General features: G+C 70.7%; 53 protein-coding genes and 1 pseudogene. 20 read left to right on the forward strand and 34 right to left on the reverse strand.

The genetic code is table 11. The features are described 5' to 3' along the window. On the reverse strand, positions 1 to 585 hold a 585-nt coding region (locus V6U86_RS28490; RefSeq protein WP_334508569.1), incomplete at its 3' end, for an endo-1,4-beta-xylanase. Between the two features lie 331 nt (positions 586 to 916). Further along, positions 917 to 2,689, reverse strand: coding sequence for a family 43 glycosylhydrolase (locus tag V6U86_RS28495; RefSeq protein WP_334508701.1), 1,773 nt, complete (start codon positions 2,687 to 2,689; stop codon positions 917 to 919). A gap of 706 nt (positions 2,690 to 3,395) precedes the next feature. On the opposite strand from V6U86_RS28495, the gene V6U86_RS28500 reads away from it, so the two are divergent. After that, positions 3,396 to 5,729, forward strand: a complete 2,334-nt coding sequence (locus tag V6U86_RS28500; RefSeq protein ID WP_334508572.1) for a beta-L-arabinofuranosidase domain-containing protein — start codon at positions 3,396 to 3,398, stop codon at positions 5,727 to 5,729. 219 nt (positions 5,730 to 5,948) lie between these two features. Further along, positions 5,949 to 6,842, forward strand: a complete 894-nt coding sequence (locus tag V6U86_RS28505) for an endonuclease/exonuclease/phosphatase family protein (RefSeq protein WP_334508574.1) — start codon at positions 5,949 to 5,951, stop codon at positions 6,840 to 6,842. Positions 6,843 to 6,879: 37 nt separating this feature from the next. Here the strand turns inward: V6U86_RS28505 and V6U86_RS28510 are convergent, their stop codons facing one another. After that, positions 6,880 to 7,764: an MHYT domain-containing protein gene (locus V6U86_RS28510; protein WP_334508576.1), complete on the reverse strand. Its 885-nt coding sequence runs from the start codon at positions 7,762 to 7,764 to the stop codon at positions 6,880 to 6,882. Between the two features lie 165 nt (positions 7,765 to 7,929). Next, the gene (locus V6U86_RS28515; RefSeq protein ID WP_334508578.1) at positions 7,930 to 10,731 is read right to left on the reverse strand and encodes a DEAD/DEAH box helicase; all 2,802 of its coding nucleotides are present in this window, start codon (positions 10,729 to 10,731) and stop codon (positions 7,930 to 7,932) included. An 86-nt stretch (positions 10,732 to 10,817) separates the two neighbouring features. On the opposite strand from V6U86_RS28515, the gene V6U86_RS28520 reads away from it, so the two are divergent. Both V6U86_RS28520 and V6U86_RS28525 read left to right on the forward strand, forming a co-directional pair. Then, the gene (locus tag V6U86_RS28520) at positions 10,818 to 11,576 is read left to right on the forward strand and encodes an HAD family hydrolase (protein ID WP_334508580.1); all 759 of its coding nucleotides are present in this window, start codon (positions 10,818 to 10,820) and stop codon (positions 11,574 to 11,576) included. A gap of 88 nt (positions 11,577 to 11,664) precedes the next feature. Then, complete coding sequence (locus V6U86_RS28525) at positions 11,665 to 12,582, forward strand: EamA family transporter (protein WP_334508582.1); 918 nt, start codon at positions 11,665 to 11,667, stop codon at positions 12,580 to 12,582. Here V6U86_RS28525 and V6U86_RS28530 read toward each other — a convergent pair. From V6U86_RS28530 to V6U86_RS28555, 6 genes are all read right to left on the reverse strand, one after another. Next, a complete protein-coding gene (locus V6U86_RS28530) occupies positions 12,545 to 13,486 on the reverse strand; it encodes a diacylglycerol kinase (protein WP_334508703.1) in 942 nt (313 codons plus the stop codon). The genes V6U86_RS28525 and V6U86_RS28530 overlap by 38 nt on opposite strands. 165 nt (positions 13,487 to 13,651) lie before the next feature. Beyond that, positions 13,652 to 14,605: a twin-arginine translocase subunit TatC gene (tatC, locus tag V6U86_RS28535; protein ID WP_334508585.1), complete on the reverse strand. Its 954-nt coding sequence runs from the start codon at positions 14,603 to 14,605 to the stop codon at positions 13,652 to 13,654. An 18-nt stretch (positions 14,606 to 14,623) separates the two neighbouring features. Further along, the gene (gene tatA / locus V6U86_RS28540; protein ID WP_124855346.1) at positions 14,624 to 14,938 is read right to left on the reverse strand and encodes a Sec-independent protein translocase subunit TatA; all 315 of its coding nucleotides are present in this window, start codon (positions 14,936 to 14,938) and stop codon (positions 14,624 to 14,626) included. 159 nt (positions 14,939 to 15,097) lie between these two features. Beyond that, positions 15,098 to 15,343, reverse strand: coding sequence for a hypothetical protein (locus V6U86_RS28545; RefSeq protein ID WP_334508591.1), 246 nt, complete (start codon positions 15,341 to 15,343; stop codon positions 15,098 to 15,100). A gap of 10 nt (positions 15,344 to 15,353) precedes the next feature. Next, on the reverse strand, positions 15,354 to 16,409 hold the full coding sequence (locus V6U86_RS28550; RefSeq protein WP_334508593.1) for a helix-turn-helix transcriptional regulator: 1,056 nt from the start codon (positions 16,407 to 16,409) through the stop codon (positions 15,354 to 15,356). Beyond that, positions 16,406 to 17,404 (reverse strand): helix-turn-helix transcriptional regulator, encoded by a 999-nt coding sequence (locus V6U86_RS28555; RefSeq protein WP_334508595.1) that lies wholly within the window; start codon positions 17,402 to 17,404, stop codon positions 16,406 to 16,408. Before V6U86_RS28555 ends, V6U86_RS28550 begins: the two co-directional genes overlap by 4 nt. Before the next feature lie 118 nt (positions 17,405 to 17,522). On the opposite strand from V6U86_RS28555, the gene V6U86_RS28560 reads away from it, so the two are divergent. Then, positions 17,523 to 18,530 (forward strand): cation diffusion facilitator family transporter, encoded by a 1,008-nt coding sequence (locus V6U86_RS28560; protein WP_334508597.1) that lies wholly within the window; start codon positions 17,523 to 17,525, stop codon positions 18,528 to 18,530. Between the two features lie 123 nt (positions 18,531 to 18,653). Then, the gene (locus V6U86_RS28565; RefSeq protein WP_334508600.1) at positions 18,654 to 19,739 is read left to right on the forward strand and encodes a DUF3866 family protein; all 1,086 of its coding nucleotides are present in this window, start codon (positions 18,654 to 18,656) and stop codon (positions 19,737 to 19,739) included. 137 nt (positions 19,740 to 19,876) lie between these two features. On the opposite strand, the gene V6U86_RS28570 is transcribed toward V6U86_RS28565, so the two are convergent. From V6U86_RS28570 to rfbA, 4 genes are all read right to left on the reverse strand, one after another. Then, complete coding sequence (locus V6U86_RS28570; protein WP_334508602.1) at positions 19,877 to 20,071, reverse strand: hypothetical protein; 195 nt, start codon at positions 20,069 to 20,071, stop codon at positions 19,877 to 19,879. A 79-nt stretch (positions 20,072 to 20,150) separates the two neighbouring features. After that, entirely contained in the window at positions 20,151 to 21,509 is a 1,359-nt protein-coding gene (gene pafA, locus V6U86_RS28575) for a Pup--protein ligase (RefSeq protein WP_238680390.1), read from the reverse strand. A 68-nt stretch (positions 21,510 to 21,577) separates the two neighbouring features. Next, positions 21,578 to 22,201 (reverse strand): dTDP-4-dehydrorhamnose 3,5-epimerase, encoded by a 624-nt coding sequence (rfbC, locus tag V6U86_RS28580; protein ID WP_334508607.1) that lies wholly within the window; start codon positions 22,199 to 22,201, stop codon positions 21,578 to 21,580. Next, positions 22,198 to 23,088, reverse strand: a complete 891-nt coding sequence (gene rfbA / locus V6U86_RS28585; RefSeq protein ID WP_334508610.1) for a glucose-1-phosphate thymidylyltransferase RfbA — start codon at positions 23,086 to 23,088, stop codon at positions 22,198 to 22,200. The genes rfbC and rfbA overlap by 4 nt, the downstream gene beginning before the upstream one ends. Positions 23,089 to 23,173: 85 nt before the next feature. On the opposite strand from rfbA, the gene rfbB reads away from it, so the two are divergent. From rfbB to V6U86_RS28615, 6 genes are read left to right on the forward strand one after another with little or no spacing between them, the layout of a single operon-like run. Next, positions 23,174 to 24,175 (forward strand): dTDP-glucose 4,6-dehydratase, encoded by a 1,002-nt coding sequence (gene rfbB, locus V6U86_RS28590; RefSeq protein WP_334508612.1) that lies wholly within the window; start codon positions 23,174 to 23,176, stop codon positions 24,173 to 24,175. Then, positions 24,172 to 25,059, forward strand: coding sequence for a dTDP-4-dehydrorhamnose reductase (gene rfbD, locus V6U86_RS28595; protein WP_334508615.1), 888 nt, complete (start codon positions 24,172 to 24,174; stop codon positions 25,057 to 25,059). The genes rfbB and rfbD overlap by 4 nt, the downstream gene beginning before the upstream one ends. Continuing rightward, positions 25,056 to 25,427 (forward strand): DUF2304 domain-containing protein, encoded by a 372-nt coding sequence (locus V6U86_RS28600; protein WP_334508618.1) that lies wholly within the window; start codon positions 25,056 to 25,058, stop codon positions 25,425 to 25,427. Before rfbD ends, V6U86_RS28600 begins: the two co-directional genes overlap by 4 nt. Then, positions 25,420 to 26,121, forward strand: coding sequence for a glycosyltransferase family 2 protein (locus tag V6U86_RS28605; protein WP_334508620.1), 702 nt, complete (start codon positions 25,420 to 25,422; stop codon positions 26,119 to 26,121). Before V6U86_RS28600 ends, V6U86_RS28605 begins: the two co-directional genes overlap by 8 nt. Next, positions 26,118 to 27,431, forward strand: coding sequence for a lipopolysaccharide biosynthesis protein (locus tag V6U86_RS28610; protein WP_334508622.1), 1,314 nt, complete (start codon positions 26,118 to 26,120; stop codon positions 27,429 to 27,431). The genes V6U86_RS28605 and V6U86_RS28610 overlap by 4 nt, the downstream gene beginning before the upstream one ends. Further along, positions 27,428 to 28,456, forward strand: coding sequence for a glycosyltransferase family 2 protein (locus V6U86_RS28615; protein ID WP_334508624.1), 1,029 nt, complete (start codon positions 27,428 to 27,430; stop codon positions 28,454 to 28,456). Before V6U86_RS28610 ends, V6U86_RS28615 begins: the two co-directional genes overlap by 4 nt. 61 nt (positions 28,457 to 28,517) lie before the next feature. On the opposite strand, the gene prcA is transcribed toward V6U86_RS28615, so the two are convergent. The 10 genes from prcA to V6U86_RS28665 all read right to left on the reverse strand — a co-directional run bounded on the left by prcA (position 28,518) and on the right by V6U86_RS28665 (position 37,969). Further along, on the reverse strand, positions 28,518 to 29,339 hold the full coding sequence (gene prcA / locus V6U86_RS28620; protein WP_334508626.1) for a proteasome subunit alpha: 822 nt from the start codon (positions 29,337 to 29,339) through the stop codon (positions 28,518 to 28,520). A 64-nt stretch (positions 29,340 to 29,403) separates the two neighbouring features. After that, the gene (gene prcB / locus V6U86_RS28625; protein ID WP_334508628.1) at positions 29,404 to 30,243 is read right to left on the reverse strand and encodes a proteasome subunit beta; all 840 of its coding nucleotides are present in this window, start codon (positions 30,241 to 30,243) and stop codon (positions 29,404 to 29,406) included. Next, entirely contained in the window at positions 30,162 to 30,833 is a 672-nt protein-coding gene (locus V6U86_RS28630; RefSeq protein WP_334508631.1) for an endonuclease VII domain-containing protein, read from the reverse strand. The genes prcB and V6U86_RS28630 overlap by 82 nt, the downstream gene beginning before the upstream one ends. Positions 30,834 to 30,839: 6 nt before the next feature. Continuing rightward, positions 30,840 to 31,055 (reverse strand): ubiquitin-like protein Pup, encoded by a 216-nt coding sequence (locus tag V6U86_RS28635; protein WP_088948111.1) that lies wholly within the window; start codon positions 31,053 to 31,055, stop codon positions 30,840 to 30,842. 103 nt (positions 31,056 to 31,158) lie between these two features. Then, complete coding sequence (gene dop, locus V6U86_RS28640; RefSeq protein ID WP_442935021.1) at positions 31,159 to 32,676, reverse strand: depupylase/deamidase Dop; 1,518 nt, start codon at positions 32,674 to 32,676, stop codon at positions 31,159 to 31,161. A 144-nt stretch (positions 32,677 to 32,820) separates the two neighbouring features. Further along, positions 32,821 to 34,374 (reverse strand): DUF2142 domain-containing protein, encoded by a 1,554-nt coding sequence (locus V6U86_RS28645; protein WP_334508637.1) that lies wholly within the window; start codon positions 34,372 to 34,374, stop codon positions 32,821 to 32,823. Positions 34,375 to 34,431: 57 nt separating this feature from the next. Then, positions 34,432 to 35,364, reverse strand: coding sequence for a glycosyltransferase family 2 protein (locus V6U86_RS28650; RefSeq protein ID WP_334508639.1), 933 nt, complete (start codon positions 35,362 to 35,364; stop codon positions 34,432 to 34,434). Between the two features lie 2 nt (positions 35,365 to 35,366). After that, positions 35,367 to 36,314, reverse strand: a complete 948-nt coding sequence (locus V6U86_RS28655) for a Gfo/Idh/MocA family oxidoreductase (RefSeq protein ID WP_334508641.1) — start codon at positions 36,312 to 36,314, stop codon at positions 35,367 to 35,369. Next, a complete protein-coding gene (locus V6U86_RS28660; protein WP_334508643.1) occupies positions 36,307 to 37,407 on the reverse strand; it encodes a DegT/DnrJ/EryC1/StrS family aminotransferase in 1,101 nt (366 codons plus the stop codon). Before V6U86_RS28660 ends, V6U86_RS28655 begins: the two co-directional genes overlap by 8 nt. 19 nt (positions 37,408 to 37,426) lie before the next feature. Further along, positions 37,427 to 37,969: an acyltransferase gene (locus V6U86_RS28665; RefSeq protein WP_334508645.1), complete on the reverse strand. Its 543-nt coding sequence runs from the start codon at positions 37,967 to 37,969 to the stop codon at positions 37,427 to 37,429. Between the two features lie 99 nt (positions 37,970 to 38,068). Between V6U86_RS28665 and V6U86_RS28670 the strand changes: the two genes are divergently transcribed. Then, positions 38,069 to 38,482, forward strand: coding sequence for a GtrA family protein (locus tag V6U86_RS28670; RefSeq protein ID WP_334508647.1), 414 nt, complete (start codon positions 38,069 to 38,071; stop codon positions 38,480 to 38,482). Positions 38,483 to 38,564: 82 nt separating this feature from the next. Here the strand turns inward: V6U86_RS28670 and arc are convergent, their stop codons facing one another. Then, positions 38,565 to 40,349: a proteasome ATPase gene (arc, locus tag V6U86_RS28675; RefSeq protein ID WP_124771111.1), complete on the reverse strand. Its 1,785-nt coding sequence runs from the start codon at positions 40,347 to 40,349 to the stop codon at positions 38,565 to 38,567. Between the two features lie 178 nt (positions 40,350 to 40,527). Between arc and V6U86_RS28680 the strand changes: the two genes are divergently transcribed. Beyond that, positions 40,528 to 40,821, forward strand: coding sequence for a ferredoxin (locus tag V6U86_RS28680; RefSeq protein WP_091408893.1), 294 nt, complete (start codon positions 40,528 to 40,530; stop codon positions 40,819 to 40,821). 47 nt (positions 40,822 to 40,868) lie between these two features. Here V6U86_RS28680 and V6U86_RS28685 read toward each other — a convergent pair whose 3' ends face one another. The 3 genes from V6U86_RS28685 to V6U86_RS28695 are packed head-to-tail and all read right to left on the reverse strand — an operon-like array spanning position 40,869 to position 43,577. Continuing rightward, positions 40,869 to 41,441: a hypothetical protein gene (locus V6U86_RS28685; protein ID WP_124771112.1), complete on the reverse strand. Its 573-nt coding sequence runs from the start codon at positions 41,439 to 41,441 to the stop codon at positions 40,869 to 40,871. Between the two features lie 46 nt (positions 41,442 to 41,487). Further along, on the reverse strand, positions 41,488 to 42,489 hold the full coding sequence (locus tag V6U86_RS28690) for a tRNA (adenine-N1)-methyltransferase (protein ID WP_442935022.1): 1,002 nt from the start codon (positions 42,487 to 42,489) through the stop codon (positions 41,488 to 41,490). Beyond that, positions 42,486 to 43,577 carry a site-2 protease family protein gene (locus V6U86_RS28695; protein WP_442935023.1) on the reverse strand — a complete coding sequence of 364 codons (1,092 nt, stop codon included), beginning with the start codon at positions 43,575 to 43,577 and terminating at the stop codon, positions 42,486 to 42,488. Before V6U86_RS28695 ends, V6U86_RS28690 begins: the two co-directional genes overlap by 4 nt. A gap of 140 nt (positions 43,578 to 43,717) precedes the next feature. Between V6U86_RS28695 and V6U86_RS28700 the strand changes: the two genes are divergently transcribed. From V6U86_RS28700 to V6U86_RS28715, 4 genes are all read left to right on the forward strand, one after another. Continuing rightward, positions 43,718 to 44,632: a RecB family exonuclease gene (locus V6U86_RS28700; RefSeq protein ID WP_334508652.1), complete on the forward strand. Its 915-nt coding sequence runs from the start codon at positions 43,718 to 43,720 to the stop codon at positions 44,630 to 44,632. Positions 44,633 to 44,869: 237 nt separating this feature from the next. After that, complete coding sequence (locus tag V6U86_RS28705; RefSeq protein ID WP_334508654.1) at positions 44,870 to 45,547, forward strand: response regulator transcription factor; 678 nt, start codon at positions 44,870 to 44,872, stop codon at positions 45,545 to 45,547. Between the two features lie 356 nt (positions 45,548 to 45,903). Beyond that, positions 45,904 to 46,671 (forward strand): ABC transporter ATP-binding protein, encoded by a 768-nt coding sequence (locus V6U86_RS28710; protein WP_334508657.1) that lies wholly within the window; start codon positions 45,904 to 45,906, stop codon positions 46,669 to 46,671. Continuing rightward, the gene (locus tag V6U86_RS28715; protein WP_334508659.1) at positions 46,671 to 49,226 is read left to right on the forward strand and encodes an ABC transporter permease; all 2,556 of its coding nucleotides are present in this window, start codon (positions 46,671 to 46,673) and stop codon (positions 49,224 to 49,226) included. Before V6U86_RS28710 ends, V6U86_RS28715 begins: the two co-directional genes overlap by 1 nt. 93 nt (positions 49,227 to 49,319) lie before the next feature. Here V6U86_RS28715 and V6U86_RS28720 read toward each other — a convergent pair whose 3' ends face one another. The 4 genes from V6U86_RS28720 to mug all read right to left on the reverse strand — a co-directional run bounded on the left by V6U86_RS28720 (position 49,320) and on the right by mug (position 53,151). Continuing rightward, positions 49,320 to 49,976 (reverse strand): HAD family hydrolase, encoded by a 657-nt coding sequence (locus tag V6U86_RS28720; RefSeq protein WP_334508711.1) that lies wholly within the window; start codon positions 49,974 to 49,976, stop codon positions 49,320 to 49,322. Between the two features lie 120 nt (positions 49,977 to 50,096). After that, the gene (locus tag V6U86_RS28725; RefSeq protein WP_334508661.1) at positions 50,097 to 50,840 is read right to left on the reverse strand and encodes a neutral zinc metallopeptidase; all 744 of its coding nucleotides are present in this window, start codon (positions 50,838 to 50,840) and stop codon (positions 50,097 to 50,099) included. A 532-nt stretch (positions 50,841 to 51,372) separates the two neighbouring features. Further along, positions 51,373 to 52,473, reverse strand: coding sequence for a calcium:proton antiporter (locus V6U86_RS28730; RefSeq protein ID WP_334508713.1), 1,101 nt, complete (start codon positions 52,471 to 52,473; stop codon positions 51,373 to 51,375). A gap of 108 nt (positions 52,474 to 52,581) precedes the next feature. Then, entirely contained in the window at positions 52,582 to 53,151 is a 570-nt protein-coding gene (mug, locus tag V6U86_RS28735; RefSeq protein ID WP_334508663.1) for a G/U mismatch-specific DNA glycosylase, read from the reverse strand. A 104-nt stretch (positions 53,152 to 53,255) separates the two neighbouring features. Between mug and V6U86_RS28740 the strand changes: the two genes are divergently transcribed. Beyond that, entirely contained in the window at positions 53,256 to 53,957 is a 702-nt protein-coding gene (locus tag V6U86_RS28740; RefSeq protein ID WP_334508716.1) for an SAM-dependent methyltransferase, read from the forward strand. A 141-nt stretch (positions 53,958 to 54,098) separates the two neighbouring features. Here V6U86_RS28740 and V6U86_RS28745 read toward each other — a convergent pair. Beyond that, positions 54,099 to 54,731 (reverse strand): annotated as a pseudogene (locus V6U86_RS28745) (phosphatase PAP2 family protein); the annotation flags it as partial. 57 nt (positions 54,732 to 54,788) lie between these two features. Beyond that, on the reverse strand, positions 54,789 to 56,432 hold the full coding sequence (locus V6U86_RS28750) for an MDR family MFS transporter (RefSeq protein WP_334508665.1): 1,644 nt from the start codon (positions 56,430 to 56,432) through the stop codon (positions 54,789 to 54,791). Between the two features lie 284 nt (positions 56,433 to 56,716). On the opposite strand from V6U86_RS28750, the gene V6U86_RS28755 reads away from it, so the two are divergent. Beyond that, entirely contained in the window at positions 56,717 to 57,322 is a 606-nt protein-coding gene (locus tag V6U86_RS28755) for a TetR/AcrR family transcriptional regulator (protein WP_334508668.1), read from the forward strand. Positions 57,323 to 57,325: the final 3 nt, after the last annotated feature.

Here is a 57,325-nt window from a genome sequence, read left to right on the forward strand (position 1 = left end):
CGGATCCGCCGCCCGCGCCGCCCGGAACGCCGCCTCGATCCAGTCATTACCGGTGCGCTGCAGATTCGAGTCCCGCCGCCCACCAGAACCACCATCGGCGAACGCCTCGTTCACCACGTCCCACGAGTGAATCTTGCCGCGGAAGTGCGTCGCCACCTGCGTCACGTGGTTGATCGCCGCGTTGCGCAACGCGCTACCGGACATGCCCTGGGCCCAGCCCGGCTGCTGCTGATGCCACAGCAACGCGTGACCCCGCACGCTCATGCCGTTGGCCTGCGCGTGACTGACCAAACGATCACCACCGGTGTAACTGAACCGACCCTGCTGCGGCTCGGTGGCATCCCACTTCATCTCGTTCTCGGCCACGACACTGTTGAACTCGCGGTTCAAAATCGTGGTGTAAACGCTGGTGGACAGCTTGCCCGTCGCGACAGCAGCGCCGAAGTAGCGGCCCTTCTCGGCGGCCGAGGCCCCGAGGGTCGTGCCGGCGCTGGCCGTGGAGGTCAGTGTCATCGTCATCCCGGCGGCGAGAACGCCGGTGACTGCGATGGTCACCGCCGCTCGCAGGGCTCTTCTGTGATTCATCCGGATTCCTTCTCTGTGGTGGTGCGGCGATGGCGGCGCAGCGCCCGAATCTGCTCATGCGAAATCAGAGATGGCAGCAGCGGTCGCCGTCGCGGCAGCAGTGCGGGGAGTCCTGACCCGACGTCCGGCATGCCCTGGGCGGACGTCGCGTTCCGAGGGGCCACAGCAGGTTCGCCCGGTGAACCACAGGTGCGGCCGCCCTCAACCATCGACTGTGAGCGATAACATGCCGTTCGTCAAGTCGTAACGAACCGGGCCGAGCCCGGTGTGCTCCGGCAGGGCGCGTCGGCGTGCTGCCGGAGCCGAACGAGGACGGCTCCGGCAGCGCCGGTCACTGGAACGAGACGTCGTCGACGAGGAAACCGTCGGTGCCTTCCGTCGTCTCCACATAGAAGGTGGCACTGGACAACGTGCCGCTCCACGACACGGTCGTCGTACCGGTGAGCAGGGTCCAGCCGTTGACGTTCACACCCGCCGCCGGGGTCAGCTGGAGGTAGCTCGTCGTGCCGTTCGCGGTCAGCGACAGCGTCGCCTTCGCCGACGGGGTGCCGCTCTGTGCGCGTACCCAGACGTTGGTGGTGTAGCTCTTGCCGTTGGTGAGCTTGGCGGTCACGTCCTGACCGGGACCGTTCCACGCGCCGGTCCGGCCGGTGATCGACAGCGATCCGCTGCCGCCGTGCGCGACGCTGGTGTTCCGGGCGAGAGTTCCACTGCCGTGCACACCCCAACCCGTCGTGCCGTTCTCCACGTCACTGTTGGTGAGCAGGTTGGCGCTGCCGCCGGTGCCGCTGAACTGCCACCAGTTGATGTTGAACAGGTTTCCGCTGCCACCGGCGAAGCGCAGGTACAGATCGTGGGTGCCGGTCGCTCCGCTCACCGCGCAGGTGCTGGTGGTCCAGGTCTGCCAACCGCCGGTGCCGCCCACGGTGCAGGTGCCCACGGTCGGGCCGCTGGCGCTGTCGAGGCGTACCTCGATCCGGCCGCCGCTGGTGGCCGATGCGACCCGGGCGCTGAACGAGGTCGCGCCCGCTCCGAACGCGACACCCTTGACCTTGATGTAGTCACCGTTCTCGATCCAACCGACGTTCATCCCGCCCTCGCTGGACGCCTCGGTCTCGATCCCCGAGCCCCAGGCGATCGTTTCGGCCTCCTGGCGCACGTACGGGTTCAGCGTGCCCACCTGCGGCGCTCCAGTGGTGGTCATGTTGATGGTCGGAATCGTGCCGTTGGAGTTGTAGCTGAACTTCTCCACCGCGACCGAACGGGTGTAACCGCTACCACCGGGCAACGCCCCGTTGTGGTAGAAGAAGTACGAGCCACCCTGGAAGTCGATGACACCAGCGTGATTGGTGAAGCTGGCGCCCTGCCGCGGCATGATCGTTCCCCGGTACGTCCACGGCCCGGTCGGCCCGGTCGCGGTGGAGTACGCGATGAACTCCGAGCAACACTCGGCCGCGAAAACGTTGTAGTACAACCCGTTGCGTTTGAACACCCACGGCCCCTCCTCATACAGGGTCGGCCGACTCGCATTGCCGTTACGGGTGCCGAACCCCGCCGTCGTGAGCGGGATGCGCGTCGCGCTGCCGGAGTACGAGATCATGTCCTGGTTCAGCTTCACGTACCACAGGCCCGGGTTCCCCCAGTACAGGTACGCCTGCCCGTCGTCGTCGATGAAGACGCTCGGATCGATCTCGTTGTTGCCGACGAGTGGTCGACCGAGCGCGTCGCGGAACGGCCCGGTCGGGCTGTCCGCCACCCCGACCCCGATGACCATCTGCCCGTTGGAGCGCTGGCGCACCGGGACGTACCAGTAGAACTTCCCGTTGCGCGCGATGACCTGCCCGGCCCACGCGTTGGCGTCCGCCCAGGCGAACGTCGCCAGGCTCATCGGCGAGCCGTGATCGGTCCAGTTCACCATGTCCGCTGACGAGTACACCCGCCACTCGCGCATGGTGAAGTAGGTGGACCCGTCCTCGTCATGCCCGGTGTAGAGGTAGACCCGGCCGTTGTGCACCACCGGCGCCGGGTCGGCGGTGTAGATGTTCTGGACGATGGGGTTGTCGGCCTTGGCCGTGCCCGGGATCAGTGCGAGGACGCAGGCCATGCTCGCCAGCAAGGCGATCGCGCGCCTGGCCCGGCGGTTGGCCCGGGTTGTGGTTCGATCTTTCACCTTCACGATTTCTCCCACAGAGAGTGCGCCGTGCGCGTTGTCTGACGCGGCGGGCCGCCGCCGTCCTGGCTGCTGCTCGAACCGGCCCTGACATCCGCATGCCGAGCAGCACGACCAGCGGCCGTGTTAGCGTTAACAGATCCTTTCGGATGCCTCCCTCCCCCGATTGACCTGGATTTTTGCGAGACGCGGGATGACCGTCGTAACCACATCGCAGCATTGATGTATCGACGTTGACATCCAAGATTTACGATGCACCGTACTGAGCGACACGGCGGGCGTCAACGGGCGGGCACCGGCTCTGCACCCACCGCCATCCGTCACACACGGTCACATTTTGGTGATCGGGAGCCCGACGTGTGTCCGTTTCGGACCATTGGCCACCGCCGGCGCAGCGCCCCCAGGTCAGGCCGCCGGTCGATGGGGTCAGCGAGGCGCCCACAGGGGTTGCGGGCGTGTTAACGACGAACTATGTTAGCGATCACATCGATGTGCTGCGATAAGCGCCAGGGGTGGGCACCCGGCGTCCACGGCGATCACGCCCACCACCCACACCGCACCCGTCGTCGGCACTCTGCCGTCGCCGAACCCGCCGCCATCGATGGCGGCCCCGACGAACCCGGCCACCTGGAGGTTCCCCATGCCACCCCCGCCCCTCAGCCGCCGCCACCTTCTTCAGGCCGCCGGAGCCACCGTGATGCTCTCCGCAACCGGCGCCGCCGTCGCTCCGGGGAGCGCGTCCGCCGCCGTCGTGCCCCCGGCCCGGTCCGACATCGGAGTCTCGGCGTACCCGTTCGACCCCGGTCAGGTACGACTCACCGCCGGCCGGTGGATGGACAACCAGAACCGGACGCTCAACTACCTGCGGTTCGTCGACGTCGACCGGATGCTCTACAACTTCCGCGCCAACCACCGGCTGTCCACCAACGGCGCCGCCACCAACGGCGGCTGGGACGCGCCGAACTTCCCGTTCCGGACCCACATGCAGGGGCACTTCCTGACCGCCTGGGCGTACGCGTACGCGGTGCTGGGCGACACCACCTGCCGGGACAAGGCCAACTACATGGTGGCCGAGCTGGCCAAGTGCCAGGCCAACAACTCCGCCGCCGGGTTCGGCGCGGGTTACCTCTCCGGTTTCCCGGAGTCCGACTTCACGGCGCTCGAGGCCCGGACGCTGTCCAACGGCAACGTGCCCTACTACTGCATCCACAAGACCCTCACCGGGTTGCTCGACGTCTGGCGCTACACCGGGAACACCCAGGCCCGCACGGTCCTGCTGGCCCTCGCCGGCTGGGTCGACAGCCGCACGAGCCGGCTGAGCTCCAGCCAGATGCAGTCCATGTTGGGCACCGAGTTCGGCGGCATGAACGACGTGCTCACCGACATCTACCAGCAGACCGGCGACTCCCGCTGGCTCACCACCGCCCAGCGGTTCGACCACGCTGCCGTGTTCAACCCGCTGGCCGCCAACCAGGACCAGCTCAACGGGCTGCACGCCAACACGCAGGTGCCCAAGTGGATCGGCGCGGCCCGGGAGTTCAAGGCGACCGGGACCACCCGTTACCGGGACATCGCCAGCAACGCGTGGAACATCACCGTCGGGGCGCACACCTACGTCATCGGTGGCAACAGCCAGGCGGAGCACTTCCGACCGCCGAACGCGATCGCCGGCTATCTCAGCAACGACACCTGCGAGCAGTGCAACACGTTCAACATGCTCAAGCTGACCCGGGAGCTGTGGCTGCTCGACCCGAACCGCACCGACTACTTCGACTTCTACGAGCGCGCCCTGATCAACCACCTGATCGGCGGGCAGAACCCGGCCGACAGCCACGGCCACATCACCTACTTCACCCCGTTGCGGCCGGGCGGGCGTCGTGGGGTGGGCCCGGCCTGGGGTGGCGGCACCTGGAGCACCGACTACAACTCGTTCTGGTGCTGTCAGGGCACCGGCCTGGAGATCAACACGAGGTTGATGGACTCCATCTACTTCTACAACGGCACGACACTGAGCGTGAACCTGTTCACGCCATCGGTGCTGAACTGGACGCAGCGCGGCATCACGGTCACCCAGAACACCAGCTACCCGGTCAGCGACACCAGCACCCTGACCCTGTCCGGGTCGATGAGCGGCTCCTGGAGCATCCGGGTACGGATCCCGTCCTGGACCAGCGGCGCGACGGTCGCGGTCAACGGCACGGTGCAGAACGTCGCCACCACCCCCGGCAGCTACGCCACGATCACCCGCACCTGGGCCGCCGGGGACACCATCACCGTGCGGCTGCCGATGCAGGTCGTCATGCGGGCCGCCAACGACAACGCGTCGGTCGCCGCCGTCACGTACGGCCCGACGGTGCTGGCCGGCAACTACGGCAACACCGCGCTCAGCGCCCTGCCGGCACTCACCGCCTCCTCGGTCACGCGAACCAGCACCAGTTCGCTCGCGTTCACCGCCAGCGCCAACGGGTCCACCGTGAACCTCGCCCCCTTCTACGACGCCCACGGCTACAACTACACGGTCTACTGGAACACCAGCGGAGGCGGCGGCACCGGCGGCAGCTACCGCCTGGTCAACGTCGGCACCGGCCTGGTCCTCGGCGTGCAGAACATGTCCACCGCCGACGGCGGGCTGGCCGTGCAGTGGGGCGACAGCGGCACCGCCGACCACAACTGGGTGGTCGTGACCGACGGCAACGCGGTCCGGTTCCGCAACGTCCACAGCGGCAAGGTCCTCGGCGTGGAGAACATGTCCACCGCTGACAACGCCCGGGTCCTGCAGTGGGCCGACAACGGCACCGCCGATCACCGGTGGATCCTCGTGGACAACGGCGACGGCTCCTACAAGATCCGCAACGTCAACAGCAACAAGCTGCTCGGGATCCTGAACGGGTCGACCGCCTGGGGAGCGCAGGCCGTGCAGGACTCCGACAACGGCAGCGCGGACAACCGGTGGAGGCTGGTCCGCAACGCCTGAGATCCGCCCCCGCTCCACCGGCTCACCGGCGCGGTCACCCGAAGACCGCGCCGGTGACGCCGGGCGGGCGCCCGACAGCGGTCGTGCAGTGCGGAGGGTCCTGGCCCAGTGAACGCGGCGGACGTGCCGGCCCGCTCTGGATCTCGATCCCGATCGGCCGCCAGTAGGATCACTGGCACCTCGGCGATGTCTGTCGCCTCGTGCACCCCCGGAGTCCGTGTGGCCGCCCGTTCGTACCGGTTCCTGCGCCGAACCCTGGTCGTGGGCTGCCTACTCACCGCCGCCGCGCTGCCGGGCGCACCGCCGGCCGCACCGCAGGCCGTGTCGCCGGCCGCACCCACCGACGCGGCGGACCCCCCGCCCGCCACCGTCCTGCGGATGCTCCAGATGAACCTCTGCAACAGTGGCCGCGCCGGCTGCTACACCGGCCGAGCCCGGGCCAGGGCCGCCGCGGTGATCACCATCCAGGCCCCCGACCTGGTCACCCTCAACGAGATCTGCGCGAACGACCTGTCCGTCCTGTCCCGCGTGTTCCAGACCGTCCACCCCGGTCGGACCGTCGTGGCCGCGTTCCAAGCCGCCGGCGACCGCCCGAGCGGCAACGACACCCGCTGCCGCAACGGCCAACGATTCGGCATCGGAGTCCTGACCCACGTGCCGACGTCGGCCACCCCGAGCACCGTGTACGCCGGCACCCATCCGACCCAGGACCTCGCGGACCCCGAGGAACGGGCCTGGCTCTGCGTCGACGTGGATGGCGGCCTGCTCGCCTGCACCACCCACCTGTCGGCCAGCGGCTACCGCGTCGCGCTCACCCAGTGCGACCATCTGCTCGACGCCATCCTGCCGACGATCAGCCGCAAGGCCGGGTACCTGCCCACGGTGCTGGCTGGCGACCTCAACCTGCGCGCCGGCCACGATCCCGACGTGCGGTCCTGCATACCGCCGGGCCATCAGCGGATCGACGACGGTCGACTGCAACACATCACAGCGACCCCCGACATCACGCTCTGCTGTCGCACCCTGGTGCCCATGCACGAGGCGACCGATCACCCCGCGCTGCTGGCCACCCTCACCATCCACCACAGCCGCCCGGGCCGCCGGCCAGCCTGATCCGCCTCCGAGGCGGGCGCGGGCGGGCCGCACGGCGTCAGCGCGGCGGCGTGTCCCGGCGGGACGGGAACGGCGTACCCGGCTGGCCGAGGGTGGATCGGGCCCGCAACCCGACCGGATCGGGAGCGACGGTGGGCGTCGGGGCCGCCGGTTCCGAGACCCGTCGCCCGTCCAGGTACGCGGCGGCGGCCCGGTCGTCGTCGGTCGGCGCGGCCAGCAGCGCGTAGAGCAGACCGACCACCCCGAAGATCACCGCCAGTACGATCGGGACCAGCAGGGTGCTCACCCCGGTGCCGGTCACCTCACCCGTTCCTTGGTGACGGTGCACCGACAGGGCGCTCATGCCGGTGAAGTGCATCCCGTTGACGGCGATCCCCATGACCAGCGCGGAGGCGAAGATCGCCAACCCCCGCCGGACGGTCATCGCGAGCCAGAGCGCGACGGTGGCCGCCACCACGGCGATGACCACCGAGAGCACCACCCGGACGCTGTCGTAGCCGAGGCTGCCGTTGAGGCGCATGGCGGCCATTCCGGTGTAGTGCATGGCGGCCACGCCGACACCGGTGAAGACACCGCCGGCGATCAGGCGTACCGGATTCAGCCGGCCGGTACCCACGATGGCCAGGCCGATACCGACCGCCCCCACGGCGATGACCGTGCTGGCCACGGTCAGCGGCACGTCGTAGCGGATCCGGGTGTTCTCGACGGCGAAGCCGAGCATGGCCATGAAGTGCATCGCCCAGATGGCGGTGCCGCCCAGTGCCCAGGCCGACAGCAGACCCCACCACGCCCGCTGACCGTTCGTCCGGGCCGTGCGAATGCGCCCGGCACAGATCAGACCGAGGATCGAACCGAGTACGGACAGCGCGTAGCTCAGCGCGGGCGTGATCCACCCATACTCAAAGTGATTGATCTCCGCCACGGCGGCTTTCTCCCCATTCGTTACCGACGCGTCAACAAGACGTCTCGGCAATGATCAGGGGTGCTGTGATCAGGCGCAACAGTGCCCCCCGGGCTATCCGAGGGGTGCCGTCGCGGTAACCGTCAGCTGCGTCGATTCAACGACGAGAATGACGGTGCGTGATTATCACGCTGACGTATGGTAGGCGAGAACGCCCCGATTGACTGCCGCTATAGCCTGTCGGGCCGTGGACCGCAGCTCAGCTGCGGCACCGCCGGAGTCGGCAATCTGACCGAGCAGGTCGACGACCTGTCGGGCCCACCTGACGAAGTCACCGGCGGGCATCTCACCATCGATCTCGTGACCGCTGCCGAGCACCTTGGCCAGTGCCTCGCCGCGGGCCCACCGGTAGACCGGCCAGGCAAACCCGAGATCCGGCTCCCGGGTCGCGGTCAGCCCCCGCGCTGCCTCGTCGGCCTCGATCTCCCCCCACAACTTCAGCGTCTCGTCCACCGCGTCGGCCACCGGCCCGCGCGGCAGCGACGCCCGCTCGTCGACATCACGGCGCGCCTCGAACACCACCACGGACACCGCGGCGGCCAACTCGGCCGGGGACAGCCCGTTCCACACCCCCCGGCGCAGGCACTCGGCCACCAGCAGATCCGCCTCGGTCCAGATTCGACCCAGCATCCGACCGGCGTCGGTGACCGCGCCGTCGGGGGCGAGGTACCCCCGCTCGGTCAGCAACGCCACGATCCGGTCGAACGTCCGGGCGAGGGACCCCGTACGGCCACTGACGCGCTCGCGCAACTCCTCGGTGTCGCGTTCCAGCCGCCGACGCCGCTCCGCCCAGCGGGCGTGCTCCTCCCGCTCCGGGCAGGCGTGGCAGGGATGGTTGCGCAGCTCGGTGCGGAGCTGGCTGATCCGGTGGTCCTCGCCGGCCGCCTGCCGGGAACGACCACCGCGTCGACCGCCGTGCCGGTCCAGGCCGGTGCCGCTGACCTCGGCGGCGAGATCGCGCCGAGCGGCCGGTGACCGGTGGTTGAAGTGCTTGGGCACCCGGATCCGGGCCAACACCTCGGCCGGAGTGGTGAAGTCGCCAGGGCTGACCCGCCCAGCCCACCGGTCCTGGGTGAGCACCAGTGGCCGAGGCTCACCGAACCCGCCGGTCGCTGGGTCCAGCACCACGGCCAGCCCGGCCCGCCGGCCCGACGGCACCCGGATCACGTCGCCGACCCGCAGCCGCTCCAACGAGGCCACCGCGGCGGCCTTGCGCTGTGTCTGCCCCTGGCGGGCGATCGCCTTCTCCCGCTCGGCAATCGCCACCCGCAGCGCGAAGTACTCGTCGAAGTCGCCGTGATGGCAGGCCGCCTCCGCGCCGTACGCCTCGATGGTCTCGGTGTTGCGCTGCACCTGCCGGGCCAGACCGACAACCGACCGGTCCGCCTGGAACTGGGCGAACGACGACTCCAGCAGAGCCCGGGCCGGCTCCGCGCCGACCGTGCCGACCAGGTTCACGGCCATGTTGTACGACGGCCGGAAGCTGGAACGCAGCGGGTAGGTGCGGGTGGACGCCAACCCGGCCACGTGCCGTGGGTCGGTCTCCGGGGACCACACCACGACGGCGTGCCCCTCCACATCGATGCCACGGCGGCCGGCGCGGCCGGTGAGCTGCGTGTACTCCCCCGGGGTCAGGTCGACGTGCGCCTCGCCGTTGTACTTGACCAGCCGTTCCAGGACCACGCAGCGGGCCGGCATGTTGATGCCCAACGCCAGGGTCTCGGTGGCGAAGACCGCCTTGACCAGGCCACGGACGAACAACTCCTCGACGACTTCCTTGAACACCGGAAGCATGCCCGCGTGGTGGGCGGCCAAACCGCGTTCCAGACCGTCCAGCCACTCCCAGTAGCCCAGAACCGACAGGTCCTCCCCGGGAATGGCGGTGACCCGGGACTCGACGACCCGGCGGATCTCGGCCCGCTCCTCCGCCGAGGTTAGCCGCAACCCGGCGGCCAGGCACTGCTGCACGGCGGCGGCGCAACCGGCCCGACTGAAGATGAACAGGATCGCCGGGAGCAGACCCTCCCGGTCCAGTCGGTCGACGATGTCGGGGCGCATCGGGCCACGCCAGCGCGGGCCACGTCGACCCGCACCGGGGCCCGCGCTGCGCCCCTCGCCCAACTCCAGCCGCCGCACGGTCTCCCGGGTGTAGCGCAGCAACTCCGGGTGCACGTCGTGCTTACGGGCGGCGTCGGCGTCGTGGAACAGGTCGAACATCCGCTTGCCGACCAGCATGTGCTGCCACAACGGCACCGGTCGGTGCTCGCTGACCACCACGGCGGTCTCACCGCGCACGGTGACCAGCCAGTCGGCGAACTCCTCGGCGTTGGAGACGGTCGCCGACAACGAGACCAGGGTGACCGAGGCCGGCAGGTGGATGATCACCTCTTCCCACACCCCACCGCGGAACCGGTCGGCCAGGTAGTGCACCTCGTCCATCACCACGTACGCGAGGCCCTGCAGGGTGCTGGAGCCCGCGTAGAGCATGTTGCGCAGCACCTCGGTGGTCATCACCACCACCGGCGCGTCACCGTTGATCGCGTTGTCGCCGGTCAGCAGGCCGACCTGCTCGGCGCCGTACCGGGCGACCAGATCGTGGTACTTCTGATTGGACAACGCCTTGATCGGCGTGGTGTAGAAGCACTTGCGCCGGGCCGGCGGGGTCGTCGCGTCGGCGGCGGGCACCGGGTCGTCGGGCCGCCCGCGCAACGCCAGGTGGACGGCGAACTCCCCGACCACCGTCTTACCGGCGCCGGTGGGGGCGCAGACCAGCACACCGCTGCCCCGCTCCAGCGACTGACACGCCTCCCGCTGGAAGTCGTCGAGGTCGAACCCCAGCTCAAGGGCGAACTCGTCCAGCGCCGGAAACTGTGCGGCTTGTGCGGCCTTGCGGCGCGCCGCTGCGTACCGCTCGGCGGGGCTCGACATGGCTCCAAGATTAGTGCGTGCCGAGTCACCTCACCCCACAAGGCCGTCCGGAGGCGCGGTCGGGGGCGGTCGGTAGGGTGCACGGCGTGCCGGACCATGCCGAACCGCCCCAGACCAGTCCGCCGGGCACCGCCGAGCGTCGGGCGTCCCGACGCCCGGTCAAGGCGGTGCTCTTCGACTTCCACGGCACCCTGGCCCAGGTGGAGGACCCGCAGCGGTGGGTGCTGCAGGCCGCGGCGTCGTGCGGCGTCACCCTGGACCGGGTCCGCGCCACCTCGCTGGCCGACCGACTGCTGACCGCCGGGCGCGCCGGCGGGCCGCTTCCGGCGCGGGTGCCACCCCGACTGGCCGAGCTGTGGGCCGACCGGGACCTCTACCAACACGCCCACCGGGGCGCGTACACCGGGCTGGCCGAGACCGTCGACGCCGGCATCGACGGCTTCGCCGACGCGCTCTACGAGCGGCTGCTGATCGCCGAGGGCTGGCTACCGTACGCCGACACCGCCCCCACGCTGACCGCGCTGCGCGACGCCGGGGTGCCGGTGGCGGTGGTCAGCAACATCGGCTTCGACCTGCGCCCCCACTTCGACGCCTGGGGGCTGACCGGCCTCGTCGACGCGTTCGTCCTCTCGTACGAGGTGGGGCGGTGCAAACCCGACCCGGCGATCTTCTGGCGGGCCTGCGGGATGCTGGGCGTCGACCCGGAGCAGACCCTGATGGTCGGTGACACACCGGCGGACGCCGGCGCGGTTGCCGCCGGCTGCTCGGTGCTGGTCCTCCCGGCAGCCGAGCCGGGCCAGGAGAACGGGCTCGGCGCGGTGCTCGACCTCGCCCTGCCGGCCTGACCGACGCCTCCCTGACCCGGGCCCGCGCCCCTGCAGGTCAGGGAGGTGGACACCGCCGCGAAGCAGCCGGAGCTGCCCGCCTACCGTCATGCCCGTGACGGAGACCCTGCTGCCCACGCCACCCTCGGGCCAGACACGACCGGCCCGACGCGGCGGCGTCGTCGCCGTGGGGCTGGTGCTCGGCGGGGCACTGTCGGTGCAGTTCGGCTCCGCCGTGGCCGCGTTGCTCTTTCCGCGCACCGGGGTGGCCGGCGCGGTGACCCTGCGGCTGACCATCGCGGCTGTGCTGCTGCTCATCGTGTGCCGGCCCCGACTGCGCGGGCACGACCGGTCGGCCTGGCTCGCCGCCGGCGCGTTCGGGCTGGCGCTGGCCGGCATGAACTCGCTCTTCTACCAGGCCATCGACCGCATTCCGCTCGGCCCGACGGTGACGCTGGAGGTGCTCGGCCCGTTGGCGCTGTCGGTGTTCTCCTCCCGACGACTGGCCAGTTGGGGCTGGGCGGGGCTGGCACTGGCCGGGGTGGCGCTGCTCGGGCAGGGCGGCTTCGACCGGCTGAACCCGGTCGGGGTGGCCTTCGCGTTCGGCGCGGGCGCCATGTGGGCCGCGTACATCGTGCTGAGCGCCCGGGTCGGTGACCACTTCCCCGGCGCGGACGGGCTCGCCCTGGCGCTGACGCTCGCCGCGCTGGTAACCCTGCCGCTGGGCATCATCGACGGCGGCGCGGCGCTGCTCGACCCACCGGTGCTGGCGCTCGGCACCGCCCTCGCGGTGCTCGCCTCCGGGCTGCCCTACACCCTGGAGTTGCTGGCGCTACGACGGATGCCCACCGCCACCTTCGCGGTGCTGATGAGCCTCGGCCCGGCCGTCGCCACGCTCGCCGGGTGGCTGGTGCTGCGGCAGGCGCTGACCCTGCTGGAGTGCGCCGCCATCGTGCTGGTCATCGCGGCCAGCATCGGCGCGGTCCGGGTCAACGCAGCAGCCGCACAGCGCCCGGAACCGCGCTGATCGTCACCGGCAGATCCAGGGAGCGTTCCCCGTCGGCGTACGACGTGATGCCCTCGGCGGCCACCTCCACGGTGCGGGCCCGGAAGCTGCGCACCAGCGGGTGGCTGACGTGGGTGCCCTGGTAGATGCGCGGCTTCACCCGGACCAGGGTGCGCCGGTCGACCCGACCCGCCACCACCACGTCGAGCAGCCCGTCGGTCGGGTCCGCGTCCGGGCAGATCCGCATTCCACCGCCGTACGTCGGGCAGTTGCCCACCGCCACGAGCACCGCGTCCAGGTCGTGCGGCACCCCGTCGAGGCGCAGCGTGTAGCGGCGTGGGCGCAGTCGGGCCAGCTCGACCAGGATCGCCAGGTCGTACCGGCGCGGGCCGCGTGGCCAGCGCATCCGGTTGGCCCGCTCGTTGACGATCGCGTCGAACCCGGCCGCGAGGACCGCCCCGTACCACCGCTCGGCGCCGTCGACCCCGACCATCCGGGCCAGGTCGACCGGTCGACTGCGACCATCGCGCACCGCCTCGGCGATCACCGCCGCCGCCGCGAGGGGGTCGGCCGGGAAGCCGGTATCCAGGGCGAAGTCGTTGCCGGTGCCGGCCGGGATCGGGCCGAACGGCACGTCGGTGCCGGCCACCGCCTGCAACGCCCGGTGCACGGTGCCGTCGCCACCGACCGCCACCAGCGCACCTGCGCCGTCCGCGACCGCCTGACGGCATGCCGCCTCCGCCTCGCCCGGGCTGGACGCCGACAGCAACCGAAGCGGCCGGCCCGCGGCGGTCAGCCCGTCCAACAACCGGGGCAACAGGGCGCTGTACCGTCCCCGGCCGGCGGACGGGTTCGTGAGTACGGCCACCGGCCCACCGGCGAGCGGGGCGCGGTCGACAGGTCCACCGGCGACCGGGCCGGGCAGGTGATCGTCTGCGGTCACGGGCAGCACCGTACCGGTCGGACACCCGCCGTTCACCCGGGGCCGACGCCGTCACCAACAGTTCCGGCACCGGCGCGCGAGGTGACGCGACGACGCCGCCCCCGAAACACGGGGACGGCGTCGGTGGACCGGTCGGCGCGGGGGCCGTCAGGTCATGTCGTCGTAGCGGCGCTCGATCGGCGCCGGTTTGGCGATCGGCTCGGGTTCGCCGATCGGCGCTGCCGAGTCGACCCGCTGCCCGGCCACCACCGGATCCGCGTCGAACTCCAACGGCGACACCTCGTCGTCGTCGATGCCGGCGTAGACCTCCTTGCCGCGCCCACGCCGCTTGTCGTTGAGGAACGCGACGCCCACCGCCACGAAGTACAGCAGCGAGAGGGAGAGCGCCAGCAGCGTCATACCGAACGGACCTGGATCCGGTGTGGCGATGGCGGCGAAGGCGAAGCAGATGAAGATCACTGCCCGCCACCAGCTGAGCAGTCGCCGTGCACTGGCAATCCCGGCGAAGTTGAGCATCAGCAGGATCAGGGGGAACTCGAAGCCCACCCCGAACAGCAGGATCATGTTCGTAATGAACGCAATGTAGGCGCTGACCTCGAACTGATTCGATAGCCCGCCCACGCCGGATTCCATCAGGAACCCGAGCCCCTTGTCGACCACCACGTAGGCCAGCATCCCGCCAGCGGCGAACAGCGGCGCGGCGATCGAGACGAAGACGTAGGCCCACTTGCGCTCGTGCCGGTGCAGACCGGGAGCGATGAACGCCCAGAGCTGATAGAGCCAGACCGGCCCGCCGATGATCAGACCGAGCCAGAGCGCCAACTTCAGCTTCAGCACGAACCCGGTAGTCGGTGCGAGCGCCAGAAGGTCCTGGCAGTTTCCCAACGCGTCCGTAGTGTCGGGGAGCCGGCAGTATGGCTGCTTCAGAAGCAGGAAAACTGGGTCGGCGAGCAAGAACCCGATGATCAGGCCGCCGACGATCGCCAGCGACGCGCGGAACAGACGGTTGCGCAGTTCGCGGACGTGCTCGATGAGCGTCATCGAGCCGTCGGCGGCCCGCTCGAACGTGCTCGGGCCGCGCTTACGCAGGGCGAAGGCCACGGGAGTGGGGCCTTTCGGTCAGTTGTCGCGGACGCGGTGCACCGGGTCGACGACCGGCTGCTGCGGCGGGGCCTGCTGGTACGGGGCCTGCTGCGGCTGGCCAGCGTACGGTGCCTGCTGCCCGGCGTGCGGCGGCAGCGGCTGGTAGCCGGCCTGCGCGTCGGCCTTCTCTGCGAGGTCGCGGTCGTCGTCCTGCAGGCTCTTGGTCTCGGCCTTGATGATCCGCAGCGACCGACCCAGTGAACGGGCCGCGTCAGGGAGCCGCTTCGCACCGAAGAGCAGGATCAGCACAACCACGAGAACAGCGATGTGCCACGGCTTGAGGGCACCCATGAGAAGCTCCAGTCGGTCTGTGTCCGAGGGGTGGTACGCAGCCCATCGTACGTGCGGATCGGCTGCCCGCCACCCGCCGGGTGGTGGTCGTTTTGCCGGGAGGATGAAATCTTGACCAACCCACGATGATCCGTCAACCACCGCCAGGTGCGTGCTCGATCAGCCGCGCCTGGCCTTGATCACGGCCAGCCGCCGGGAGGTGGTGTCGAGTCGACGTTGGACTTCCTCGGCACGCTGTTGCAGCGCCTCGGCGGTGTCCCGCAGCGACTCGGCCTCGGCGGCCCGCCGCTGCAACGCCACGGCGGCGCGGCGCAGTCGGGGCAGCCGGGCCAGCACCGGGCGCACGGCCAGCACGAGCACCACGAGAGGTAGCAGCACCACCGCGAGCACGATCCAGATCAGCACGGCGGTCAGCCTACTGGGTGCGGCCGGCCACCGCCGGGTCACCCGACGGCGCGCGCTCCGGGGTGGCCTCGGGCGGCCGGGGCACGGCAGTGGGCGCGGGAACGGCGTACGCGTCCAGCGCGGCGGCCGCCGTCGCGCGTACCTGATCGGCCAACTCGACCGGGGCGACCACCGTCACCTCCGGGCCGAGGCCCAGCACGAACCGGCGGGCCCAGCCCAGGTCGGTCACCCGCAGGGAGACGAGCCACTGGTCGCCGTCGCCGGCCTCCACCCGCTCACACGGGTAGTACTCGGTGATCCACCGCTCGCCCCGGCCGATGCGCAGGGTGATCAGCGGCAGGTCGGCCGACGGGCGGAACACGCCCTCGGTGAGGTCGTGCGGAACGGCCTGCGGCGGCACCGCGGCCGGCTCGTCCAACTCGGTGGTCGCGTCGATCCGGTCGGCGCGGAACAGCCGGACGGCCTCCGCACGCCGACACCACGCCTCCACGTACGCCCGGCCGCCGACCATGAGCATCCGCAGCGGGTCGATGACGCGCTCGGTGGTCTCGTCCCGGGCGGCCGTGTAGTAGGTGATCCGCAGGGCCTTCCCGCCCTCCACGGCGGCGCGCAGCGCCTCGACCCGCGGCGTGTCCCCGGGCAACCGGACCGCCACCGGGGCACCCACCAGGTCACCCGCGGCCTCGATCTTGGCGAGGGCCCGTTCGACAGCCTCGCGGTTGGCCACCCCGGGCGTCTCGGCCAGCATCCGCAGCGCCACCACCAACGCGAGGGCCTCGTCGGGGGTCAGCCGCAACGGCCGGTCGATGCCGGCGTCGTAGGTGATGGTCACCCGGTCACCGTCGAACGCCATGTCGATCAGGTCACCGGGGCCGTACCCGGGCAGCCCACACACCCAGAGCAGCTCCAGATCCTCGCGGAGCTGGCGCTCGGTGACGCCCAGGTCACCGGCCGCCTCGGCGATCTCGATGCCGGGCCGGGCCAGCAGGTAGGGCACCAGGTTGAGCAGTCGGGCCAGCCGGTCGGCGGACGCGCGGGAACCGTTGCGGGCGGCCGGGCGGGTCACCGGGCACCCCCGCTGCCGGCCAGCTCGTCGTGGCGCACGGCGATCTCCTTGAGTCGTTGGATGACCGCCTCGCGGACCTCCGGTGGGTCGAGGACGCGCACGTCCGGGCCGTAGCCGACGAGGTGACCGGCCAAGCCGTCCGGGTCCGCGTACGGCAGGACCAGCCGGTCGCCGTCCGGCCCGGCGGTCACCTGCACCGCCCAGCGGCGCAGCCCGGCGGCCCGCCCCGGCGCGGCCAGCACCGTGGCCCGACCGGTGCGCTCCACCGGGCCCGACCAGCGGGCCACGTGGCTGATCAGGTCGACGTTGGCCGGCGGCTCGTACGCGCCGGGGGCGCCGGTCACCCGGACCGCGCCGACGACCCGGGACAACCGGAAGCAGCGGGTCGCCTCCCGGTCCTGGTCGTGGCCGACCACATACCACCGGCCGCGCCAGCACACCACGCCCCACGGCTGCAGCCGCCGCCGGCTGGGCGCGTCGCGGTCGGGCACCCGGTAGTCGAACCCCACCTCGCGGCGATCCCGGGCGGCGGCGGTCAGCGGCGCGAACGCCGGGTCGACAGTGACCATCGGCTCCAGGCCGAGGGTCGCCTGCGGGTCCACGTCCACCCCGGCGGCCCGCAGCTTGGCCAGCCCGGACGACGCGGCGGCGGCCAGACCGGCGTGCTGCCACAGCCGTGCGGCGATGCCGACCGCGGCGGCCTCGTCCGGTTCGAGGAGGATGTCGGGCAGCGCGTATTCGCGGTGGGCGATCCGGTAGCCGGGCTCGGCGTCGAAGGCGCTCGCCGTGCCGGTCTCCAGTGGCACACCCAGCTCGCGCAGCTCGGCCTTGTCCCGCTCGAACTTGCGCTGGAACGCCTCATGGTCGCGCGCGTCGTCAGGATCGTGCTCATAACCGGGCACGGTCGCGGCGATCTGCGCGGCGGTCAGGAACCGTCGCGTGGACAGCAGGCAGATCACCAGGTTGACCAGGCGTTCGGTGCGGGTCCGCGACACGCGGTAGACGCTAGCAGCCGGCACGCCCAGACCGTGCACCCACGCGGGGCGTGCCGCACACATGTTCGGATAAGGTCTCCTCCAGCGCATCGCCGTTTGCGGTCATAGGGTGATCCTCATGTCGCCACCGGAGGCCAGGCCCGAGAGCGAGAGCGTCGGCACCGTCGTCGTCGCCGGCGTCGCCAACCTCGCCATCGCGGTGGCCAAACTGATCGCCGGGCTGATCTCTGGTTCCGCCGCGATGCTCTCCGAGGCGGCGCACTCGGTCGCCGACACCACCACCGAGGTGCTGCTCTTCCAGGCGCTGCGCCGCGGCGCCCGTCCGGCCGACCAGCGACACCCCTTCGGGTACGGCAAGGAGAGCTACGTCTGGGCGTTCTTCGCGGCCATGTTCACGTTCGTGGCCGGCGCCGGTTTCGCCGTCACCCACGGCGTCACCACGATCCTGGTGCACGAGCACAGCGGCGACTACCTGATCTCGTACATCGTGCTCGGGGTGTCGTTCGTCATCGAGTCGATCTCACTGGCCCGGGCCGTGCGGCAGGTCCGCCGCGAGTCGCGCCGCTGGCAGACCACGCCTTGGCGATTTCTGCGGCTGACCGCCGACACCACAGTGAAGGCGGTCTTCCTGGAGGACAGCGCGGCCCTGATCGGTCTGCTGCTGGCCGGGCTCGGCGTCGGCCTGTCGCACGCCACCGGCGACGAGGTGTGGGACGGCATCGCGTCGATCCTGATCGGGCTGCTGCTGCTGACGGTCGCCGGGATCCTGGCCAGCAACAACCTGTCGCTGCTGGTCGGCCGGGCCGTCCCGGAGCGGCTGCGCCGCGAGATCGAGCGGGAGCTGGCCGGGCTGCCCGAGGTGGAGCGCATCGACACCCTGTTGACCATGCAGCTCGGCCCGGACGACATCCTGGTCGCCGCGAAGGTCGACTTCCGCGACGAGGCCACCGGCGCGCAGATCGAGGCCACCGCCGACGAGGCCGAGCGGCGGCTCACCGGCCGCTACCCGGAGATCCGCTTCGTCTTTCTCGACCCCACCCGTTCCCTGCCGGGCGTCACCGGGAATGCCCGCCACACCCAGGCCCGGCCGAGCGAGGACGCCGGCGGCGAACCCGACCAGACCTGAGCCGAGCCCACCCCGCGACGGGCCGTCTGAGCCGACTGGCCGGGCCGGCAGCCGACTTGGCCGGGCCGACGGCCTGCCCACCCGGGCGCGGGCCGCCGGGCCCGCGCGGCTAGCGTGCCCGTCATGGTGCGATGGCGTACGGGGACGGTGGCGACGCTGCGACGGCAGTGGACCGGGGCGGTGGAGCTGGACGTCGACCTGCCCGACGGCACGCGGATGCGCGCGTTGGCCTACCCGGAGCTGGTCGGCACTCCCGAGCCCGGCGACCGGGTGCTGCTCAACGCCGGCGCGCTGCTGATGGGGCTGGGCACCGGCGGGTACGCCCTGGTCGTCGCCCTGCCGGACCGGCTGCCACCGGACCCGCCGGACGTCGCCGACACCCGCGACGCCGGGCACCTGGTCAAGGCCCGCTACACGCCGTTGCAGCCGATCCTGCTCGGCGTCGACGAGGAGGCGTCCCCGCACCGCGACGTGCTGGCCGACGCGGACGACCTGGGCGGCCTCCCGGTGGTCACCGCTGATCTGCACTCGGCGCTCCCGGCGATCCTGGCCGGTATCCGGGCCGACGCCCCGCAGGCGCGGGTGGCGTACCTGCTCACCGATGGTGGGGCGCTGCCCGCCTGGTTCTCCCGCACCCTCGCCGGGCTGCGGGCCGACCTGGCCGGCACGATCACCGTCGGGCAGGCGTTCGGTGGCGACCTGGAGGCCACCACCCTGCACGGCGGTCTGCTCGCCGCCCGGCACGTGCTCCACGCGGACGTGGCGATCGTGGCTCAGGGCCCCGGCAACCTGGGCACCGGCACCCGGTGGGGTTTCTCCGGCGTCGCGGTCGGCGAGGCGGTCAACGCGGTAGCCACGCTGGGCGGGCAGCCGGTCGGCTCGTTGCGCATCTCCGACGCCGACCCCCGCCCCCGACACCGGGGCGTGTCACATCACAGCCTCACCGCGTACGGCCGGGTGGCGCTGGCCCCGGCGGAGCTGGTGGTGCCCGACGATCTGGCGCCGCCCCTCGCGGCCGAGGTGCACGCGGCGCTGGCGCCGCTGGCGGCCCGGCACCGGATCGTCCGGGTACGCACCGACGGTCTCGACGCCGCGCTGCGGGCCAGCGCCGTGCCGCTGTCCACAATGGGCCGGGGCCTCGACGCCGACCACGCGTACTTCCTGGCGGCAGCCGCCGCCGGCCGCCACGCAACAACCCTCATCCCCTAACCCCCCACCCTCCCGGCCCCCACCCTCCCGGTCGATCATGAAGTTATTGCCTGCCGCCTCGGCGTGTCGGGGCAATAACTTCATGATCGACGCAGGCTTGTGCCTGCGCACGGGTGGGGTGGGGTGGGGTGGGTGGGTCAGGCCAGGAAGATCAGGGCTAGCCAGCCGCCCACGATGAGGATCAGGGCCAGGGCCAGCACCCAGGTCGGCACCGTGTACTCACCGCGCCGGTTACGGTCGACCTCGGCGCGGATCTTTTCCCGCCGGCGTTCGATCCAGTTCTGCCGCTCGGTGCCGCGCTCGGGGCGCTCGGAAGGTCCAGAAGTCGTCATGGCGCGCTCAGCTTAACCGCTCAGCGCGCCGGGCCGACCGGCCCCGTCAGTGCGGCGCACCGCCGGGGCCGGCAACCCGTCACATGCTGGCGATCAGCCGCTCCACCCGCTCGTCGTACGCCCGGAACGGGTCCTTGCACAGCACGGTCCGCTGCGCCTGGTCGTTGAGCTTCAGGTGCACCCAGTCGACGGTGAAGTCCCGGCGCTTCTCCTGGGCGTGCCGGATGAACTCGCCCCGCAGCCGGGCCCGGGTGGTCTGCGGCGGGGTCTCCTTGGCCTCGAAGATCTCCGGGTCGGTGGTCACCCGGTCGACGTCACCGCGGCGCTCCAGGAGCCCGTAGAGACCCCGGCCACGGCGCACGTCGTGGTAGGCCAGATCCATCTGCGCCACCCGGGGGTGCGACAGCGGCAGGTCGTGCTTGCGCTGGTACCGCTCGATCAACCGCAGCTTGCTGACCCAGTCGATCTCGCGGGAGACCGGCTCCAGGTCACCGCTCTCCACCGCGTTGAGCACCCGGCCCCACAGCTCGACGACCCGCTTGGCGGCCTGGTCGCCGCCGCGTCGCTCGACGAACTCGGTGGCCTTGGCAAGGTATTCCTGCTGGATGTCCAGGGCGCTGACCTCCTTACCGTTGGCCAGCCGCACCTTGCGCCGACCGGTGATGTCGTGCGACACCTCCCGGATGGCCCGGATCGGGTTCTCCAGGGACAGGTCGCGCATCACCACCCCGGCCTCGATCATCCGCAGCACGATGTCGGCGGTGCCGACCTTGAGCAGCGTGGTGACCTCGTTCATGTTGGAGTCACCGACGATCACGTGCAGCCGCCGGTAGCGCTCGGCGTCGGCGTGCGGCTCGTCGCGGGTGTTGATGATCGGGCGGCTGCGGGTGGTCGCCGAGGAGACGCCCTCCCAGATGTGCTCGGCCCGCTGCGAGAGGCAGTAGACCGCTCCGCGTGGGGTTTGCAGGACCTTGCCGGCCCCGCAGATCAACTGCCGGGTGACCAGGAACGGGATGAGCACGTCGGCGAGCCGGCCGAACTCGCCGTGCCGCGAGACCAGGTAGTTCTCGTGGCACCCGTACGAGTTGCCGGCCGAGTCGGTGTTGTTCTTGAACAGGTAGATCTCACCCGCGATGCCCTCGTCGTGCAGCCGCTTCTCCGCGTCGACGAGCAGGCCCTCCAGGATCCGCTCGCCGGCCCGGTCGTGGGCGACGAGATCGGTCACCGAGTCGCACTCCGGTGTCGCGTACTCCGGATGCGACCCGACGTCCAGGTAGAGCCGGGCTCCATTGCGCAGGAAGACGTTGCTCGACCGGCCCCAGGACACCACGCGACGGAACAGATACCGCGCGACCTCGTCCGGGGACAGCCGCCGCTGCCCGCGATAGGTGCAGGTGACGCCGTACTCGGTCTCGAGGCCGAAGATTCGCCGCTCCATGATGAGACATTAGCCGCCCGGAGGCCCGGTTCGTCACTGTCAGACCACAGGTCGTGCCCCGAGCGCGGTCACATACCGGTTGAGTGCGACATTCCGTCCGGGCCGAGGCTCGCCACGAACCGCCGACAGCTGTCGTACTCCGGGAGCAGGCCCCGCTCGCGGGCCTGCGCCAGAGTCGGCGCGGCGTCGTCGCGCGCGGACAGCAGCGGCACCTCGACGGGCCACTCGATGCCCAACTCCTCGTCCAGCGGGTGCACCGCGTGCTCGCCGGTCGGGTTGTAGGTGGCCGAGCAGAGATAGCTCAACGTCGCGTCGTCGGTCAACGCGCAGAACCCGTGCCCCAACCCCTCGCTGAGGTAGACCGCCCGACGGTCGGTGTCGTCCAGCCGGACGCCCTCCCAACGGCCGAAGGTCGGCGAACCCACCCGCAGGTCCACGATCACGTCGAGGACCGCGCCCCGCACACAGGTCACGTACTTGGCCTGCCCGGGCGGGACATCGGCGAAGTGGACGCCGCGCACCACTCCACGCGCGGAGACCGACAGGTTGGCCTGGGCCAGCCGCAGCGGATGCCCCACCGCCTCGGCGAGCTTGTCGAAGCGGTACCACTCCATGAACATGCCACGCGGGTCACCGTGCTGCTGGGGGCTGATCTCCCAGGCGCCCTCGATGCTCAGCTCCCGAATCTTCACCAGGAACCCCCGTCGCCGTCGGCCCGCTCACTCAGCAGACCGAGCAGGTAGTCGCCGTAACCGCTCTTGGTCAGCGGCTCGGCCAGCGCGCGCAGTTGCGCGTCGTCGATCAGGCCGGCCCGCCAGGCGACCTCCTCGATGCAACCGATCTTGAGACCCTGGCGTTCCTCGACCACCCGGACGAACTCCGCGGCCTGCATCATCGAGGTGAACGTGCCGGTGTCCAGCCAGGCGGTGCCCCGATCCAACACCGTCACCGACAGCTCCCCGGTCTCCCGGTACGCCTCGTTGACCGCCGTGATCTCCAGCTCGCCGCGGGCGCTCGGGGTGAGCTTGCGGGCGATGTCCACCACCCGGTTGTCATAGAAGTAGAGGCCGGGCACCGCGTAGCGGGACTTCGGCCGCGCCGGCTTCTCCTCGATGGAGAGCACCCGACCATCGGCGTCGAAGTCGACGACGCCGTACTCCTGTGGGTTGGCCACCTGATAGGCGAAGACCCGCCCGCCGACCGGGTCACCGTGGTCGGCGAGCTGCCGACCCAGACCCACACCGTGGAAGATGTTGTCGCCGAGGACCAGCGCCACCGACTCGGCGCCGATGAAGTCCGCCCCGAGGATGAACGCCTGCGCGATGCCCTCCGGGCGCGCCTGGCTGACGTACTCCAGCCGCAGCCCGAACTGGCTGCCGTCGCCGAGCAGCCGACGGAACTGGTCCTGGTCGTCCGGCGTCGTGATCACCAGGATCTCCCGAACCCCGGACATCACCAGGGTGGAGAGCGGGTAGTAGATCATCGGCTTGTCGAAGACCGGCATCAGCTGCTTCGAGACCGCCCGGGTGATCGGCCAGAGCCGGGACCCGGTGCCGCCGGCAAGTAGGATTCCGCGCACCGGGGAAGCCTAGCCGCACCCGGACGGGTTGCGCCGGGGTCGCATACCAGGCGCAGCGCCGCCCGTCGCGTATACTTCCGGACCCGTGAGGATCCTCGTCACCGGCGGAGCCGGATTCATCGGGTCGGAGTACGTCCGCCTGCTGCTGGGCAAGCCCCTCGGCAGCGCCGACGGCGTGCCGCCGCTCGAGCCGGCCGTCGTGACCGTACTGGACAAGCTGACCTACTCGGGCAACCTCGCCAACCTCGAACCCGTCCGCGACGACCCGCGACTGCGGTTCGTGCAGGGCGACATCTGCGACCCGGTCGTGGTCGACGAGGTCGTGGCCGAACACGACGTGATCGTGCACTTCGCCGCCGAGTCACACGTCGACCGCTCGATCGCCGGAGCCGCGCCGTTCGTGACCACCAACGTGCTGGGCACCCAGACGCTGCTCGACGCGGCGCTGCGCCACGGCACCGGACGGTTCGTGCACGTCTCCACCGACGAGGTCTACGGCTCGATCGACGAGGGCTCCTGGACCGAGACCTGGCCCCTCGCCCCCAACTCGCCGTACTCGGCGTCCAAGGCCGGCTCCGACCTGCTCGCGCTGTCGTACCACCGCACCCACGGCATGGACGTGGTCGTCACCCGCTGCTCCAACAACTACGGCCCGTACCAGTTCCCCGAAAAGGTCATCCCGCTGTTCGTCACCAACCTGCTCGATGGCGGCACCGTCCCCCTCTACGGCGACGGTGGCAACATCCGTGACTGGCTGCACGTGCACGACCACTGCCGCGGCATCGCCCTGGTGCAGCAGAAGGGCCGCGCCGGCGAGGTCTACAACATCGGCGGCGGCACCGAACTGACCAACAAGGAACTCACCGGCCTGCTCCTGGACGCCTGCGGCGCCGGGTGGGACCGGGTCGTCCCGGTCACCGACCGCAAGGGCCACGACCGCCGGTACTCGCTGGACATCACCAAGATCAGCGAGGAGCTCGGCTACCACCCCAGCATCACCCTGGACCAGGGCCTCACCGACACCGTCCGCTGGTACCGGGACAACCGCACCTGGTGGGAACCCCTCAAGTCGACGCCGGCCGCATGACCCGACTCCTCGTCACCGGCGCGGGCGGAATGCTCGGCCGGGACCTGGTCGCCGTGCTGGAGACACGGCCCGACCTCAAGGTGACCGCCGCCACCCGCGCCGACCTGGACGTCACCGACCCCGCCGCGGTGAACGCGGCCGTCGCCGGGCACGACCTGGTGATCAACGCGGCCGCGTGGACCAACGTCGACGCCGCCGAGGCGGACGAGGCCGCCGCGACCGCCGTCAACGGCACGGCCGTGGCCAACCTGGCCGCGGAGTGCGCCACCGACGGAACCCGACTGATCCAGGTCTCCACCGACTACGTCCTCGCCGGCGACGCGCACACCCCGTACCCGGAGGACGCGCCCACCGCGCCGGTCAACGCCTACGGCCGCGGCAAGCTGGTCGGCGAACAGGCCGTGGCGCGGCTACTGCCCGACACCGGCTACGTCGTGCGCACCGCCTGGCTGTACGGCGCCCACGGCCCGAACTTCGTGGCCACCATGCTCCGACTCGCCACCCAACGCGAACACCTCGACGTGGTCGACGACCAACACGGCCAACCCACCTGGTCCTACGCGCTCGCCGAACGGCTCGTCGCGCTCGCCGACGCGGCACTGGCCGGTCACGCCGCGCCCGGCGTCTACCACGGCACCTGCGCCGGGCAGACAACCTGGTACGGGCTGGCTCGCGCCGCGTTCACGCTGGCCGGGCTGGACCCGGACCGCATTCGGCCCACCACCAGCGACCGGTATCCACGTCCCGCCCCCAGGCCTGCGTACAGTGTGCTAGGGCACAGCCGCTGGGCAGCCGTAGGTCTGCCCCCGCTTCCGGACTGGCACAGCGCCCTGGTCGACGCGTTCCACTCCCCCGCTCCACCCGCCCCGTGGAAGGTCGCATGAAGCTCACCCTCGTCACCGGCCTGACCGGTCTGCTGCTCCTCGGCACCATCGTCGAGCTGCTGCGCCGTCGTCAGCTGCGCGAGAAGTACGGCATGCTCTGGCTCGCCGTACTGGTCGTCGTGATCCCGCTGTCCCTGTTCCCCCGGCTGCTCGACAACGTCGCCGAACTCCTCGGCGTCGCCTCCGGTGTCAGCCTGGTGCTCTTCCTCGGCATCGTCTTCCTGCTGCTGGTGTGCGTACACCTCAGCTGGGAGGTCAGCGCACTCGAAGAAGAGACCCGCACCCTGGCCGAAGACTTCGCCCTGCTCCGCGCAGAGATCGACGCGGACCGGGCGGCCCGTGACGAGTTGGTGTCGACCGATGATTAACGGCAAACGCACACTGATCATCATCCCGGCTCTCAACGAGTCGGGCTCGATCGCCGACGTGGTCGGCGAGGTCCGCGGCGAGCTGCCCGGCGTCGACGTGCTCGTCGTCGACGACGGCTCCACCGATCGCACCGCCGCCGTCGCCGCCGCCGCCGGCGCCCAGGTCGCCAAACTGCCGTACAACCTCGGTGTCGGTGGGGCCATGCGCCTCGGCTACCGCTACGCCCGCGACCACAACTACGACGTCGCCATTCAGATCGACGCCGACGGCCAGCACGACCCCCGGTACGTGCCGAAGCTCGTCGACCTGCTCGACGACAACGACCTCGTCATCGGCGCCCGCTTCGCCGGTGAGGGCGACTACACCGTCCGCGGCCCCCGCCGCTGGGCGATGATGATGCTCTCCGCCGTGCTGTCCCGAGTCGCCCACACCAAACTCACCGACACCACGTCCGGCTTCCGCGCCGCCAACCGGCGAGTCATCGACATGTTCGCCACCTGGTACCCGGCCGAGTACCTCGGCGACACGGTGGAGACCCTGGTACACACCGCCCGCCGCGGATACCGCATCCGGCAGGTGCCGGTCGCCATGCGCAAGCGGATGGCCGGCACGCCCAGCCACTCCCCCGCGCGGGCGATGATCTACCTCGGCCGCGCGTTCGCCGTCCTCACACTGGCGCTCATTCGCCGGTGATCCAACGCCTGCTCCGCCTGATCCCGCCCGGCACCATCGCAGTCGGTGCCGGGCTGGGCCTTCTTGGCCTCGCCTCGTACGTGCACCTCGCGGTCGCCGGCCACAGCCTCAGCAAGGCCGACTACTCCGCCCTGTCGGTGCTCTGGTCGATCGTGTTCACCCTCGGCATCGGCGTGTTCATGCCGATCGAGCAGGAGGTCGCCCGGGTGGTGGCCGCCCGGCACAGTCAAGGGCTGCCCCCAGGGCCGGTGCTGGCCCGCGGTGCCACCGTCGCCGCCGTCCTGCTCGCCGTGCTGGTCTCCGCCGTCACCGTCGGCCGTCAGCCGCTCGCCGACAAGCTCTTCGCCGGTGACGGCAACCTGGTCACCGTGCTGATCGGCGCACTCGCCGCGATGGCCGTCGCCTACGCCACCCGCGGCGTCCTCTCCGGCCTGCAACTCTTCCCCTGGTACGGCACTCAACTCGGAATCGACGGCGGCCTGCGCATCATCATGGTCGCCCTGCTCGGGCTGGCCGGGGTGACCTCCCCCGTCTGGTACGGGCTCGTGCTCGTCGCCGCCCCGCTGATCAGCGTCCTGCTCACCTTGCCGCCGGTGCTGCGCGCCATCGGCGCAGGCCCGCCGGTCGCCTGGGCCACCCTGCTGCGCGGCCTCGGCCTGCTCACCGCCTCCAGCCTGCTCTCCCAGGTCGTGGTGAACATCGGCGTGATCAACGTGCAACTGCTCGCCCCCTCCGACGCGGCAGCCGCCGGCGCGCTACTCAGCGCCCTCGTGCTGGTCCGCATCCCCCTGTTCGTCTTCGGCTCCCTACAGGCGTCACTGCTGCCCGGCCTGGCCACCACCGCCACCACCGGCGACCAGGCCGGCTTCCACAACCTGCTGCGCCGCGCGCTCGGTATCGTCACCGCGCTCGGCCTCACCGGCGCCCTCGGCGCGGTGCTGCTCGGCCCGTGGCTGGTCGGCGCGCTCTTCGACGCACCCGGCGTCCTCGGCCACAGCGACTTCGCCTGGTTGGCTGCCGCCACACTCGCCTACCTGTGGGCCATGGTGCTCGGCCAGGCCCTGCTCGCCCTCGACCGGCACCGCGCCCAGGCCCTCGCCTGGACCGCCGGCGTCGCCGCACTGATCGCCGTGACGCTGATCCCGGCTCCGGTCACCCTGCGAGTCGAACTGGCGTACACCATCGGCTCCGTCATCGTGGCCGCCACCATGGCGATGCTGCTGCTGCGCGGCGGCGTCCGCCGACCCACCACCCCCACCCGGCCGCTCGCCGAGGCCGTCACCCCTGCCGCAACCGGAGGCATCCGATGACCCGCCCACAGGTGACCGCGGTGATGCTCGCCTACGGTGCCGAGCCGTACCTGGTCAACGCCGCAAAAGCCGTCCTGGCCAGCACCGACGTCGACATCGAGCTGGTCGTCGTCGACAACGGTTGCACCGGCGACGGCATCGACATCGTCAAGGGCTTCCCCCAGGTGCGGGTGGTCCGCCCCGAGCAGAACACCGGCTACTCCGGCGGCTGCCGGATCGGTGCCGCCGAGGCCACCGGAGACTGGCTCGCCTTCGTCAACTCCGACGCCATCGTCGCCCCCGACGCCCTCGCCAGAACGGTCGCGGTCGCCGCCGAACCGGGCGTCGGCGCCGCCATGGCCTCCATCCGGCTCGCCGACACACCCGAACTGATCAACACCTCCGGCAACCCGCTGCACTTCACCGGGCTCTCCTGGGCCGGCGGCAACGGCGAACCTGCCACCGCCCACGCCGTACGCACCAGAGTGCCGTCGCTCAGCGGCTGCTGCTTCGTGATCAGCCGGCAACGTTGGCAGGAGCTCGACGGCTTCGCCGCCGAGTACTTCGCCTACCACGAGGACACCGAGCTGAGCCTGCGGCTCTGGCAACGCGGCCTGCGCCTGGAGTACGTTCCCGACGCCGTCGTACGCCACCACTACGAGTTCTCCCGCAACGACCTGAAGCTCTACCTGGTGGAACGCAACCGGCTGGTCACCCTGCTCACCGCCTACCAGACGCGGACGCTGGTGCTGCTCGCCCCGATGCTGCTGCTCACCGAAGCCGCCATGCTCGCCGCCGCGCTCGCCGGCGGGTGGACCCGGCAGAAGACCCGCGGCTGGGGCTGGCTGTGGCGCAACCGGTCCTGGGTGGGTGCCCGCCGCCGTCAACTCCAGGCCGAACGTACCGTGCCCGACGGCGTGATCGCCGAGCTGATGACCGCCCGGGTCGCCCCCTCGAACGTCGACTCGCCCCCCGGCATGGGCGTCTTCAACGCGGTCGCCGCCGGCTACTGGGCCCTCGCCCGACCGCTGCTGCAGCGCCGCTGACCCACCACGCGAAAGCGCCGGGGCCCGCTCACGCGGGCCCCGGCGCTTTTTCGCCTCACGATCAGCTGTCGGCCTGCCCCGGCCGATCCTCCAGGTCGGCGGAGCCCGCCGAACTGGTCGGCTTGCCCGCTTCCCCGGTCGGCACGCTCGGCGTGTCCGGCAGGTCGCTCGCCGGCGGCGCCGCCTTGCCGTCCAGCAACGCGGTCAGCGCGGCCCCGGTGATCCGCCGGAACGTCCGGCCGACCCGCTGACGGTCCAGCACCGCCACCTCGAGTTGGTTCGCGGCGATCGTCCGAGCCGCGCCGCCCTCCCCGCCGACACTGCTCAACGCCTGCACGGCGACCTTCACCGCTTCCCCGAGCGACATGTCCGGGCGGTGGTTGGACTTCAGCACGCCGGTGATGGCCTCAGCCTGACCACCCATCGCCATCCGCCCCGGCTCGTCGTTGACCGAACCGTCGTAGGTGAGCCGGTACAACTCGTCCTCAGCCGCCGTGGCCCCAACCTCCGCCACACAGATCTCCACCTCGAACGGCTTCGACTGCTCGGTGAAGATCGCGCCAAGGGTCTGCGCGAACGCGTTGGCCAGAGCCCGACCGGTGACGTCGCGGCGGTCATAGCTGAGGCCGTTCAGGTCGGCCATCCGCACACCGGCCCGCCGGAGGTTCTCGAACTCGTTGTAACGGCCGACCGCGGCGAAGCCGATCCGGTCGTAGATCTCACTGACCTTGTGCAGGGCGCTGGAGAGGTTCTCCGCGACGAAGAGCACCCCGCCGGAGTAGCTCAGGACCACGGCGCTGCGCCCGCGAGCAATGCCCTTACGGGCCAACTCGGAGCGGTCGCGCATGATCTGTTCGGGCGAGGCGTAGAACTGCATGGCCACGGCGGCGGTTCTCCTAACGGCGCTGTGCTGACGACTGCTGGCTGGTGGGGGTGGGCGGGCGGACCTAACCGCCCGGGTTTTCCATCCGGCCGGCGACCACGCCCTCGGCGATCGTCGCCGTCTCGGCGTCGGTGAGCCGGTAGGTGCCCTCGGCAGTCGCGGTCATCACCACGGGGTAGATCCGCCGGGTCAGGTCGGGCCCGCCGGTCGCGGTGTCGTCGTCGGCCGCGTCGTAGAGCGCCTCGACCGCCAGCCGCGTCGCGTCCTCGACGGACAACCCGACCCGGAACCGCTTCTTCAACGCGGACTTGGCGAACAACGACCCGGACCCGATCGCGTCGTAGCCGGTCTCCTCGTACGGGCCACCGGTCACGTCGAAGCTGAAGATCCGACCGGCCCGCGCCGGGTCGGCGGCGGCCAGGTCGAACCCGGCGAAGAGCGGCACCACGGCCAACCCCTGCATGGCCGCACCCAGATTGCCCCGGATCATCGAGGCCAACCGGTTGGCCTTACCGTCCAACGAGAGCATCGCGCCCTCGATCTTCTCGTAGTGCTCCAACTCCACCTGGAACAGTCGCATCAACTCGATGCCGATACCGGCGGTGCCCGCGATGCCGACCAACGAGTACGCGTCGGCGGGGTGCACCTTCTCGATGTCGCGCTGGGCGATCAGGTTGCCCATGGTGGCCCGTCGGTCGCCCGCCATCACCACACCGTCGGCGGCCGCGATGGCCACGATGGTGGTCGCGTGCGGCGCCAGGTCGGCGGCCATGCCCGGCGGCAGCGGTCGCCGACCGGGCAGCATCTCGGGGGCCACCCGACTCAGAAACGTCGTGAAGGAGGACGTCCCCGCGTTGGTGAACACATCTGGTAGACGCCCGGATGGATCAAAGCCCGCTGCCACGTGGTTCCTCTCAGGTACGTGATCGCCCTGGCCAGCCTCATGGGACTGTCACGGAACTGGCCAAGACCACCGTTGCAGTTGAAGCAGAGTATCCCGCGCACCCATCCGGTGCGATGATCGTGGTCCAGATGTTGCGGGTCGACACCGCCACAGATCGCGCAGACCCCGCCCTGCTCGGCCAGGAGCTCCTGAAACTCTTTCTCGCCCACGCCGTACCGCCGCCGCAGGTGGTACTCGCGGTTACCCCCGTAGAGCCGCTGCGCCGTCTCCTTGCCGCGGGCATTGTGGCAAGGCTTGCAGTAGCTGTGCCGCCCACTGGCCTTGGTCCTGGAGGTGGGAAAGTCGTGGAGCGGCTTGACCTGCTCGCAGTCCGGACACCACTTGAGACCCGCATCGATGGACGTCGGCGACTTCTTCTGCACAGCGACGCCCCGCTTGCGCCGGCTCGCCGCCGACCGCTCGTTGGCGCACTCTTTGCAGTAGAAGGCGAGGCCGTCCACCCGCCGCCGGTCACGGTGGAACTCCGTGCGGGCCAGCACTCGCTTGCACTGCGGGCACGCCCTGTCCGGAGGATCGAGCAAATCGGACATATGACTCTATTCACCCCCTTTCTGAACGTACCCCCTCACGAATTCTTCTGCATTTTCTTCGAGGACGGAGTCGATCTCGTCGAGAAGGTCGTCGACGTCCTCGGTGATCTCGGCGTGCCGCTCGGCCACCTCGGGGTTGGCCTCGGTGGTGACGTCCTCGATTTCCTCGCCCTGACGGGACTTGCCGGACTGCGACTGGCCGCCGCTGTCATGAGTGGCCACTGCTGCCTCCTCCACGATCGTCTGCGATGAACTTACCTCGCGCGGGCGACGAAAAGCCCGCCGCGCGCCGGCTTGCGGCACACGACGGGCGACGAATCCGGAATCAGCCCCCGGTCAACGTCTCCAGCAGGTCCTTGGCGCTGGCGCAGCGGTCGAACAGCGCACCGACGTGTGCGCGGGTGCCCCGCTCCGGCTCCATCATCGGCACCCGGACCAGCGACTCCCGGCCCACGTCGAAGATCACCGAGTCCCAACTCGCGGCGACCACCTCGGAGGCGTACTGGGCCAGACAGCGACCACGGAAGTAGGCCCGGGTGTCCTCCGGGGGCTCGGTCATCGCGGTACGGGTCTCGTCGTCGGTCAGCAGCGTCTTCATCGCCCCCCGGCTGACCAGGCGGTGGTAGAGGCCCTTCTCCGGCCGGACGTCGGAGTACTGAAGGTCGACGAGCTGGAGCTTGTGCGAGCCCCAGCCGAGCTTCTCCCGCTCCCGGTATCCCTCCAGCAGCCGCAGCTTGGCCACCCAGTCCAACTCGTCGACGCAGAGCATCGGATCCCGGCCCAGCCGGTCCAGGACGCTCTCCCAGCGGTCGAGCACGTCGATGGTCTGCTCGTCGGCGTCGGTGCCGTACCGGTCGTCGACAAAGGACCGGACCCGCTCCAGGTAAGCCCACTGCAGGTCCAGTGCGGTGAGCCGGCGGCCGTCGCGCAGTCGCATGCGGTGCGTCAGGGAGGGGTCGTGGCTGACGGCGCGCAGCTCGCTGACCGGGTCGGCGATGCCGAGGTCGGCCCCGAGCGCCTTTTCCTCGATCATGGTGAGGATCAGCGCGGTGGTGCCGACCTTGAGGTAGGTGGAGATCTCGGAGAGGTTGGCGTCGCCGATGATGACGTGCAGCCGACGGTACTTGTCGGCGTCGGCGTGCGGCTCGTCTCGGGTGTTGATGATCGGCCGCTTGAGGGTGGTCTCCAGGCCGACCTCGACCTCGAAGAAGTCGGCGCGTTGGGAGATCTGAAAACCGCTCTGGCCGCCGTCCTGGCCGATGCCGACCCGGCCGGCGCCGCAGACGATCTGCCGGGTGACGAAGAACGGCGTCAGGTACGCCACGATGTCGGCGAACGGTGTCTGCCGGCGCATCAGGTAGTTCTCGTGGGCGCCGTAGCTGGCGCCCTTGTTGTCGGTGTTGTTCTTGTAGAGGTGGATCGGCTGGGTGCCCGGGATGGTGGCGGCCCGGCGGGACGCCTCGGCCATCACCCGCTCGCCGGCCTTGTCCCAGCGCACGATGTCCCGGGGGGTGGTGACCTCCGGGGTGGAGTATTCGGGGTGGGCGTGGTCCACGTAGAGCCGGGCGCCGTTGGTGAGTATCACGTTGGCCAGGCCGAGGTCTTCGTCCGCGAGGGCTTCGGCGGGGTCGTACGCGGCGCCGGAGTAGGTGAAGCCGCGGGCGTCGCGCAGCGGCGACTCTTCCTCGTAGTCCCACCGGGCCCGGCCGCCCCGGTTGAGTTCCGGACGTGCCCCGTAGGCGTTGACCACCTGCGACGAGGTGACCATCGGGTTGGCTCCGGCCTGTCCGGGCACGGAGATGCCGTACTCGACCTCGGTGCCCATGATTCGCCGTACGCTCATGCCGCGCCCCGCTTCAGCTCGCTGACGACCGGTCCACGCCCGCGCCGGCCGGCGCGTTACCGCTCGATCGGCCCTGCGCTCCAGACTAGTCCGATTCCGACAGCAACGCCCGCACCGGGCGCGGTCGGCCGGTCGTTCGGTCGATCAGCGAAGTTCAGTCGCCGGCGTCTGCTCGGAGATCGCGGACGCCGCCTCGTCGGGCTCGTTCAGTGGGCGCATCGAGACCCGCCAGGCGAGGACGCCGAGCAGGGTCAGCCCGAGCACGCTCGCCAGCAGGGGCGTGATGGAGCCGAGTGGGGGGTGCCAGTCGCCGGCGAAGGGGTTGAAGGTGCGGAAGGTCAGGTATTTGGGCAGCCCGTCCTGCCAGCGCACCATCGTCAGGATCAGAACGAAGAGGTGGATCGGCAGGAGCAGGACGACGCTGAGGCGGACCAGGGTGCGGCTGCGGGTCGCGTCGAGTCCGCGCTCCTCCCAGACGTACGCGGCGAACAGCATCACCCCGGCGAGCATCGGCAGCATGTAGCGGCCCTGGGTGACGAACCCGGTCTGCTTGATCAGGGCCACCTGCATCACGGACGGCACCACGGTGCCGGCGACGATCAGGACGAGCAGCCGCCAACGGTCGACCAACCGGCCGAAGACGAACGCCCCGATCAGTAGTGTCGCGGCGACGAACTGCCAGGTCAGGTAGATCGGCGCGGGCATTCGGGTGTCCAGCCACGACGTCACTCCGACCATCTGGTCGAGGTAGCCGCGCCACCGGTCGGTCTCGGCGAGGGCCGCCTGACCGTAGGTGTAGACGTGGCCGCCGTACTTGCCGAGGTCGGAGGATTTCATCACGACGCCCCAGCCGACCGCGGTGACGGCTGCCACGGCGATGCCGCCCACCCACCACCACACGGCCTTCTCGCGCACCAGCCGCCCGACGTTGCTCTGCCGCCACGGGAAGGCGAAGGCGACGAACGCCGCGGCCAGCCAGAGCGGCCCGGTCTGCCGCAGCATCGCCAGCAGCAGGCCGCTGATGCCGGCCAGGATGAGCAGCCCGTGGTGCGGCTTCGGTCGGCGGTCCAGGAACAGGGGAATGGTCGCCGCGAAGAACGCCACGCCGGCGGCGATCTCCACGCCGTTGGGGTTGACGGCGCTGGCCATCTGGGCGGCCATCGGGGTGACAGCGACCAGCAGCCCGGCGATCATCAGACGCCGTCGGGACCAGGTCACCGCCACGACGAACGCGCTGGCCAGCAGCGCCGCGGCGATGCCGGCGCTGATGAACCGGGCGAGCAGCACCCCGGACCAGCCCGGCCAGAGGTCGAGCGGCCAGCCCACCAGGGCGTAGTAGACGGGGTGGTAGCGACCGGCGCCGGTGCCGGCGCGTACGGGGGTGTCGTCGCTGCCCGGTGGGACCGCGCAGGCGGCGGAGACGGCCGGCTTGAACTGCCAGCACTGCTCTCTGACCAGGCCGGCGGGGACGTCCTGGAAGGCTCCCGAGCCCTTCTTGGCGTCGGCCGGCGGCGGTGCGATCTCTCCCGCCGCCACACCGGCGGCGCGGATCATGTGTTCCCGCTCGTCCGGCGTGCCGTCGTAGGGGGCGGCGACCGACCAGGCCCCGATTGTCAGCAGGAAGCCGACGAAGGCCAGGATCCAGACCCGGCGGGCGCCGGCGACGGCGCCGTCGCCGGCCGCAGGTTGTTCGGTCATCGCGGTTCTCTGCGCTGCCTTTCAGGGGGCGTGGGACGGATCAGGGCCCGGTACCGGTCAGTCCGGCGTCGACTGGATGTCCAGGGTGAGCGCGGAGATCAGCATGTGGATGCCGGTCAGCAGCGGCCCGACGCAGAGCAGGACGCTGCCGGTGGTGGCGACCGGTGGGCCGAGCGTCTCGGCCAGCACCCAGATCCCCCAGCCGGCGCCGAACAGGATGAGGAACAGGCCGGTGAAGAAGAGCAGCGCGACGGCGGAGAACGAGGCGAGCACGTGCTTGAGCAGCATCCGCCGCCAGAAGCCGCGGAACAGGAGGCTGGCGATGCGGGGGGCCACCTTGTGGATGCGCATCGTCGACACCTCCTCGCCGTAGCTGGCGGGGATCGGTACGTCCTTGGCCCGGGCGTTGGCGATGTTGAGCCAGATCAGGAGGTCGTTCTCGAATTCGTAGCCGCGGGCCACGGCGGCGACGTTGAGCCGCAGCAGGGCCGACCGGGACACCGCGGTGTAGCCGTTCTGGGGGTCGAAGAGGTTCCAGTAGCCGCTGGCGACCTTGGTCGCGAACGACAGGGCGACGCTCCCCAGCATCCGTACGGCCGGCATGTCGGCGAACGACGTGCGGGAGAAGAAGCGGTTGGCCTTGGTGAACTCGTAGCCGTCGTCGCAGATCGGGTCGAGCAGTGCCGGCAGGTAGGCCGGGTCCATCTGGGCGTCACCGGCCATCACGACGTTGATGTCGGCGCCCAGGAGGAGGGCCCGCTCGTGCCCGTCCATGATCGAACCACCGACGCCGGTGTTCTTCTCGTGGTCGATGACGACGACCCGTGGGTCGCCCACCGCGCGGGCGCGCGCGGAGGTGTCGTCGGTGGAGCAGTCGTTGATGACCACGATGAAGTCCACGAAGTCGGGCATCGTGGTGATCGTCTTGCCGATCAGCCGGCTCTCGTTGTAGGCCGGGACGACGGCGGCAACCTTCTGACCCTTGTACATGCTCAGCCGACCAGGGCGGTGTCGCGGATCTGCAGGCACACTTCGAGCGCGGCCAGACCGTCTTCGCCGCTGACCATCGGCCGGCGACGGTTGACGACGCAGTCGGCGAAGTGGCGCAACTCGTGCATCAGCGGTTCGCCGTGCTGCGAGAGGAAGGGAATCTCGACCCGGCCGCTCTGCCGGTAGCGCACACCGCCCTCGGAGAGGAACTCGGAGTGCTCGATGCGGTGCACCTCGACCTGCTGGCGCAGCAGGTCGGCGATGACGCAGTCGTTGCGCTGGGTGAGGGTGACGCGGCGGATCTTGTTCTGGCTGACCCGGCTCGCGGTGATGTTGGCGATCATGCCGTTTTCGAACATGAGCAGCGCGAACGCCAGGTCCTGCTCCGCCGAGCGGACGATCCGGGTCGCCGCGCGGTGCGCGACGATCTCCGAGCCGGCGACCGTCCGGGCCAGGTCGACGTCGTGGATCATCAGGTCCAGCAGGACGTCGGCGAGGGCGCGGTTGGAGAACGGGCCGACCCGGGTGATCTCCAACGACAGCGGGTCGTCCACCAGTTGGAGCAGCTCCGTCACCGCCGGGTTGAAGCGCTCGACGTGGCCGACCATCAACACGCGGTCGTGCTTCTCGGCGAGGTCGATGAGGCTGCGCGCGTCGGCGACGGACGTCGCGATCGGCTTCTCGACGAGCAGGTCCCGGCCGCTGCGCAGGATGCGTGCGCCCAACTCGCCGTGCGTCTCGCTCGGGGTCGCCAGGACGACCGCGTCCACGCCGGCCAGCGCCTCGTCGAGGTCGGTCGTGTACTGCGCGCCGATGGCCTTGGCCAGGGTGGCGGCCCGCTGGGGGTCGGGGTCGCAGACGGAGGTGACGGTGACGTCCGGCGTGGAAAGGGCCACCCGACCGTGGTTCGCGCCCATGATGCCCGCGCCGATGATCGCCAAATTAGGCATTGAACGCACCTCGTACGGCCTCGATCACCTGGTCGACGTCGTCGTCGGCCAGGTGCTGGTGAACAGGAAGGGAGAGCGCCTCCTCGGCGGCGCGCAGGGCACGTGGGGTCTCGTCCGTGCCGATCTGCGGGTGACCCGTGTAGCAGTCGTAGTGGTGCATGAGGCGGGGGTAGTACAGACCGTAGCCGATCTGCCGCTCGTCAAGCCGCTTGCCGAGGTCGTCGCGGCTCAGTGGCGCGTCGGCGCCGATCCGCACCGTGTACTGGTGCCAGACGTGGCTGCGCCCGCCCGGCACCGACGGGGTGGTCAGTCCGGGCAGGTCGGCGAGGCCGTCGGTCAACCTCGCGGCGTTGGCGGCCCGGCGGGCCGTGGTCTCGGCCAGCCTGCCGACCTGTGGCACGGCGATGGCCGCCTGCAGGTCGGTCAGTCGCCAGTTGTGGCCCGGCGCCTCGTACTGGTACCGCACCCGCATGCCCTGGTTGCGCAGCAGCCGGAGCCGGTCGGCGATGGCGTCGTCGGAGGTGGTGATCAGGCCGCCTTCGCCGCACTGCAGGTTCTTGGTGGCGTACATGGAGAAGCAACCGACGCCGAACGAGCCGACCGCCCGGTCACCGACGCGGGCCCCGTGCGCCTGCGCGGCGTCCTCGATGATCGCCAGCCCGGCGGCGTCGGCGATCGCGGTGAGGGCCGTCATGTCGGCGGGCAGGCCGTAGAGGTGCACCGGCAGGATGGCCTTGGTCCGTCCGTTGACCAGCGCCTTGACCGAGTCCGGGTCGATGGTGAAGTCGTCACGGATGTCGGCGAAGCGGACCGTCGCCCCCGACTCGAGGATCGCGTTCAGGGTGGCCGCGAAGCTGAAGGGAGTGGTGATCACCTCGTCGCCGGGCTGCAGGCCGAGCGCTTCGAGAGCGGCCACCAGGGCAACGGTGCCGTTGCTGACGGCGACGGCGTGGGGGACGCCGCAGAGCTCAGCGAAGGACCGCTCCAGTTCGGCGACCATCGGCCCCTGAGCCAGCCTGCCGGAGCGCAGAACCGACAGGACCGCGGCCTCTTCCTCGGGGCCAATGACCACCGAAGTGATGGGGATAGACATGAGGGGTCTCCTGTGAGGTTCAGCGCTCTTCGAGTACGCCGGCGGGCAACTGCTCGTCGCCGCGGGCGACCACCTCGCCGTTGCGGTTGACCCAGCCGAGATGCCGGGCCGGGTTGCCGGCCACGAGTTGGTACGGCTGCACATCCCGGGTGACGACGGCACCGGCGGCCACGAGGGCGAACTCCCCGATCTCGTTGCCGCAGACGATTGTGGCGTTGGCGCCGATGGAGGCCCCGGTGCGGACCAGGGTCGGGGTGACCTTCCAGTCCGGGTTCTGCGCGCGCGGGTTCAGGTCGTTGGTGAAGACAGCGCTCGGGCCGACGAACACCTCGTCCTCGAGCGTGACGCCGTGGTAGACGGAGACGTTGTTCTGCACCTTGACGCGGTCGCCGATGGTGACCCCGGCATCGACGAACACGTTGCGCCCGATCGTGCAGTCGGCGCCGATGCGGGCGGTCGACCGGACATGGGTCAGATGCCAGATCCGAGTCCCGGCTCCGATCTCCGCCCCGGCCTCCACCTCGGCTGTCGGGTGGACGGAGGCGCTCGGCACGTCGGTCACTGCACACCTTCGGGGGGTCTCGGGGCGATCGCGGGACGGGGAGACGATAGCGTGCTCCACCGTGACGACACATGGCGGGTCCGCATCCGAGGGTCAGCGATGAAGGCGGCGGCCTCGACGACGCTGGCAGGCCTGACACGCCGCAGCGAGGTTCGGTTTTTGATCGTCGGCGGTCTCAGTGCGATCACCGACACCAGCGCGCTCTACCTGTTCCACGGGGTGCTGGGGGTGTGGCTACCGTTCGCCACGGTGCTCGCCTTCGCGGTGGCGTTCGTGGTCAACTTCGGGCTCAACCGCGCATGGTCGTTCGGCTCGACCGGCGATGTCGGCGGTCAGGCGTGGCGGTATCTGCTGCTGGTGCTCGTCAATCTGGCGCTCACGGTCGCCCTCGTGCAGGGGTTGACCTGGGCCGGCCTGCCGTATCTGGTCGCGAAGGTGCTGACCACCGGGGGCCTGGCGGTGCTGAATCTTTTCGTCTCCCGCAAGTGGATCTTCACCGACGGGCCGCGCTGACGCACCGGACAGCCCGCCGCACCCGTGCGCAACGGCAACCGGGGCGACGCGTCGAACGCGTCGCCCCGGTTGATCGCTGGTTCTACAGGTACTGACCGGTGTTGCTGGCGGTCTCGATGGACCTGCCGGCCTCGGCACCCTTGCCGCCGGAGACGAGCGTGCGGATGTAGACGATCCGCTCGCCCTTCTTGCCGGAGATGCGCGCCCAGTCGTCGGGGTTGGTGGTGTTGGGGAGATCCTCGTTCTCGCGGAACTCGTCGACGCAGGCGTCGAGCAGGTGCTGCAGACGCAGCCCCTTGCGACCCGAGGTGAGGAACTCCTTGATGGCCATCTTCTTGCTCCGGTCGACGATGTTCTGGATCATCGCGCCGGAGTTGAAGTCCTTGAAGTAGAGGACTTCCTTGTCACCGTTGGCGTAGGTGACCTCGAGGAAGCGGTTCTCCTCGGTTTCGGAGTACATCCGCAGCACCACGGCGTCGATCATCGCCGCGACGGTGGCCTGGGGGTCGGTGCCGTGTTCGGCCAGGTCGTCCGGGTGCAGGGGCAGCCCGGAGAGGATGTACTTGGAGAAGATGTCCTTGGCCGCCTCGGCGTCCGGTCGCTCGATCTTGATCTTCACGTCGAGTCGACCGGGACGCAGGATCGCCGGGTCGATCATGTCTTCCCGGTTGGAGGCGCCGATGACGATGACGTTCTCCAGACCCTCCACACCGTCGATCTCGCTGAGCAGCTGCGGGACGATGGTGTTCTCCACGTCGGAGGAGACACCGGAGCCACGGGTCCGGAAGATCGAGTCCATCTCGTCGAAGAACACGATCACCGGCGTGCCCTCGCCGGCCTTCTCCCGGGCGCGCTGGAAGATCAGCCGGATGTGCCGCTCGGTCTCACCGACGTACTTGTTGAGCAGCTCCGGGCCCTTGATGTTGAGGAAGAAGCTGGTGTGCTTCTCCTTGCCCTGGCGCTCAGCGATCTTCTTGGCCAGCGAGTTGGCCACCGCCTTGGCGATGAGCGTCTTGCCGCAGCCGGGCGGGCCGTAGAGCAGGATGCCCTTGGGTGGGCGGAGCTGGTGCTCACGGAACAGGTCCGCGTGCAGGAACGGCAGCTCCACCGCGTCGCGGATCTGCTCGATCTGCGACTGGAGGCCACCGATGTCGCCGTAGTCGACGTCGGGCACCTCCTCCAGGACCAGCTCCTCGACCTCGCTCTTCGGGATCCGCTCGTACGCGTACGCCGAGCGGGGCTCGATCATGAGCGAGTCGCCGGCCCGGATCGCCGAGCCGATGAGCGTCTCGGCGAGGTGCACGATGCGCTCCTCGTCAGAGTGGGAGACCACCAGCGCCCGGTCACCCGGCCCGCCGTTCGGCCCCTCCAGGATCTCCTTGAGCATCACCACTTCGCCGACCCGCTCGTAGCCGAACGCGTCGACGATGTTGAGCGCGTCGTTGAGCAGGACCTCCTGGCCACGCCGCAGGTCACCCACGTCGAGCGAGGGTGAGACCGAAACCCGTAGTTTTCGGCCGCCGGTGAAGACGTCCACCGTGCCATCCTCGTGCTTGGCCAGGAAGACGCCGTACCCACTCGGCGGTTGCGCGAGCCGGTCGATCTCCTCCTTGAGCGTCACGATCTGCGTGCGAGCTTCCTTGAGGGTGCTCACCAGCCGGTCGTTGTTCTCGGTCAGCCGCGCCAACTGGGCCTGGGTGGCCGCCAGCCGCTCTTCGAGCTGCCGGACGTGTCGGGGGCTTTCGGTCAACTTGCGCCGCACCAGGGCGAGTTCCTCTTGCAGGAACGCGACCTGCGTGGAGAGATCGTGGGCTTCCTTCTCCCACCGTGCGGCGCGCGAGTCCGCGTCGTCGCTACGTGCTGCCACGTCCCACCTCCCCGGGGGGCTTGAACGTTCTGCCCTAACACTAGCCGCTATGAGGCCGATTCGGTCCCACGCAACACCCTCGTCACCGAACCTTGATCGCCAAGGGTGGCCTGACGGGCGGTTACCGGCGTTCGGGTACCGTCGAAGCGTGGGACGGGAGAACATGGGGGGTGCACCGGTGGCCGAGGTCGCGACCGACGAGTTGCAGGTCTGGGTCGACCAGGATCTCTGCACCGGCGACGGGCTCTGCGTGCAGTACGCGCCGGAGGTTTTCGAGTTCGACATCGACGGCCTGGCCTACGTCAAGGGCGTCGACGGTGAGCTGCGGATGGCGCCGGGCAGCCGGGTCGACGTCCCCGCGCACCTGCGACTCGAGGTGATCGACTCCGCGAAGGAGTGCCCCGGCGACTGCATCCACGTGGTGCGCGGCGACGGCGTCGAGGTCGCCGGCCCCGACGCCGAGGAAGACTGACCGCCGGCCGGGCCCCGCGGCCCGGCCGGCCCCAGAAGGGGTACGCCTCAGAGCATCGGACGGCCGACCACCGAGGCGACCAACCGCGCGAACTCCTCCAACCGGGCGATCTGCCCGGCGCCGCCGTCGTCGAGGGTCTTGCCGAAGCGCAGCGCGTCGTGCCGGGGTGTGCCGACCATCTCCTCGCTCGGCGGTGCCTCGTCCAACGAGGTGAGCAGCAGGTAGACGTCGATGCTGTCGACCCGGATCTCGCCGCTCTCGGAACGGTTGAGCCGTCGCCGGCAGCCCACCTCGGTGACTGTGGAGACCGGCACCACCCGCAGTGACGAGGTCATCGAGCCCGGCGGGCCCTCCTCCGGCGGTACGTCCTCGCCGTGCCAGAGGATGAGTCGGCTGCCATCGCAGACGACGACCTCCTGCCACACCCCGTTGACCTCGTTGACGAAGCGTTCCAGGGTGAAGCCGAGCACCGACGCGCCGCGCAGCACACCGCCGAGCGCCTCCAGGGCGACGTCCGGGTCACGCAGGTAGGCCCGCGCCGCCGACTCCAGGTCCTGGTAGGGCGACCAGTCGGGAAAGACCGCGGGGAGGTCTCCACCGCCGTAGCCCGGTCGGCTCATGCCAGCGTCTCCCCCTGCTCGGCGGTGCCGACACCCAGCTCGATGGTCACGGCCTGTCCATCTCCCCCGTACCGTTGGGCTGTGCGCCCGCGGCCTGGGCGGCGGCGGCCTGTCGGGCCGCCTCCGCCTCGCGCAGGTCCTGGCGGCGCTGCGCGTACGCCTCGGTGCCCTTGCTGGGTTTGCGGCGACGCGGTGGCGCGGTGACTCCCGGGGCCAGCTTGCGCGCGGACACCAGGAAGGCGGTGTGGGCGATCATCCGGTGGTCCGGCCGGACGGCGAGGCCCTCGGCGTGCCAGTCGCGCACCAGGGACTCCCAGGCCCGAGGCTCGGTCCAGCCGCCGCGCTCGCGCAGCGCCTCCACCAGCTCGGAGAGCTGCGGTGTGGTGGCGACGTAGCCGATGAACACCCCGCCGGGCACCAGTGCCCGCTCGACCATGTCGAGGGTCTCCCAGGGGGTCAGCATGTCCAGGATGATCCGGTCGAAGCCGGTCTCCTGGCACTGCGCGACGTCGCCGACGTGCAGGTGCCACGAGGGGTGCGGCCCGTTGAAGAACGCCTCGACGTTGCGCTTGGCGATCTGGGCGAAGTCGTCGCGCAGCTCGAACGAGTGCAGCTCGCCCTCGGTGCCGACGGCGCGCAGCAGGGAGCAGCTCAGCGCGCCGGAGCCGGCGCCGGCCTCGAGGACCTTCGCGCCGGGGAAGATGTCACCCATCGCGACGATCTGCGCCGAGTCCTTCGGGTAGATCACCTGGGCGCCGCGCGGCATGGACAGCACATAGTCCGACAGCAGCGGCCGCAGGGCCAGGAACGCGGTGCCGCCACCGGCGGTGGTCACCACGCTGCCGTCGGGGAGCCCGATCAGCGCGTCGTGCGCCAGGATGCCGCGGTGGGTGTGGAACTCCTTGCCGGGCTCCAGCGTCACGGTGTGCATCCGCCCCTTGGGGTCGGTCAGCTGGACCCGGTCGCCGGGCCGGAACGGCCCCCGGTGCACGGGTGTCAGAGCCGGGGTGGCGGGGTCGGCGGCGACGGTGGAGGGAGTTGCGGTCACGGTGTCATCTTCCGGTTGGGTTCGAGGAGCTGTGCCAGGTCCGCGATGTGCAGAATGCCGACGACATCTTCGCCTGACGTCACCACGTACTGCGCGCCCGGGTGGGTCTGTACGGCCTCCATCACCCGCTCGCCGTCCCACCCGAGCGACAGCGTGGGAAGTGTGCCCAGCGACCGGGCGACGGCGTCGACAGCCAGCCACGGTCGGCGCTCGACCGGGACCGCGTCGGCGGCGGTCGGGTCGACCAGCGCCACCGGCCGACCGGTGGAGTCGGTGACCAGCAGCGCGGCACCCGGCCGCCCACTCTCGGCGCGTCTGCGTTGGGCCTCGGCCAGCGGCGTACCGGTGGCCACCGGCCAGGTCGGACGGGCCAGCCGGTGGAGGTCGATCAGCGGGAACCGCCGGCTGACCCGGGCGGCCCGGATCGACTGCCCGGCGCCGCGCCAGAGAGTGACGGCGACCAGCAGCATCAGCGGCAGCGCCAGCGGCGCCAGACGCCGCTCGACGGTGAGGAGCAGCACCAGGGCTGCGGTGCCGACGGCGACGATCCGGCCGGCCCACCCGGCGACCTCGGTGCCGAGGTGCCGGTCGCGGGTCAGCCCCCACACGGCGGCGCGCAGCGCGCGGCCGCCGTCGAGCGGCAGGCCGGGCAGGCTGTTGAACAACGCCACGATGACGTTGCTGACCGCGAGCTGGAAGGCGAGCTGGTGGGCCACGGTCCCCTGGGGCAGGGCGAGCGTGGCGGCGACCGCCAGGACACCGAGCACCGCGGAGACCGCCGGGCCGGCGAGCGAGACCAGCAGGTCGACGCGGGGCGACGGGGCGTCCCGGTCCATCTCGGTGTAGCCGCCGAGCAGCTCCAGGGTGATCCCGCGCACACCGATGCCGTACCGGCGGGCGGTGAGGGCGTGGCCCAGTTCGTGCAGCAGCACCGAACCGAGCAGCGACACGACGAACCCGAAGCCGATCAGGTAGCCGCTGAGCTGCGGCAGGCCCAGTTGCCGGCGGGCGAACTCGCCGTACAGCACCGCGATGAACACCGCGAGCAGGACCATCGAGCCGTTCAGGTGCAGCGGCACCCCGAACACCCGTCCGACGTTCAGGCCGAGGCGTCGGTCTGGTCGGCGCGGCGGCCGGGTTGTCTGCTCCATCGCCACGATGCTACGGACCGTCGCTGTGCGGGGCGGGCGGCGGTCGGTGTCACACCCGTGCCCTAACCTTTGCCGACATGACGGCGGAATCGGTCACCACCTCCCAGCCCTCCCCTGCGGCGCAGGCGCCGCCGACGGTGCGGGCCTCGCTGTCCCCGTCGCGGGCGGCGGATTTCAAGACCTGCCCGCTGCTCTACCGGTTCCGCAGCATCGACCGGCTGCCCGAGCGCACCACGATCGAGCAGGCCCGGGGCACGCTGGTGCACGCGGTGTTGGAGCGCCTGTTCGACCTGCCCGCCACCGGCCGCACACCGGAGGCGGCCGGCGACCTGGTGGCCCCCCAGTGGGACCGGCTGGTCACCGAGCAGCCGGAGCTGGCCGGGATCTTCGACGACGCGGAGCCGGCCGGCCCGGTGGAGTTCCTCCGCTCCGCCGCCGGGCTGTTGCAGGGTTACTTCGCGGTGGAGGATCCGACCCGGCTGGAGCCAGCCGAACGCGAGAGCCTGATCTCCGCGGTCGTCGACGAGGAGTTGTTGATCCGGGGCTACCTCGACCGGCTCGACGTCGCTCCGGACGGCGCGCTGCGGGTGGTCGACTACAAGACCGGCGGCGCCCCACGGGAGGCGTTCGAGGCGCGGGCGTTGTTCCAGCTGAAGTTCTACGCCCTGGTGCTGTGGCGCACCCGGGGGGTGGTGCCCCGGGTGCTGCGGCTGCTCTACCTGCGCGACGCCGAGGTGTTGGACTACACACCGGACGCCGACGAGCTGCTTCGCTTCGAACGCACCGTGGTGGCGCTGTGGCGGGCGATCGAGCAGGCCACCGCCCGGCAGGATTTCCGGCCCCGGCCGAGCCGGCTCTGCGACTGGTGCAGCCACCAGGCGCTGTGTCCGAGCTTCGGCGGCACCCCGCCGCCGTTCCCGGTCGCCGCGGCGAGCGCCGACCCGCTGCGCGACTCCCGGTCCACCCCGGTAGCACCGGGCGCCGACGAGTAACCCCACCCACCCACCCCACCCACCACCCACCCACCCACCACCCACCCACCCCACGCGCCGCGCTCATCACACCCCGCGATCTTGCAGTTTCGGTTGTCGACATCGGGTGGTTTGCCCCAGCCTGTCGCCACCGAAAGTGCAAGATCGCGGCGCGGGAGAGGGTTCCGCGCGGGCCTGACCTCTACCGTGGTCCGCGACGGGCGCGAGGGTGACCGGCGACGCGGGACGGGAGACGAGATGACCGATCAGGCGCGGCCGGTGCGGATCCTGCTCGCCGACGACCAGCCGCTGCTGCGGACCGGGTTTCGGATGGTGCTGGGCGCCGAGAGCGACCTGGACGTGGTGGCGGAGGCCGGTGACGGCGTGGAGGCGGTGGAGTTGTCCCGCCGGCTGCTGCCCGACGTCGTGCTGATGGACATCCGGATGCCCCGGATGGACGGGGTGGCGGCGACCCGGGCGATCGTCGACGCCCGACTGCCGGTCCGGGTGCTGGTGCTCACCACCTTCGACCTGGACGAGTACGTGGTGGGCGCGTTGCGGGCCGGCGCCAGCGGGTTCCTGGCCAAGGACGTTCCGGCCGAGGACCTGATCGCGGCGATCCGCACGGTCGCCGGCGGCGACGCGGTGGTGGCGCCCCGGATTCTGCGGCGACTGCTGGACCGCTTCGCGGAGCTGCTGCCCGACCCGGCGGTGACCCCGTCGGCGGTGCTCGACGCGCTCACCGACCGGGAGCGCGAGGTGCTCGTGCAGGTCGCCCGAGGGCTGTCCAACGCCGAGATCGCGACGGTCCTCTCGGTGAGCGAGACCACCATCAAGACCCATGTCGGGCACGTGTTGACCAAGCTGCGGCTGCGCGACCGGGTGCAGGCGGTCGTGCTGGCGTACGAGTCGGGGCTGGTCCGCCCCCGGGCGTAGCCGCACCGGCCCGGGTACCTCACCTGGCGTACTCGAAGATCCCTCCGTGGGGGGACGGCTGCCGTTGCCGTCGTCACCTACCGTGACCGGAGATGGCTCGGTTCGGTTGACCCTCCTGTGGCGTCAGGTGGAAGTGTCGGTGCTGCTGCCGCCGCCGGGTGGGGAAAAACGGTCAACCGGTCGTCACGTCAGGGGCAACCCTGATCCGACATAGGGGTGCACCCGCAGCGGGAAATCCGCCGCGGGTCCCCCCTGGGTCGGACGGGACGGGCAGGCAAGGCACCGATGATTGAACAGTCGCGCCGGACCATCGGGGGGCGGCGTGCGTTTTCGGACAGACGGAAGAGGTAGATGACGTGACCGCGACGGTAGGCCAGCAGGCGCAGGCCGCGGCCCGGGCGAACGACGTGTGGAAGGTGTACGGCAGCGGCGAGGCTCAGGTCGTCGCGCTGCGGGGGGTCAGCGCCGAGTTCGAACGTGGCCGCTTCACCGCGATCATGGGCCCGTCGGGTTCCGGTAAGTCGACGTTGATGCACTGCCTGGCCGGCCTGGATTCGGTGACCCGGGGCACGGTGGCGATCGGCGAGACGACGGTCACCGGGCTGGGCGACGCGGGGCTGACGAAGCTGCGGCGCGACAAGGTGGGCTTCATCTTCCAGCAGTTCAACCTGCTGCCGACGCTGACCGCCAAGGAGAACATCCTGCTGCCGCTGTCGATCGCCGGCCGCAAACCGGACCCGGCCTGGTACGACACGGTGATCGAGACGGTGGGTCTGAAGGACCGGCTGGACCACCGGCCGGCGCAGCTCTCCGGTGGGCAGCAGCAGCGGGTGGCGTGCGCGCGGGCGCTGGTCTCCCGCCCCGAGGTGATCTTCGCGGACGAGCCGACCGGCAACCTGGACTCGCGCTCCGGCGCGGAGGTGCTCAACTTTCTGCGTAACTCGGTGCGGGAGCACGGCCAGACCATCGTGATGGTGACCCACGACCCGACGGCCGCCGCGTACGCCGACCGGGTGGTCTTCCTCGCCGACGGTGAGATCGTCTCGGAGCTGATCGAGCCGACCGCCGAGACGGTGCTGGACACCATGAAGAAGCTGGACACTCCGGCCGAGGTGGGCAACTGATGTTCCGGGCGACGCTGAAGAGTCTGCTGGCCCGCAAGGTCCGGCTGATCCTGTCCGGCCTGGCGGTGGTGCTCGGGGTGATGTTCGTCTCCGGCGCGTTCGTACTCACCGACACGCTGGGTCGCTCCTTCGACTCGATCTTCGCCGACGCTTATTCGGACGTCGACGTGAACGTCGCGGCGAAGCCGAAGGTGCAGGTCAACGAGATGGAGGGTGAGCAGACCGCCGCCCCGCTGCCCGCCGCCGTGGTGGACCGGGTCACGCAGGTGCCGGGGGTGGCGTCGGCCACCGGTGTCGTCGCCGCCGACGGCGCTCGGATCATCGGCAGCAACGGCAAGGTGGTGACCTCGTTCGGTCCGCCGCAGTTGGGCGAGAACTGGACCGGCGAGGGCGAGCTGCTGCGGCTGCGTGAGGGGCGTGCGCCGCAGGCCGAGGACGAGATCGTCATCAACAAGGCGTTGGCCACGGCAGCGAAGGTGCAGGTCGGCCAGAAGGTCGGCGTGCTCACCGCGTTCGAGTCGAAGAAGCGGGATTTCACCCTGGTTGGTGTCGTCGGTTACAGCGGTGACCGGGACTCGATCGGTGGGGCCAACGAGGTCTTCTTCACCACGCCGGTGGCGCAGCGGCTGATGCTCGGCGAGCCGGACGTGTTCAGCAACATCACCGTGCGTGCCGCCGGCGGGGTCTCCGACGAGACGCTGCGCGACGACGTGAGCCGTACCCTCGGGGCGGACTACGAGGTGAAGACCGGCGAGCAGTTGGCCGCGGACGCCGCGGGTGGTCTGAAGGAGGGCCTGTCCTTCTTCAACAAGATCCTGCTCGGTTTCGCCGCGGTGGCGCTGCTGGTGGGCACCTTCCTGATCCTCAACACGTTCTCGATCATCGTGGCGCAGCGGACCCGGGAGTTGGCGCTGATGCGCGCCATCGGGGCCAGCGGCCGGCAGATCATCGGTTCGGTGGTGCTGGAGGCCATCGCGGTGGGGTTGATCGCGTCGGTGCTCGGCCTGGCGGCCGGTATCGGGGTGGGCGCGCTGCTGGCGTTCCTGTTCGGCAAGTTCGCCGGTGGGCTCACCCTGGCCGGGATCGGCGTGCCGGCGGCGGCGGTGATCGGTGCGTTCGCCGTCGGTCTGGTGATCACCGTGGTGGCGGCGCTGCTGCCGGCGCTGCGGGCGTCGCGGATCCCGCCGATCGCGGCCATGCAGGACGTGGCCACCCCGGACCGGCCGTTGACCAAGGTCACCGTGGCCGGGTCGCTGGTCACCGGCGTCGGCGCGGTGCTGCTGTTCCTCGGGCTCAGCGGCAACGCCGGCGGTCAGACGCTGTCCACCATCCTCGGTGGGGTGCTGTTCGCGTTCATCGGGGTGGCGCTGCTGACCCCGCTGATCAGCCGGCCGGTGGTGAGCCTGCTGGGCGCGATCTTCTCCTGGTCGGTGCCGGGCAAGCTGGGCCGGCTCAACTCCGGGCGCAACCCGCGCCGCACGGCGATCACCGCCGCCGCGCTGATGGTCGGCATCGCGCTGGTCACCGGCGTCACGGTCATCCTCGACTCGGCCAAGGGCAGCATCAGCGCTCTCGCCCAGGACACCATCAAGGCCGAGCTGGTGATCGCCGGCGTGCAGGGCGGTCCGCGTCCGCCGTCCTTCGACCCGGGGGTGCTGGACCAGGCCAAGGCCCTGCCCGGTGTGCAGCTGGTCGACGGCGAGTACGGCGACATGGCGAAGATCGACGGTGAGAGCACCTGGGTGGCGGCGAGCAGCGACCCGGCGTCGCTGCGGCAGATCTTCGGGGCGAAGCCCACCGCCGGTGACATCGACCGGATCGGGCCGACCCAGATGCTGGCCAGCTCGGACACGGCCACCTCGCGTGGCTGGTCGGTGGGCTCGACGGTGAGCGTGCAGCTGACCCGGGGCGAGGCCCGCACCTACACGGTCAGCGGCATCTACGAGTCGTCGCAGCTGACCAACCCGGTGACGCTGCCGCCGGCGGCGGCGAAGAACTTCGCCATCCCGCAGCCCATCCAGGGCTTCATCCAGCTCGCACCGGGCACCCGGGTCTCCGACGTGCAACCGCAGGTGGAGGCGTTGCTCGCGGACAGCCCCGAGGTGTCGGTGGCCGACCGGGACGCGTTCATCAAGCAGCAGATGAGTTCGCTCGACGGACTGCTCACGATGATCCAGATCCTGCTCGCGCTGGCCATCGTGATCGCCGTGCTGGGCATCATCAACACCCTGGCCCTGTCGGTGCTGGAGCGGACCCGCGAGCTGGGTCTGCTGCGGGCGATCGGCCTGCGCCGGTCCCAGACCATGGGCATGATCACCGTAGAGGCGGTGGTGATCTCGGTGTTCGGCGCGCTGCTCGGCGTGGTGGTGGGCACCGGTCTCGGCGCCGCGGTGGTCGAGGCGCTCAAGGACGAGGGCATCACCGACCTGATCCTGCCCTGGGGGCAGATGGGGGTGTTCCTCGGTCTCGCCGCCATCATCGGTGTGGTGGCCGCGGTGCTCCCGGCCGTCCGGGCGGCCCGGATCAACGTCCTGGGCGCCATCGCCCACGACTGATCGGCACTGTCGAGGCCCCCGGTCGCCGTCCGCGCGACCGGGGGCCTCGGCCGTCCGGTCGTCGCGGTGCGCCCCTGACCCGCGCTGGGCGGGTCAGCTGGTCGCCGCGGCCCGATCGGCGAGCAGCGCCGCGAGCGAGTCCAGGTCCACGCCGGTCAGGCTCTCCACCTGGTGTACGCCGACAGTGCTCGGCAACGCCACCTCCGCCGGTACGGCCAACACTGCCGCGCCCGAGGCGACCGCGCTGGCCACCCCGGTCGGTGAGTCCTCGATCGCCACGCAACGCTCGATCGGCACACCCAGCAGCCGGGCCGCGGTCAGGTAGGGCTCGGGATGCGGCTTGGCCGCCACCACCTCGTCGCCGGCGACGACCGTGTCGAAGTTGTCCCGACCGAGGGTGTCCAGGGCGATCTCGACCAGTGCCCGAGGGCTGGAGGTGACCAGCGCGGTGGGGATTCCCGCCGCGCGGACCGCGCGCAACAGGTCGAACGCCCCAGGCTGCCAGGGCAGGCCGGTGCGGAACAGCTCCAGGATCCGGGCGTTGATCCACGCCGCGCTGATCTCCGGATCCCGTTCGGGCTGCCCCAGGTCGTCGTGCAGGATGCGCATCGACTCGGCCATCGCGGTGCCGATGATCGACTGGCGGGCGTCGACGGAGAGCTCCCCGCCGTACTCCTTCGCGAGCTCCTGCAACGCGACGTCCCACAGCTTCTCACTGTCGACCAGCGTGCCGTCCATGTCGAAGAGCACGGCGGCGGGGTAGGTGCTGCTCAGCGGAGCCTCCAGGGTCGTGGGCGACACCGGCGATCCTGCCAGCACCATCCGTGCCCGGTGGCGGCAACGGGCGCCGGAGTGACACGGGCAACCCGCTCAGCCCAGGTCGCACTCCGTCAGGGAACCCTCGTACCCCCGGAAGAACATGTCGGTGCGTTGCTCGGGGCTGCCGTGCGCGCCTTCGGCGAACCACGGCTGGTCCGGGTCGTCGCCGACCGCCGCCACCCCCTCCCGGAACTCGTCCAGGTCACCCTCGGCGAGGGTCAGGGCACCCGAGCGCACCGAGTCGCCGAGGTACGCCCCGGCCATGCAGTCGGCCTGCAACTCCTGCTGGATGGTGAAGCTGTAGTTGATGCCGAGCCGCACCTGGATGGCGTGTGCGTACTCGTGCCCGAGCAGGTAGAACACGAACGCGTCGCCGACCTGGCGGAACGCCGCCACCGACCAGGCGATGTCGTACGCGATGAAGTCGCCCTGTGAGCAGTAGACGGCGTTGTTGCGGGGCAGCCGTTGCCCGCCACAGGACACCTCGCCGTCGCGCTGGTACGGAATGATCCGCCGGATCGGCCGGAACCGCTGCCCCGACTCCTTGAACTGGGCCGCCCAGTACCGCTCGGCGACCGCCTGCGCGTCGGCGACGTCCTGCTCGAACTCGGCGATGCTGGTGGTGCTGTCGGCCCGGGTGGTGCTCGGCCCTGGGGAGGCGGCTGGCGGGTTCGCTCCGGGGCGCTCAGCCTCCGGCTCGGCGAGCCCACCGCCGGCGCAGGCGAGTGAGACCAGGGCGGCGATCAGCAGACCCGCCAACGGGCCCCGCGCGTCCCGTCCGAACCGTTCGCCCACTGTGCCTCCCCAGACATCGGTGCTCGCGCTGCGATGTACCCCGACGGTACGACCACCACGCCCATCACCGGTTCCACGTAGGGAGCGCCCGCACGGTTCACACCGAGCTTCGCCGTCCGGACGGTCAGGAGGATCGGTCAGCCGCTCGAATCCCGCCCGCGCTGCCAGGTATCACCCTGGTCACCGTGCCGTTCGGCCTCGTACCGGTGCTGCCGACCCCTGGCCTCCCGCCCCGCCGCCGGGTCGTGGTCCCCCACCTCGCCGGGCGGAATCCGCCTCCCCCGCCGAGCCACCACCCCGCCCGCGACACCAGCCACAACCACAAAAGCCCCCAGTACCACCCAGACAGTCCCCATCCCGCCAACCTAACCCCCACCCCCACCTCGCACCTCGCACCCCGCACCTCGCACCCCCCGGTGATCATGAAGTTATTGCCACTCGCGTCGGCGTGTCGTGGCAATAACTTCATGATCAACCAGGGGAGGGGGTGGGGTGCGCCGGCTTCTACCGGGCCACCGGGTCGCGGTGCGGGTCACGGGCTGGCGGCCAGGAAGACGAAGGCCGCCAGCAGCACCAGGTGTACGCCGCCCTGCAACACGCTGGCCCGGCCGGGCACCACCGTGAGTACGGCGGTCACGGCGGTGAGTGTGAGCAGGGCGAGTTGGGTGCCGCCGAGGCCGAGCAGCAGCGGGCCTTCCAGCCAGATCGAGGCGATCGCGATGGCGGGGATGGTCAGGCCGATGCTGGCCATGGCCGAGCCGAGCGAGAGGTTCAGGCTGATCTGCACGCGGTCACGGCGGGCGGCGCGGGCGGCGGCCAGGGTCTCCGGCAGCAGCACCAGCAGGGCGATGATCACACCGACGAACGCGTGTGGCAGGTTCGCCGCGGCGACGCCGGCCTCGATGGTCGGGGAGACGGTCTTGGCGTCACCGACCACCGCGATCAGCGCCACCAGCAGCAGCCCCAGGCTCGTCAGCGCCGCGCGGGTGGTTGGCGGCTTGGCGTGCTCCTCGGCATCGATCACCTGGCCGCGGCTGTCGACCGGCAGGAAGTAGTCGCGGTGCCGGCCGGTCTGCACGAGGACGAACAGCCCGTAGAGCGCCAGCGAGGCGACGGCGGCGAACGCGAGCTGGGCCGGGCTGAACTCCGGGCCGGGCCGGGCCGTGGTGAAGGTCGGAATGACCAGACTGAGGGTGGCCAGGGTGATCACGGTGGCCAGGGCCCCGCCGGTGCCCTCCGGGTTGAACACCGCGACGCGACGGCGCAGCGCCCCGAGCAGCAGGGACAGGCCGAGGATCCCGTTGCAGGTGATCATGATGGCGGCGAAGACGGTGTCCCGGGCGAGCGCCTGGGTCTTCTCCGGTCCGCTGATCATCAGCGTGACGATGAGGGCGACCTCGATCACGGTGACCGCGACGGCGAGCACCAGCGACCCGTACGGCTCCCCCACCCGGTGGGCGACCACCTCCGCGTGGTGCACGGCCGCGAGCACGGCACCCCCCAGGAGCGCCGCGACCACCACGATGATCAGGCCGGGCAGGTCCCGCCCCCAGGTGACGACCAACACCAGGAGAGCGAGCACGGGTACGACGAGGGTCCAGTCGGTCAGGCGGGAGCGCAGCAGGGCGGTCATGCCATACAGAGTGCCAGGCCAGGTGATCATGTGCCCACGATCGACGCAGCGTCTGCCGTGTCGCTGGTCCCGCAGCCCTACCGTCGGGCTCGCCGCCGCACCGGCCGGCTAGGTTTCGAGCTCCCGCCGCAGCTTGGCGAACTCGGCGGTCAGCGCCGGCAGGGGGAAGTGCGCGTTCAGGCCGCTGGGGTTCGGCAGCACCCAGACGCGGGCCGGGCCCAGCCGGTCCGGTCGCGGACCCAGGCCGGCCTTCGGTCGGGCGAAGGCGATCCGGTACGCGGTCACCCCGAGGATCGCCACCCAGCGCGGCCGATAGCGCTCGGCCTTCACCGCCAACCCGGCAACCCCGGCCACCAATTCCTCCGACGTCAGCTCGGCGGCGCGGGCGGTGGCCCGGTTGCTCAGGCTGGTGATGCCCAGGCCCTGACGCAGCAGTTCGTCGCCTTCCCACGAACGCAGCTGCCGGTCGGTGAAGCCAGCCCCGTGCAGGGCCGGCCAGAAGCGGCTGCCCCGCCGGGCGAACGGCTCCCCCACCGCCGCCGAGTAGAGGCCCGGGTTGTAACCGCAGAACAACACGCGCAGCCCGGGGCCGATCACGTCCGGAAGACCCCGGCCGGCCGCCGCCGCCACCTCCTGCGGGGTCGGCCGCCGCGGCGGCCCCGCACGCTCCGCGTCCACACCACCGATCCTGCCGTACGCCCCGGTGCCGGCACCGGCGCACGTCTTGACACCCTGAACGGATGCAGTCGACCGACCACCTCGCCGCCAGCCGCTACGCGCGGATGCGCTGGAACACTCCGCTGTCACAGGAGCACGCGGCATTGCTGCTGCAACGGCTCGACGTCCGCCCCGGCGCGCGCGTGCTCGACCTCGGCTGCGGCTGGGGTGAACTGCTGCTGCGGGCGGTCGCCGCCGGAGGCGTGTCCGGCCCGGTCCCGACGCGGGGTGTCGGCGTCGACACCGACGATGCCGCGCTCACCAAAGGACGGCGGCTCGCCGCGGCGCGGTCCCTGAACCGGCACGTCGCCTTCGTGATGGGGGAAGCGGCGGCCTGGCAGGAGCCCGCCGACCGGGTCCTCTGCATCGGTTCGGCACATGCCTTCGGCGGCACCGCGGCCGCCCTCGACGCCCTCGCCACCGTGGTGCGGCCCGGGGGACGGCTGCTGTTCGGCGACACCTACTGGGAACGGTCCCCCACGGCGGAGATCGCCGAGGTGTTCGGCCCGGAGGTGGCGACTCTCCCCGGGCTGATCGAGGCCGCCCGCGAGCGCGGCTGGCGGCTGCTGCACCTGAGCACCGCCGATCAGCGGGAGTGGGACGACTTCGAATCCACCTGGCTCGCCGGACGGCAGGAGTGGCTGTTGGCGTACCCCGAGGATCCCCGGGCGGCCGACGTCCGCGCGGAACTCGACGACCGGTTGCGCCAGTACGTCGGCGGGTATCGCGGCGTCCTCGGTCTCGCCTACCTCGTCCTCGGCCGCTGACTGGCGGGGCCATCCGGCCGGGTGTTGCGTCGGCGGCTGGGTGGGCTGGTCGCCGGTGTGGAGCGTGGGCAGAACGAGGCAGACGATGGCGAGCATCACGGCCGCGACGATGCCGTCGAGCCAGTAGTGGTTGCCCGTCGTCACGACAACCAGCAGGGTGACGAGCGGGTGCGCCAGCCACAGCCACCGCAGGCGCCCGCCGGTCACCGCGATGAGCGCGACGGCGACGGCGAGAGCCCAACCGACGTGCAGGGAGGGCATGGCGGCGTACTGGTTGCTCAACGCGTCAGTGTCGGGTGGGCCGTAGACCGCGGGCCCGTAACGGCTGCCGGTGTCCACCATGCCGGTCAGGGCGGTCAGTCGCGGCGGTGCCAGCGGAAGCAGGAAGTGCAGCGCCAGTGCGGCCGCGGTGAGCCCGGCGAGCATGCGACGCGTCCAGAGATAACGCACGGGGTGGCGTACGTACAGCCAGATCAGACAGATGGTCGTGGCCGGGAAGTGCACGTACGCGTAGTAGCCGTTGGCCAGGTGCACCAACAGCTCGTGGGAGAGCACGGGGCGTTGGAAGGCGGCCTCGTTGGGCAGGTGAAGCAGGCGCTCCACCCGCCAGACCCATTCCGCGTTTCCCACCGCGGTCGACCCCCGGTCTGCCGCCACCACCCGAGCGGCCTTGTAGATGAGGAACAGTGCGGCGACGAGCCCCAGCTCACGTACAGCCCGGCGCAGTGCGGCGGCTCGCCGGGCGGGTGCCGCTGGCAACTCCGCGGTATCCACAGACCCCTCGATTCGGTGACGTTCGCTCGTACCGGCCCCGGGTCGGACTGCCCGATGTCAGCGTCGGGGCGTCGATCCGTCAGGCGTGGTGTCGACGCGCACCTGGTCGAAGGCGGGAGCGCCGTCGACCGCGTCGGCGGCGAGGGCCGTCGAGGTGGCCGCGTCCGGCAGGTCGAGGCTGGTCCGCAGGGTGATCGGCTTGAGCAGGAGCGCGGCGATGATGCCGACGACCCCGATGGCGGCGGAGATGAGGAAGATGTGGCCGGTGGCGTCGCCGTAGGCGGCCCGGACGATGTCCTGGACCTGCTCGGGCAGGGCGGTGATGTTGAGGTTGCTGCTGCCCCCCGAACTGCCGGAGACGGGGATCCCCGCGGCGGTGAGGTCGTGGGTGATCTGGTCGCCGACCCGACGTGCGAGGACGGCGCCGAGCACGGAGACGCCGATGGTGCCCCCGAGCGACCGGAAGAACGCGACGCTGGAACTGGCCGCGCCGATGTCCTTGAGCGAGACCGTGTTCTGAACGGCGAGAACGAGGTTCTGCATGGTCATGCCGACGCCGACGCCGACGGTGAACATGGCGGCGCCGACCAGGACGAGCGACGTCTCGTGGTCGATGGTGCCGAGCAGTGCGAACCCGGCGACGAGCAGGATCGAACCGACGACGATGTACGGCTTGATCTTTCCGCTCCTGGTGATCAGCCGGCCGGCGACGATGGAGGAGCCGAGGACTCCGGCCATCATCGGGATGGTGAGCAGGCCTGCCTCGGTCGGGCTGTAGCCGCGGCCGATCTGGAAGTACTGGCCGAGGAAGACAGCACCTCCGAACATGGCCATGCCGACCGCGAGGCTACCGAGGATGGCCAGGGCGGTGGTGTGCTGGCGCACGATACCGAGCGGGACGACCGGCTCGGCCGCGCGCGACTCGACCCGGACCGCCAGGGCGAGCAGGACGAGCGAACCGCCCACCATGGCCGCGGTCTGCCAGGAGGCCCAGGCGAACGAGCCGTCGACGAAGGAGATCCAGATCAGCAGCACGCTGACACCGGCGGCGATCAGGCTGGCACCCAAGTAATCGATCTTGACGTTTTCGCGCCGTACGGTCGGCAGGTGCAGGGTGGCCTGGAGCAGGATCAGCGCGATGGCGGCTACCGGCACGCCGACGAAGAAGCACCAGCGCCAGCCAAGCCAGGACGTGTCGACGATGAGTCCGCCGAGCAGTGGGCCGCCGACCGTCGCGACGGCCATGACACCACCGAGGTAGCCGTTGTAACGGCCTCGCTCGCGCGGCGGGATCATGGCCGCGATCGCCACCTGGACGAGCGCCTGCAGACCGCCGACCCCGATGCCCTGGAACGCGCGGGCGGCGATGAGCTGGCCGGCGCTCTGCGAGAAGCCGGCGACGACCGAACCCGCCAGGAAGACCACGATGGCGACCTGGATAAGGGCCTTCTTGTTGAACAGGTCGGCGAGTTTGCCCCAGATCGGGGTGGTTGCCGTCGCGGTGAGCAGGGTCGCGGTGACCACCCAGGTGTACTGGTTCTGCGAGCCGTTCAGCGCTCCGATGATCTTCGGGAGCGCGGTCGAGACGACCGTGCTGCTCAGCATCGCGACAAAGAGCACCAGCAGCAGGCCACTGAGCGCTTCCAGTGTCCGCCGATGGGTCATCGGCTCAGCGCCGGCCGTGATGGTGGGTGCGCTCATCGCGCGGCCTCCAGATTGTCGTTGTCGTTGTTTCCGAGGGCGATCTCGATGTCGCGGTGAATCGCCCGAGGGCGGCGCTCAGCGCCGCCACCTCGCCGGGAGTCCAGTCGGCAAGCGCTCGTTCGAACACCTCGCCGTGCCAGCGGTGGCTGTCGGCCAGGGCCGCTTTCCACGTCTGCTCCCAGACACGAGTGTTGGTTGCCTCAAGCAAGCATCTACCGATCTTGCCCAGTGTGCAAGTTTGCTCATTGAGAAGCTGCTCACCCGCACGTATCCTCGGTGCGATGGACGACACGACCGGTCTGCGGGAGCGCAAGAAGGCGGCCACCCGCCTCGCCCTGCACGAGGCGGCCCTCCGCCTCGCCGCCGAGGAGGGAATCGACGCGGTGACGGTCGAGGCGATCGCCGACGCCGCCAACGTCTCCCGGCGGACCTTCTCCAACTACTTCTCCAACAAGGAGCAGGCCCTCTTTCACGGCGACACCATCCGCCTGCACCGGCTGTTGGAGCTGATCCGGGAACAGCCCGTCGACGAGGCGCCGTGGACCGTCCTGAGCCGGGCAGCCGAGCGCCTCATCGAGGAGGTTTTCAGCGATTCTGAGCCCTCCTGGCTGACCCAACGCAGAAAGCTGCGCGGGCACCCCGGTCTGGCTCCACATCAGGTGGCGGCGTACGCCGCGATCGAACGCGAGCTGGCCGCCGAACTCGCCCACCGGCTGACCGGCGACGACGTGGCACTGCGCTCCCGCCTCCTGGCCGCGACCTTCCTGGCCATCCTGCGGGTCGCCGTCCAGCACCATATCGAGCACCCGGGCGACCCGATGGCGGAAACCGTCCGGACCGCACTCGTCGCGGCCGCTCCCGCGGTGGCCCCCGGCGCACTGGGCTGAGGA

It is taken from the genome of Micromonospora sp. CPCC 205558, assembly GCF_036902955.1.
Taxonomy (GTDB): Bacteria; Actinomycetota; Actinomycetes; order Mycobacteriales; family Micromonosporaceae; genus Micromonospora.

Coding starts and splice junctions, on each gene's coding strand:
- V6U86_RS28495 (WP_334508701.1), bottom strand. CDS start 2,689: ATGGCCTGCGTCCTCGCACTGATCCCGGGCACGGCCAAGGCCGACAAC.
- V6U86_RS28500 (WP_334508572.1), top strand. CDS start 3,396: ATGCCACCCCCGCCCCTCAGCCGCCGCCACCTTCTTCAGGCCGCCGGA.
- V6U86_RS28515 (WP_334508578.1), bottom strand. CDS start 10,731: ATGTCGAGCCCCGCCGAGCGGTACGCAGCGGCGCGCCGCAAGGCCGCA.
- V6U86_RS28525 (WP_334508582.1), top strand. CDS start 11,665: ATGCCCGTGACGGAGACCCTGCTGCCCACGCCACCCTCGGGCCAGACA.
- tatA (WP_124855346.1), bottom strand. CDS start 14,938: ATGGGTGCCCTCAAGCCGTGGCACATCGCTGTTCTCGTGGTTGTGCTG.
- V6U86_RS28560 (WP_334508597.1), top strand. CDS start 17,523: ATGTCGCCACCGGAGGCCAGGCCCGAGAGCGAGAGCGTCGGCACCGTC.
- V6U86_RS28565 (WP_334508600.1), top strand. CDS start 18,654: ATGGTGCGATGGCGTACGGGGACGGTGGCGACGCTGCGACGGCAGTGG.
- V6U86_RS28570 (WP_334508602.1), bottom strand. CDS start 20,071: ATGACGACTTCTGGACCTTCCGAGCGCCCCGAGCGCGGCACCGAGCGG.
- pafA (WP_238680390.1), bottom strand. CDS start 21,509: ATGGAGCGGCGAATCTTCGGCCTCGAGACCGAGTACGGCGTCACCTGC.
- rfbD (WP_334508615.1), top strand. CDS start 24,172: ATGACCCGACTCCTCGTCACCGGCGCGGGCGGAATGCTCGGCCGGGAC.
- V6U86_RS28600 (WP_334508618.1), top strand. CDS start 25,056: ATGAAGCTCACCCTCGTCACCGGCCTGACCGGTCTGCTGCTCCTCGGC.
- V6U86_RS28605 (WP_334508620.1), top strand. CDS start 25,420: ATGATTAACGGCAAACGCACACTGATCATCATCCCGGCTCTCAACGAG.
- V6U86_RS28615 (WP_334508624.1), top strand. CDS start 27,428: ATGACCCGCCCACAGGTGACCGCGGTGATGCTCGCCTACGGTGCCGAG.
- V6U86_RS28630 (WP_334508631.1), bottom strand. CDS start 30,833: ATGTCCGATTTGCTCGATCCTCCGGACAGGGCGTGCCCGCAGTGCAAG.
- dop (WP_442935021.1), bottom strand. CDS start 32,676: ATGAGCGTACGGCGAATCATGGGCACCGAGGTCGAGTACGGCATCTCC.
- V6U86_RS28645 (WP_334508637.1), bottom strand. CDS start 34,374: ATGACCGAACAACCTGCGGCCGGCGACGGCGCCGTCGCCGGCGCCCGC.
- V6U86_RS28650 (WP_334508639.1), bottom strand. CDS start 35,364: ATGTACAAGGGTCAGAAGGTTGCCGCCGTCGTCCCGGCCTACAACGAG.
- V6U86_RS28655 (WP_334508641.1), bottom strand. CDS start 36,314: ATGCCTAATTTGGCGATCATCGGCGCGGGCATCATGGGCGCGAACCAC.
- V6U86_RS28660 (WP_334508643.1), bottom strand. CDS start 37,407: ATGTCTATCCCCATCACTTCGGTGGTCATTGGCCCCGAGGAAGAGGCC.
- V6U86_RS28670 (WP_334508647.1), top strand. CDS start 38,069: ATGAAGGCGGCGGCCTCGACGACGCTGGCAGGCCTGACACGCCGCAGC.
- V6U86_RS28685 (WP_124771112.1), bottom strand. CDS start 41,441: ATGAGCCGACCGGGCTACGGCGGTGGAGACCTCCCCGCGGTCTTTCCC.
- V6U86_RS28700 (WP_334508652.1), top strand. CDS start 43,718: ATGACGGCGGAATCGGTCACCACCTCCCAGCCCTCCCCTGCGGCGCAG.
- V6U86_RS28705 (WP_334508654.1), top strand. CDS start 44,870: ATGACCGATCAGGCGCGGCCGGTGCGGATCCTGCTCGCCGACGACCAG.
- V6U86_RS28715 (WP_334508659.1), top strand. CDS start 46,671: ATGTTCCGGGCGACGCTGAAGAGTCTGCTGGCCCGCAAGGTCCGGCTG.
- V6U86_RS28730 (WP_334508713.1), bottom strand. CDS start 52,473: ATGACCGCCCTGCTGCGCTCCCGCCTGACCGACTGGACCCTCGTCGTA.
- V6U86_RS28740 (WP_334508716.1), top strand. CDS start 53,256: ATGCGCTGGAACACTCCGCTGTCACAGGAGCACGCGGCATTGCTGCTG.
- V6U86_RS28750 (WP_334508665.1), bottom strand. CDS start 56,432: ATGAGCGCACCCACCATCACGGCCGGCGCTGAGCCGATGACCCATCGG.
- V6U86_RS28755 (WP_334508668.1), top strand. CDS start 56,717: ATGGACGACACGACCGGTCTGCGGGAGCGCAAGAAGGCGGCCACCCGC.